This is a genomic window from Mesorhizobium sp. M0815 (assembly GCF_040319995.1).
GTDB lineage: Bacteria > Pseudomonadota > Alphaproteobacteria > Rhizobiales > Rhizobiaceae > Mesorhizobium.
On sequence record NZ_JAMYOU010000008.1, the window covers coordinates 1 to 54565 of the forward strand.

Genomic DNA, 54565 nt, shown 5'->3' on the forward strand with positions numbered 1-54565 from the left:
CGCCTGAAACCCCAAACAAGACGTCAAATCCCCCGCAAACAAGCGAACAACCGCCGCAACCCCGCCGCCGCAAGCTTTTGCTCATACTGCGCAACAGGTCCCTCTGTGGGAGAAGGGAAGGTTTCTACGCATCCGCCCTGAACGTCTGCTTCTGGATACCCAGCCCTTCGATACCGAGCTCGACCACATCGCCGGGCTTCAGGAACACCGGCGGCTTCATGCCGAGGCCGACGCCGGGCGGCGTGCCGGTCGAGATGATGTCGCCTGGATGCAGCGACATGAACTGGCTGAGATAAGACACGAGATAAGCGACGCCGAACACCATGGTCTTGGTCGAGCCGTTCTGCATGGTCTTGCCGTTGACCGTCAGCCACATCGGAATGTTCTGCGGGTCCTTGACCTCGTCCTTGGTCACCAGCCACGGGCCGATCGGCCCGAATGTGTCGCAGGACTTGCCCTTGGTCCACTGGCCCTGCCGCTCGGCCTGGAAGGCGCGTTCAGAGACGTCATGTGCGACGCAGTAGCCGGCGACATAGTCCAGCGCCTCGGCTTCGGTGACATATTTAGCGGTCTTGCCGATGACCACGCCGAGCTCGACTTCCCAATCGGTCTTCACCGAGCCGCGCGGGATCAGCACGTCGTCGTTCGGCCCGACAATGGCCGAGCTTGCCTTCATGAAGATGATCGGCTCCGGCGGCACGGTTGCGCCGGTTTCTGCGGCATGGTCGGAATAGTTGAGGCCTATGCAGATGAATTTGCCGGTGCCGGCGACGCAGGCGCCGATGCGCGGTTTGCCGGAAACTGCCGGCAGCGATTTCGGATCGAGCTTCGACAATGACTCGAGCGATGCCGGGTCGATCGCCCTGCCGGCAATGTCGGTGACATGGGCGGAGAGGTCGCGGATCGTTCCATCCGCATCAAGGAGGCCAGGGCGTTCGCTCCCCGCCTCGCCATAGCGTAGCAGTTTCATGCAGTTTTCTCCCAGTTGCGACCAGAGGCCGTTTGCAAACTCGCTCCGCTGCGGCGAATGGCGTGGGTTTCGAGAACCGGAGCGGAGCGTACTTAAAGTACGTGAGCCTAGGCAAGCGCGGACGCCGCGCCAGGCGCCCGGCAGAATTGGATTTTCAGACTCCTAGATCGACCAGCCACCGTCGATATTATAGGTCTGCCCCGACGTATAGGTGGCACCGGCGAGATAGACGGCGAGGTCGGCGATTTCCTCGGGCGTGCCGAGCCGGCCCATCGGCTGACGGGCGATGAAGGCGGCGCGGGCTGCTTCGTAGTCGCCCTGCGCGTGCATGCGGTCGTGCAGCGACGGGCTTTCGACCGTGCCCGGGCAGATCGCATTGCAGCGTATGCCCTTGCCGACATAGTCGGCGGCAACCGATTTGGTCAGGCCGATAACGGCCGCCTTGGTCAGGCCGTAGACGAAACGGTTGGGCACGCCCTTGGTCGAGCTGGCCAGCGACGCCATGTTGATGATCGAGCCGTCGCCGCGCTCCAGCATGCCGGGCAGCACGGCGCGGATGGTGCGGATCATCGAGCGGACATTGAGATCATAGGCAAAGTCGAGATCGCCGTCCTTCATCTCGAGGATCGAGCCGGAATGGACGAAGCCGGCGCAGTTGAACAGCACGTCGACGACGCCGATCTCGGCAAAAGCGGCGTTCACCGCCTCGTCGTTTAGCACATCCAGCTTGCGGGTCTTGATACCGGGGGTCTTGCCGAGGTCGGCGAGCACCACTTCGTTGATGTCGGTGGCATGGACGACGGCGCCGGCCTTGGCGAAAGCCAGCGCACTTGCCCGGCCGATGCCTTGCGCCGCCGCCGTGACGACAACGACCTTGCCTGTCAGATCCGCCATGCTTTTCTCCTCGCCTGTCTGTGGTCGTTCGGCTTTTTACCGGCACAAGGCCGGGGCGCAATGTGCCAGAAGGGCGCTACCATCCCGCCTGTTTCGATATTCGCCCTGCCGGCCAAATGTTTTTTCTCGGTAAAGAACATCTTTTGGCCCGTCAAGCCCGGACGTCCCTCCGGGACACTCAGTCGCCGTAGGGCACCCAGACGTTCTTGACTTCGATCGCACGGCGCAGCAAGGCATCGCCGGCTGCTTCGCTCGACGCCCAGTCGAGGCTGTGGCCGTTGCCGGTCCAGACACGCTTGAGATTGCCGATGGACTCGGCCTCCGCCTTGGCACAGGTCTCGGCATCGGCGAACATCCAGAGCCCGTCGACATCGTCGTGCTTGGCCAGCACGCCGGCCAGCTCGGCGCTACGGCCCGTAACGATATTGATGGCGCCCGCCGGGACATCGGAATATTCGATGACCTGGTAAAGGTCGGTGGCAAGCAGCGGGTATCGTTCGGACGGCACGGCGACCACGGTGTTGCCCATGGCGAGCGCCGGCGCAACCAGCGAGATCAGGCCGAGCAAAGGTGCGTTGTCCGACGCGACGATGCCGACGACGCCGACCGGTTCGTGCAGCGCCAATGTGACGGCGCGGGCCGGCGGCTGGTGGACGCGGCCCTCGAACTTGTCCGCAAGCCCGGCATAGAGGAACAGCCGCTCGATCGACAGCTCGACCTCTTCACCCGCCGCCTTGGCCGTCGCGCCGGTGAGCTGGGTCAGACGGGCGGCAAACTCGTCGGCGCGGCCGGACAGGTTTTCGGCCAGATAGTAAAGCACCTGGCTGCGATTGTAGGCGGTCGCTTCCGGCCAGGCCTTGCAGGCGCGCGCGGCCGCGACGGCGTCGCGGATATCCTTGCGGTTGCCGAGACCGACCTCGCCGGCGAGCTTGCCCTTGGCGCTGGCGACGGCAAGGGAATAATTGCCGTCCGGCCGGACCTGCTTACCGCCGATGAACAGCTTTGCCGTGCGGTCGATGGCATCGCCTTCCGGGCGTTCGATGGGCTGGGCAGTGGCCACAGCCGGTTTGATGATCGGGCCGAGCGGCAGTTTTGCCGAGAGATACTCGAACATGCCCTCGCGCCCGCCTTCGCGGCCGAAGCCGCTCTCGCGATAGCCGCCGAAGCCGCAGGCGGCGTCGAACATGTTGGTGCCGTTGACCCAGACGACGCCGGCCTTCAATTGCGGCGCGACGTGCAGCGCAAGATTGATGTTCTCGCTCCACACCGAGGCGGCCAGGCCATAGCGTGTGTTGTTGGCGAGCTCGACCGCTTCCTCGGTATTGCGGAAGGTCATGGTCGCCAGCACCGGCCCGAACACCTCTTCCTGGGCCAGAGTGTTAGCCGGCGAAACACCTGTCGCCAGCGTTGGCAGATGGTAATAGCCCGAGGCGGGCAGTGCCGAGTCCGGCTGCCAGCATATCGCGCCCTGCTTGGCGCCTTCGGCAATCAGGCCCTTGACGCGGTCGAGTTGGGTCAAATCGACCAGCGGGCCGATATCGGTGTTCTTGTCGAGCGGGCTGCCGACGCGCAGCCGGCTCATCCGCGTCTTGACCTTGGCGATGAAGGCGTCGGCGATGCCTTCCTGCACCAGAAGGCGCGAGCCGGCACAGCAGACCTGGCCCTGGTTGAACCAGATGCCGTCGACCAGACCCTCGACGGCGCTGTCGAGATCGGCATCCTCGAAAACGACGAAGGCCGACTTGCCGCCAAGCTCCAGCGAAAGTTTCTTGCCCGAACCGGCGGTGGCCTTGCGGATGATCTTGCCGACCTCGGACGAACCGGTGAAGGCGATCTTCTGGATGCCGGGATGATTGACGATTGCCCCACCCGCTTCCGGCCCGCCCTGGACGATGTTGACGACGCCCTTCGGCACGCCGGCGCGTTCACAGATCTCGGCAAACAGGATGGCGGTGAGCGGCGTGAATTCCGCGGGCTTCAGCACCACGGTGCAGCCCGCAGCGAGCGCCGGCGCGATCTTCCAGGCCAGCATCAAAAGCGGGAAGTTCCACGGGATGATCTGGCCGACGACGCCGACGCCCTTATGGGCTGGAAAGTCCCTGTCCAGCGCCTGCGCCCAGCCGGCATGATGGATGAAATGACGGATCGCCAGCGGCACGTCGATGTCGCGGCTTTCGCGGATCGGCTTGCCGTTGTCGATCGATTCCAGCACCGCGAACAGCCGTTGGTGGCGCTGCATGGCGCGGCCGATGGCATAGAGCACTTTGGCGCGTTGGTAACCGGTGCTGGCGCTCCATTTCGGCAGCGCTTTTGTGGCGGCCGAAACCGCCGCATCGATATCGGCAGCACCGGCATCCGAGACCTTGGCCAGCAATTTGCCGGAGGCGGGATCGCTGGTGTCGAAGGTCTTTCCATTTGCAGCTGCTTTCCAGTCGCCGCCGATGAACAGGGCTTTCGAGAAATCACGGGTCGTCAGCCAGGCATCGGCCTCGTTGCGGGCCTCCGGCGCCGGGCCGTAATCCATGGCGTGATAGCGTTCGAGAATGTTCATGAAGCGCTCCGAATCACGCCATTGCGTGGCGATGATTGGCCGAGTAGTGGCCGGTCAGGTGATGCTCGAGCTGGCGCTCGATGTCGGTCAAAAGGCTCGATGCTCCGAAGCGGAACAGCTCCGGCTCCAACCACGGCCGGCCCAGCTCTTCTTTCATCAGCACCAGCCAATCGAGCGAGGCTTTTGCCGTGGAAATGCCACCGGCCGGCTTGAAGCCGATGAGATAGCCGGTTTCCTCGAAATAGGCGCGGATGGCGCGCACCATGGCAAGGCCAACCGGCAGTGTCGCGTTGACGCTTTCCTTGCCGGTCGAGGTCTTGATGAAGTCCGCACCCGCCATCATCGCCACCATCGAGGCGAGCATGACATTGCGCAGCGTGGCGAGGTCGCCTGTGCCGAGGATCACCTTCAGATGCGCCTCGCCGCAGGCGGCCCGCATCGAGACGATCTCGTTATAGAGCTCCTGCCATTTCGCCCCGAATACCAGACCGCGCGCAATGACGACGTCGATCTCGTCGGCGCCGTCCCGGACCGATGCTTCGATCTCCTGCAGACGTGTCGAAAGCGGGGCAAGGCCATGCGGGAAAGCCGTGGAAACGGCGGCAACACGGATGCCGCTGCCGCGCAGTGCTTCGACGGCAGTGGCGACGAAGGGATGATAGACGCAGACCGCCGCCGGGCGGATATTTTCGCCGGTAATGCCGAGCCCCTCGGCAATGTCGCGGCGGAATGGGTTGACCGCCTTGGCACAGAGCCGGCGCACGCGCTCTTCTGTGTCGTTCGAGTTCAGCGTCGTCAGGTCCATGCAGGCGACAGCACGCAGCAGCCAGGCAGCCTGGTTATCGGCCTTGATCGAGCGTCTTTTGGTCAGGCTGGCGACGCGGCGTTCCAGCGCCGAGCGGTTGACGCTGCGCATTGATTCCATGAAGCCAAGATCGAGCCTCATGCCGGGATTGCGAGCAATAGCATGGGCCTGCGGCATCGGCGCATTGGCGGCGGCGCGCGCCGGCAGCGGCGTGATCTTGGACGTGCCGAGATCGGTTTCGCGGATTGTGCTGCTCATCTCCTGCCCCTTGTTCAGCGACTTATGCCGAAGATAGACCGTGAAGCAGCGCTTCACGAGTCCTTCAGGCGGTCATAGCGGAAAAAGACAGTCAAGGCAGCCGATTTTTGACCGTCCGGTCAAAATCAGGGTGTCAAAGCAGTGGACGCTGAACTGCCGCGTCTCAGCCGACGAAGGCGCGCTCGACGACGAAGCTTGCCGGATGATGCAGCGAGCCTTCCTGGAAGTCGAGGCTTTCGGCCAGTTCCTTCACGTCTTTCAGCATATGCATCGAGCCGCAGATCATGATGCGATCGGTCTCGGGATTGAGCTTGTCGATGCCGAGATCGGTGTAGAATTTGCCCGAGCCGATCAGCGCGGTGATGCGGCCCATGCGTTCGGACGTCTCACGCGTCGTCGAATTATAGAGCGTGACGCGGCCGCCGGTCAGTTCGCCGATCAGCGGGTCGTTCTCCAGCGCGGCCACCAGCTCCTGGCCGTAGATGAGCTCGGCATTGTCGCGGCAGGTGTGGGTCAGCACGACTTCACCGAACTTCTCATAGGTGTCGGGATCGCGCAGCAGGCTGGCGAAGGGCGCAATGCCGGTGCCGGTCGAGATCATGAACAGGCGCTTGGCCGGCGTCAGCGCGTCGACCACCAGCGTGCCGGTCGACTTCTGCCGCATGATGACGGTATCGCCGATCTGGATCTTCTGCAGCTCCGAGGTAAGCGGGCCGTCCGGCACCTTGATCGAGAAGAATTCCAGCTCGTCGTCCCAGGACGGGCTGGCGATCGAATAGGCGCGGAACACCGGCTTCTCGGCATTGGGCAGGCCGATCATGACGAACTCGCCGGAGCGGAAGCGCAGCGACTGCGGCCGGGTGATGCGGAACGAAAACAGCCGGTCGGTATAGTGCTTCACCGAGACGACGGTTTCGGCATAGACATTGGCCGGTATCGGAAACTGCAACGGCCGGGCGCCGGCGGTGTTGAACGCGGATGTGGTGTTCATCAAACCTAACCTTCTGGGCCAGCTCAGCGCCGGGCCAAATTATCACCTGCGCGCCCGAACCGGTCAGGTTCCTGCGTGCCCTTGCACACTCCGAAGCGGTAAGCTCTTGTGTCCGGAATTTATTAGTATACAAACGATATTTGCGTCAAGACGTCGCCGTAAAACAGCTTTCCAAACTGAGGCATGTAAGCAGTTCGGGCATTTCGGGTTTCGACAATGGAACAGAATTTTTCGGCGCAAGCTCTGGATTCGAGGGGCAGCGTCGTCGCCGGTATCGATGTCGGTGGCACCTTTACCGATCTGCTTCTGATCGACGGCCGTGATGGTGGCCGGGTGCATATCGCCAAGACCCCGACCACGGTCGACAACCAGGCTTTCGGCGTCGTTGCAGCTCTTGGTGCCACCGGCTTTCGCGTGGACGGCATCGACCTCATCGTGCACGGCACGACGACCACAACCAACGCGGTGCTGGAGCGCCGGCTGGCCAAAACCGGCATGATCACCACGCGCGGCTTTCGTGACGTCATCGAGCTTGGCCGGCGGACACGGCCGCAAGCCTATGGCATGACAGGCACCTTTGTGCCGATCATTCCGCGCAATCTGCGGCTCGAAGTGTCGGAGCGGGTCGAGGCCTCGGGCGCGGTGCGCATACCGCTCGACGAGGCCGAGATGCGGGCAGCGATTTCACAACTGATCGAAGCCGGCTGCGAATCGCTCGTCATCCATTTCCTGCATTCCTACGCCAACCCGGCGCATGAGCGGCGCGCGGCCGAGATCGGCGCCGAGCTTTGGCCGAACGGCTACATCACGACAGGCCATGCGCTGCTTTCGGAAGCGCGCGAATTCGAGCGCGGGGTGACCGCTTCGGTCAACGCCTCGGTGCAACCGATCCTCGAACGCTACGTCGAACGGCTGCGCAAGGAGCTGGCGTCAAAAGGCTACGCCCGCGACTTCCTGATCATGAACGGCAATGGCGGCATGATCTCGGCCCGCTTTGTCACACGTGAATCGGCCAAGACCGTTATGTCCGGCCCCGCCTCCGGCGTCATTGCCGCGGCCTATACCGGCAAGCGCGCCGGCTTCGAAAACCTGGTCACCTACGACATGGGCGGCACCTCGACCGACGTGGCGCTGATCCGCAATGCCGAACCGGCGGTGTCGAACGAGATCGAGATCGAATATGCGATGCCGATCCATGTGCCGATGGTGGCGGTGCATACAGTCGGCGCCGGCGGCGGCTCGATCGCCCGCGTCGATGCAGCCGGCCTGATCCAGATCGGCCCGGAAAGCGCCGGCGCCAATCCCGGCCCGATCTGCTACGGCCGCGGCGGCTTGGAGCCGACCATCACCGACGCCAATCTGGTGCTCGGCCGGCTGGCGCCGAAAAAGCTGCTGGCGGTGGAAAACCCGGTCACCGTCGAACATGTCACGGGCATATTCGAGGACAGGATCGGGCGACCTACCGGCCTGTCCGGCGTCGAGGCGGCGGGTGCGGTGCTGCGGCTGGGCAACATGAAGATGGAGGGCGCCATCCGCATGGTCTCGGTGTCGCGCGGTCACGACCCGCGCGATTTCGCGCTGTTCGCCTTCGGCGGCGCCGGGCCGCTGCATGCGACCGCCCTGGCGCGCGAGCTCGGCCTGCCGCGGGTGCTGGTGCCGGCGCGGCCGGGCATTACCAATGCGCTCGGCTGCGTCGTCGCCGATCTGCGCCATGACTTCGTCAACACGGTCAACCAGCCGGTGGCGGGGCTCGATGAAGCCCAGCTCCAAGCTATATTGGAACGGCACCGAAACGAAGGCGCAGAGTTGATCGGCAAGGAAGCGGTGAAGCCGGAGACGATCCGCGTCACGCATTCCGCCGACATGCAGTTCGTCGGCCAGACGCATATTATTAACGTGCCGCTGCCGTCGTTTACGGTGACGCGCGAGGTCCTGCAGCAACTGTTCGAGAAGGCCTATTTCGCCCGCTTCAAGGTCGAGCTGCCGGAAATCCGCGCCAATCTGGTCAATCTCAACACCTCGGTGACCGGCGTGCGGCCGGCGATCGATCTGTCGCGGCTGATCGATCCGGCTGGCCGCGCCAAAACGCTCGAAGAGGCGCGGCGCGAGATCCGGCCGGTCTGGTATGGCGGGTGCTGGTACGACACGCCGGTCTACAGTAGGGAAAAGTTGCCGCTCGACGCCATCATCGAAGGCCCGGCGATCCTCGAACAGATGGATGCCACAACCGTGCTCGAGCCCGGCGACCGGGCGCGCTCGGATGCCGACGGCAACATCATCATCGACATTGGTGAGGCCTGAGATGCAAAAGCTCGACGCCATCACCCTTTCGGTCCTCCAGGCGGCGCTGCAGCAGGTCTGTGACGAGATGGACCTGACGTTTTCGCGCGCCGCTTTCTCGCCCGTCATCGCCGAGGCCAATGACCGCTCCGACGGCATCTATTCGGCAGTCGATGGTTCGCTGATCGCGCAAGGCAGCCAGGGCCTGCCGGTGTTCGTCGGCGTCATGCAGTATTCGACCAAAACGGTGATCGAGATGATCGCCGACGGACGCTGCCTGCCGCCCGAGCCGGGCGATATCTACATCGTCAACGATCCTTATCTCGGCGGCACCCATCTGATGGATGTGCGCTTCGCCATGCCGGTCTATCGCGACGGCAAGATATTCTGCTGGCTGTCGAACACCGGCCATTGGCCCGACATTGGCGGTTCGGTGCCGGGCGGCTTCTCCGCCTCGGCGACTGCGGTGGAGCAGGAAGGCTTGCGGCTGCCGCCGGTGAAATTGTTCAAGAAGGGCGTGCTCGACCCTGAGATCTACGCCATCATCTGCTCGAACATCAGGGTTGCCGACCAGCGCATCGGCGACATCCGCGCGCAAGCGGCAGCACTGCTGATCGGCCAGGACCGGCTCAACGGCATTTTGGATCGTTACGGAGACGAAACAGTCGTCGAAGCAATCGCCGAATTGCGCCGCCGGGCCGCTGAACAGATGCGTGCCAACATCGCGGCAATTCCCGATGGCATCTACCGGTCGCAGGCCTTCGTCGATTCCGATGGGGTGGTGAACGAGCCGCTGACCATTGCGCTTGCCGTCGAGAAAAAAGGCGACACGCTCCGCTTCGACTTCTCAGGCTCGTCAAAACCCTGCGCCGGGCCGATGAACAGCGTGCTGGCGACGACCTTGTCCTCGGTCTACCTCGCCATGCGCCACATTTTCCCCGACGTGCCGATCAGCGCCGGCGCCTTCGAGCCGCTCATCGTCAAGCGGCCAGAAGGCACCTTCCTCGATGCCAAATATCCGCGGCCGGTATCGGGCTGCGCGGCCGAGGTTTCGCAGCGCATCGCCGAGGCGGTGTTCGCGGCCATGGTGCAGGCGCTGCCGGACAGGGTGACTGCGGCTCCCGCCGGCTCCAGCGGCAATTTCGCGCTCGGCGGCAACGATCCGCTCCGTGGCCGCGACTACGTCATGTACCAGATATCCGGCGGCGGCTATGGCGGCAATGCCGATCATGATGGCCTGACCAATGGCTGCTCGACCATCGGCATTTCCAAATCGCCGCCGGTCGAGATCATGGAACAGGCTTTCCCTGTGCTCTATCGCCACTATGCCTTGCGCGAAGGCTCGGGTGGCGCCGGCAAGCATCGCGGCGGTTTTGGCCTCGCCTATGAGGTCGAGATCCTGCGTGGCGACGCCCGCGCCTCCTTCGTCATGGACCATGGCCGTTTCGGCCCGCAAGGCGCGCTCGGCGGCAAGGACGGCGCGGTCAACACGGTGACCGTGTTCCGCGACGGTGAGGCCCATGTGCCGCCGCACCTCTCCAAGGAACAGGACATCGCGCTGAAGGCCGGCGACCGCGTGCGAGTTGGCACGCCGGGCGGCGGCGGCTACGGCAATCCCTGGCAGCGTGATCCGGAATTGGTCGCTCGGGATATCGCCCTAGGCTATTACACACCCGCAGAAGCCGGCGAAAAGTTCGGCGTCGCGCTGTCGGCGAACGGGTTGGCGATTGACCGGGCAGCGACCGAAAAGAAGCGCGCCGGCTGACGATGCTGGCCAGCATCTCCGCTGTGCCACGCTCAGTTCCGATGATCCAGCCTCGCGACCAGCCGGTCGCCGGCCCACTGGATGCCGCAGACCAGGACGATCAGGACGATGACCACGGCGATCATGACTGACGTTTCGAAGCGCTGGTAACCGTATCGGATGGCGAGGTCGCCCAGCCCGCCGGCGCCGATGGCGCCGGCCATGGCCGAGGCGCCGATAAGCGTCACCAGCGTCACCGTGAAGCCGGCGACGATGCCGGGCAGCGCTTCCGGCACCAGCACCTCGCGGATGATCGTCCAGCGGTTGCCGCCCATGGCGCGCGCCGCTTCGATCAGCCCGTGGTCGACCTCGCGCAGCGACACTTCGGCGATCCGGGCATAGTAGGGCGTGGCCGCGATCGACAGCGGCACGATGGCGGCCCATGTGCCGATCGAGGTGCCGACGATCAGCCGCGTCACCGGGATCAGCGCAACCAGCAGGATGATGAAAGGCACCGAGCGGAAACCGTTGATGACCGCGCCGAGCGCACGGTTCACCCACAGGTTTTCGGCGATGCCGCCGCGGTCGGTGGCGACCAGCGCCAGGCCGAGCGGCAGCCCGAAAACCAGCGAGATGAGGCCGGAGGCGGCCGTCATCAGGATCGTTTCCCAGATGGATCGAAGCAGGAGTTCAAACAGAATTGGCGACATGGCCAAGCACCTCCACCCGCGCATTGCGGGCTTTCAAGAACGCGATCACCTGTGCCAGGTGAGCTTCATTGCTACCGGCGACCGCGACGAACAGCGTCCCGACAGGCTGCTGCTGGACGTGATCGATGCCTCCATGAACGAGGCGGAACGAGCCGGGAACTGCCGAGGCAAGATCGGACAAAAGCGGGCTTCGCGCGGCCTCACCCGCCACGTCGATCCTGAGGATCGCCTCCACGCCGGCGTTCTGCGTTAGCCGGCTTGCGATCTCCGCCGGCAATTGCGGCCTGATGCCGCCGAGCAGGCTTTGTGTGATCGCCGACTTCGGATCGGCAAACACCGACCACACCGGCCCTTGCTCGACGATTCGTCCGGCGTCGATCACCGCGACCCGGTCGGCGATCGAACGGATCACCTCCATCTCATGGGTGATGAGCAGGATGGTCAGGCCGAGCTGCCGGTTGATGTCTCTGAGCAAGGCAAGGATGGAGCGCGTCGTCTCCGGGTCCAACGCCGAGGTCGCTTCGTCCGACAGCAGCAGCGCTGGGCGCGCCGCAAGCGCCCGGGCAATGCCGACGCGCTGTTTCTGTCCGCCCGACAGCGACGCCGGATAGGCTTTCGCCTTCTCCGACAGGCCGACGAGCTCGAGCAGCTCGGCAGCGCGCGCCAGGCGTTCGGCCCTGGGCCGGCCTTCGATCTTGAGCGGCAGCGCTACATTGTCTTCGACCGTCTTGGCGGACAGCAGGTTGAAATGCTGGAAAATCATGCCGATACGCCGGCGCAGCGGCTGCAATTCGCGCTCGCCGAGCCGGCTGATGTCGCGGCCTTCGATGAAGACCTGTCCTGTATCCGGCCGCTCCAGGCCGTTTAGGCAGCGTATCAGCGTCGACTTGCCGGCGCCGCTCCGGCCGATGATTCCGAGGATCTCGCCCTGGCGCACGCTGAGCGATACGCCGTCCAGCGCCGCTGTTGCGCCGAAGCGGCGCTTCAGCTCGATGAGGCGTACGACATCGTGCGGTCCCGCGGAACGGCTGCCGACGGGATGCATGACTTCGGTGACCGGGGCGAAATGCTGGTTCATGAAAGTTCCTGTATTGGTGTCCCGCAAAACGCGATCGCGGTCCGCGTTGGAGCGCGGACCGCTTTATCATGCCGGGCTTCAGCGCCAAGTCGAGCTCGGTATCAATAGGCGCTGATGCCGGTTCCCTTGTAGACCCGGTCGAATTCGGCCTTCACCTTTTCGTTCTGGTAGGAGGCGACCAATGTCTTTACCCAGGGCTGGTTTTCATTGCCGGCCTTGACCGCGATGAAGTTGCGGTAGGGATTGTCGGCCACCGCCTCCTGGGCGATGCGGTTCTCCGGTGTGAGGCCGCTTTTAAGCGCCCAATCCGTGTTGACCACGGCCCCGTCGAGATCTTCCACCGAGCGCCCGACAATGCCAGCGTCGAGCTCCTTGACGACCAATTTCTTCGGGTTTTCGGCAATGTCGGTCGTCGTAGCCAGAATGCCGGTTCCTTCCCTGAGCTTGATCAGACCTTCGCTCTGCAGGACACGCAGCGCGCGCCCTTCATTGGACGGATCGTTCGGCACGCCGACGACGGCGCCTTCGGGCAAGTCGCCAATCTTCGCGTACTTCTTGGAATAGAGGCCGATCGGCCAGACCCCGGTATAGCCGACCGGGACGATGTGATAGCCCTGCGTCTTGATCTGGTTGTCGAGATAGGGCTTGTGCTGGAAGGCGTTGGCGTCGATTTCGCCACGCTCGAGTGCTTCATTCGGCTGGGTGTAGTCGTTGAACACCACGGTCTCGATCGTCAGCCCCCTCTCCGCCGCCTGGGCGGTCACGACCCGCCACACATCCTCGTCCTCGCCGCTCATGATGCCGACCTTGACCGCCGTCTTGTCTTCGGCGAACGACGGCGCAGCAAGGCCGACAATCGCAACCGCCGAGGCGAAAAGTACAGCCAGACCGGCGCGCCGGTTTATAGTTGCTGAGAAGAATGGAAGCAAAGTGTTGATAGTCCCAGGCATGGTCAATCCCATCGGTTTTGAAATCATTGCGGCCAAGCGGAATGCGAAGCCTTGCGGGCATCATCGGAAATGCTGATCGCCAGATCAAAGAACGGTATTTCCCGCCAAATGAGGAGCCTGGAATATTCTGTCAAAGTTTCTGGCCTAGCGAGCACAGGACGCTGCCGCCTAGCGCGCTGACTCCGCTATGAGGCCCGCCGTGCGTCGGAACGGCGGGCCTTTCTGCGTCCGAATGCCCAGGCACGGGCACCAGTTTGGGATGTCGACAATGCAGGACGCGCCGCATGTCCCTTCAAAAAACGACGCGCATTGCTCACTGGATGACCTTCACGATCCTGCGTGTGCCCGGATCGACCAGGACGGTCTGGTTGTCGACGACGACATAGCGGTATTTGACGTCGGGAACCTCATGAAGCTCGACGGTATCGGGCACGGTCGAGCCGACATTGAGCTCCACGCCGGGAAGCTGGACGGACGCCAGAGGCTGCTTTTTCACATACTCGCGTACGATCGTCTCCTGCTGCGGTTCGATGACCACGTCCTGAGCGGCAGCGGCGCCAATACCCGCAAGCAGCAAGAACCCAGCCGCGGCTGCCGAAAGATGCATGCTCATGATTGTCTCCTTTCGTGGTGGGCCACCTCTGCGCTGCGCCGCGTCATGCTGTTCGCAGCGGGGTCGCTATAGGCGGGTAACGTCATCAGGTGGAGCTTGTTCCGCCGCTCGGATCGCTTGCCGTTTCGCTCCATTGGTTTGGAACAAAATTTTTTAGCCGCAGTTTTACGCGGTGAAGGGACGCATTTTCCAAGGAGATCTCTCATGAAAGGCGTTCTGATCACCAGCTTGCTAGCAATCAGCGTCAGCTGCGGAGCTGCACTTGCCCAGACGCAGCAGTCGACCGACGACCAGTCCGGCGCCAATTGCGCAGCCGGCGCTGCCAATTGCCAGAATGGCGCCAAGATGGACGAGCAGGCTCAGGGCAAGGCCGGCGCTGCGACTGATCAACAGGCGCAGGGCAAACCGAAGCTGAAGACCGACGAGCAAGCCCAAGGCAAGGCCGGCGCCACGACCGACCAGCAGGCCACGGGCAACACCAAGATGAAGACCGAGGAACAGGCCCAAGGCAAAACCGGAACCACCACTACCGAGCAGGCCCAAGGCAACACGAAAATGAAGACCGAGGAGCAGGCTCAGGGCAAGACTGGGACCACGACCACCGAGCAGACTCAGGGCAATGCTTCTACGCAGACGCAGGACCAGAGTTCGACCGCTTCCATCAGCAATGTGACCGTTGAACAGAAAACCCAGATCACTCAGGTCATCAAGGAGACCAACGTCCAACCCGTTTCCAGCGTCGATTTCGACATCTCTGTCGGCATCGAGGTTCCGCGGAAGAAGGTCCGGCTGCATCGTCTGCCGGCGCGCATCGTCAAGATCGTTCCGGCTTACGAAGGCTATGAGTATTTCGTGCTCGCCGATGGTCGGATCGTCATCGTCGACCCGAATACCTACAAGATCGTGATTATCCTGACCTAGTCGCGGCCAGACGGTTTGATTGAACCAAAGCGTCCGTCGCGCAGGTCGCGTGGCGGCCCTTTCCGCATCTCCTCGCTCCGCGTCTGCTGCAAATCGCAGATCACGGTCCGTCCTCGGGGCGAGGAGTGAGCACGGTGTGATCGATGGTGTCGGGCAGGCATGGACTGGGCACGCAGCTTGTTCGGACTGACGCGGTGGTCATGCCCTCGATATCCGTAACCAGCACCATTCTCGCGTAGTGCCGCGGCCACAGCGGCTCTCCAAACAGGACGAAGACGCCGCCAATCATCAAGGCCAGCAACATGAGTGCCGTAACATTTGCAAATATCTCGCCGTAGCGCATGAAGGCAGCCTGTCCCGTTCGGAAAGCGATTTCAGCCTGTGACAGCGGCGACCAGGATGGCGCCGAAACCCAGCGCTAATGCCCTTGGCGCCTCGCGAATGCCGCCTTCCATTGGATACTCCCCGGAATAAGCCAGGTGAATAACGGCACTCTCGGTGCTTTGTTCCGGGCCGGACGACAGCCGCTTCATTCATGCCGGGGCGTTTCCGTTGGCAAGACCGCAGGCGGTCTTCGCCCTCATTGATGCGCAGCAGCGAGATCCTTCACGTGACGTTCGTGCATTTGCAGCACCGGCAGCGTCTTCTTGGCAAACTCCTTCATCGCCGGATCGTCGCCGGAATTTGAGTAAGCGGAAAACAGCGCCACCGCTTCCTTATGCGCCTGGGTCTGCATGTCGATATATTTCGATTGGAAGCTGTCCCCGCTGGCCTCCTTGAGTTGGTCGAGCAACGCCTGGTGCTTGGTGTCCAGCGGCGGGCCGGCCGGCGTGGTGGCCGAAGTTGTCTGACCTTTGCTGAGCGCCGCCTTGAAGTCCTCGCCGGCCTTGGTGTGGTCCGTGACCATTTGCGCCGCGAAGGCCTTCACATCGTCGGCCGTCGCCTGCTTCTGTGCAAGTCGGCTCGACTCGATTTCAAATGTATTGGCGATGGGCACCGTCTTCACGAACGTCGCCGTGTCAACCTTGCTCATGGTGTCGGTCGTCAGAGGTGTCAGCGTCGCCGATTGGGCAAAAGCAGCCAAAGGCGCGCCGGCCATCAGCGCTGCCGCAGTGATGGATAGAAGTGTTTTCATGGAAGTTCTCCGAGGCTGATGTCATCCCTCCGATGGCTCAACGCGGAAGCTGCGGCGAGGTTGCCTGGTCGCGGCGGCCAGAGCCGCTGCGACGCCAAACAATGGTTTGGAAAGGCAAAACAAAGGACGCCGGCCGCGTCGCGCAAAGTGCAACGCAAGCCGCGAGATCGTACGGAATCGTACAAGCTCTTTCGCTTTGCCGCAGTCTTGCTATCGTTGGCTGGGAGAGATGGGTGGAGGCTTCCGTGGGGCAGATCAGGTCGCCGCTAGGAATCGGTATTGATACCGACGCTGCCGTTCACACCATCATGGCCGACTACCATTCCGGCGACATTCTCTCGACCACCGTCGTCATAGCCGATTTGCGCAGACGCTTTCCTTGGTGCCGGCAAACCGACGAGGAGCTGGTTGGCTTCATCGTTCGGGCGCTGGACGGTCGGGAGATCGCCGTCAGCTTCGACCACCGCGGCCGTTAGGCGGCTGATTCATGGCAAACTGACGAGGCTGCGGAGCGCACGCTCCGCAGCCTCGTCAGGCTATGATCACAGGGCGTTTACTTGCCGCAGTGGTTATCGTTCACCGTCGGCGCCATCGTTCCCGGAGCCTTGCCGGTCGCATCGGGCAGAGCCCCCTGCGGGCCCGGCGGGCAATTCCGGTCGGCATTCGAATTCGTCGTTGAGAAATCGCGAATGCTGTTGGTGATGGTCGAATCCGTGCCGGTGTCAGGGCCGCCATTATCCGGGACTACGACCGTCCGCCCGCTGCCGTCGGCAGCGGCTCCGGAGGGGTCGCCGACGTTCTGGGCCATCGCTGACGTGGCCAGACCGATCGTAAGCGCCGAAGCTGCGAGAATTTTCGTGAGCATGATGCTTCTCCTTTTCACGAGGGTCGTCGCGTTGCGACTACGAAAACAACCGTTCGGGCGGGCGAAGGTTCCGACAAATTTCCTATGAATTCAGCATGTTCTCAGGTGTTCAAGGTGGCCGGCGCGCCATTGCACAGCCCGGCGTTTTCCTCGCTGCATGAGCGTGCGCCTTGCTGTCCCGCCGGAACAGGAATGCTCCTTGCGAGTTCATACCTTTGTACAATGCGAACGCGCTGATGCGAATGGCGGCAGCGCAAACAAGGAGAGCAGACATCATGGGCCTTGGAACCATTCTCATCATCATCTTGGTCCTTGCCTTGCTTGGCGGCTTCAGCGGCTTGGGCGGCGGACCGTTCTACGGCACCGGCTATTACGGTGGCGGTGGCCTCGGCCTGGTGCTGCTCATCGTCATCATCTTGGTCGTGCTTGGGCGCATTTAGCGTCACGCTCACGACAAAACGCCTGCCGCCGGGCAATAAGCGGCGGGCGTTTTGTCGTGAATAGACGAAAAGTCTCTAGGACTCTGGCTAAAAAGGCCGACCTGGCGTCGGACCCTTCGACACCGAGGACCCCGCCATAGCAGCAGCTTTAGTGTTGGCGATCGGCGGCCAGTGCTTCCTTTAGATCGGCGCTTAGCACGCCCTCGTTGAACAGCGACATGATACGGGCGGCCAACCGCTCGCGGACCGGACTGTCGTCCGCAACACCCAACTCGCGGCAGCAGTCGTCGAGCGCTTTTCTCAGCACGCTCAGTTCGGCTGGAGTTGCTGCACCATGCATCGACATGCCATCCTCCCTGAAAAGGGCGAAAGCGCGAAGCGTCTTTCAAGCATCCACTCGCCATGCCTGTGTGGATGACTCAAATTCAATTAGCGCCGCTTGCCTCCAAACTCAATGTACGGAAATTACCGAGCGGACAGATCGGGAACGACTGCCTTTCACCTGCATTATTGTAGTGATCCAAGCCACCCTCATTTGGATCACTGGGCGTAGCCCACGACGCCCGAATGGAGCCCGTTGCATCCCTCGCGACGGGCTCTTTCGCGCCCGACATTTTTGATTTATCGATTTCGTACCAAGCACCTTTGGTACGTTTTCAACTCTAACTTTCAGTCAGATGTTTTCGTAGGCAAGCGGCAGGAGAAACTGCCGTGCATCGAATTCGTTTATTTAGTAGGCTCCATACCTTTCAGCGCTTATATAAGCCGTATCGTCAGCAGGTTATACCGGGCGCGGACGGCTGGGAGATCAAAAAGCTCTTGCCCTGTTTTGGGCCCAGCTATGTCTGATCCAGCTATTTCCAATCAAAATCTATTCAAAAACAAGCTGTTGCGCCGGATGAGCGCCGGCGATTTTGCATTTCTCGAGCCGCACATCGAGCGCTGTTCGCTGGAGTTGCGGCAATCGCTCGAAGTATCCGGATCACTGATCGAGGCCATCTATTTCGTCGAGGACGGCATTGGTTCAGTGGTTGCGAAAATGCCGAATGGCAGCGATGCGGAAGTTGGCCTCATTGGCTTGGAAGGTATGACCGGCTCGGCCTTGGTGATGGGCGACGACCGCATGGTCCATGATTGCTATGTGCAACTGGCGGGAGAAGCCGCCAGGATAGATGCCGAGCCATTCAAGGCAGCGCTGACGCAAAGCCCGACATTGCGGCTGTTTTTGTTGCGCTACGTGCAGTGTCTGCATATCCAGACCGGCTACACCGCGCTGGTCAACGCGCGATCGAAGCTTGAAGACCGGCTGGCGCGCTGGCTGCTCATGTGTGACGATCGGGTGGCCGGCGACCGGCTGACGATCACCCACGAATTCCTGTCGATCATGCTCGGCGTAAGACGTCCGGGCGTCACGGTCGCGCTCCAGCTGCTTGAGGGCCGAGGGCTCATCCGGTCCCGCCGCGGCGAAATCATTATCCGCGACCGCGATGGTCTCGTTTCGCTAGCGGATGGCGGCTACGGCCTGGCCGAGGCCGAATATATCCGCCTGGTCGGACATACCGGCGAGCGCTGAGTGCTTTTCTCGCCTGTTGCTACCGCAGGTCGAGGCCCCTTGCGATACGACACAAGTGCCGTCGGAAAAATTTTCAAAGCTCCTGAACCGTCAGGGAACTTGTTTCCCATCGGAGGGTTATCGGACGCCTCTACTTTGCGAGGCTGCCACCAACTCCCGGGAGACGACCATGCCGACTACGAAAAAGGCCGCGAAGGCGGCAAGCAAGGGCCTCGAGGACCTGTTCCTCGACGGGCTCAAAGACCTCTACTACGCCGAGAAGAAGATACTGAAAGCGTTGCCCAAAATGGCCAAGGGCGCGGAGTCGGAAGAAGTGACTGCCGCCTTCGAGAAACACCACATGGAAACCGAAGGACATGTCGATCGCCTGGAGGAGGTGTTCGAGAAATTCGGCAAGCCGGCCCGCGGCAAGACCTGTCCAGCGATTGACGGCATCATCGAAGAGGGCTCGGAAGTGCTCGAGGAGTATAACGGTGCTCCTGCGCTCGACGCCGGGCTTGTCGGCGCGGCGCAGGCCGTCGAGCATTACGAGATCGCTCGTTACGGCACTTTGATCGCATGGGCGGAAGAACTCGGCAAGAGCGACGTTGTCGAACTGCTCAGGGCAACACTCAAGGAAGAGGTCGCGACCGACGAAGCGCTTTCCAAGCTCGGCGAAAGCGGTGTCAACGAACGCGCAATGCAAGAAGCCGCTTGATTTTCAGACTGCATCCCGAGCCTCGGCAATGGATTGCCGAGGCTCGGCTAGTGCGGCGAACCAGTGAATTCTGCATCGGTTCCGTCGTAGGCGGCAGAACGGAACACCAAGAGCGCCTTGAAGCGTTGCCTCCGGCGGGACTTACTCCATCTGCTCGAACGTACATTGCCGGGGCTCCTTGTCCGGCCGCCAGCGCAACAGCTTGGTTCCGTGCCGGAACCGGTCGCCTGTCACATGGTCGAAACGAACCTCGACCACCAGTTCAGGCTTTATCGGTTCCCATTGTGCGCTGCGCTCCGTGCTCCAGCGGCTTGGCCCGCCCGGCGCCTCGCCGGTGAAACCCGGTTTGGCCCGCAGTTTTTCCAGCCGTCTGGTCAGCGCCGCCCTGTCGTCCTTGCCGATGGTCGAGGTGAATCCGACATGGTCCAACCTGCCTTCGTTATTGTAGAGGCCAAGCAGCAGGGATCCGACTTCGTTGCTGCCGGCGAGATAGCGAAAGCCGCCGACCACGCAATCCGCAGTGCGCAGCCGCTTGACCTTGACCATGGCGCGCTCGCCGGGCTGGTATGGCTCGGCGATCAGTTTTGCAACAACACCGTCGGTCGAGCCATGGCCGGCGCCTTGCAGCCAGCGCTCGGCGGTAGCGGCATCGTGCGTGCATTTGGACAGGCGCAGTTCGCGCCGTCCCGCCGACGCGACAAAGGCCTCGATCGCCCGTCTCCTGTCGGTGAGGGGTTGTTCGATGATAATCTTGCCGCCGGGTTCGGCCAGCATATCGAACAGGACCAGCATGGCAGGCGTCTCCAGGCTCAACTTGCGGATCCTGCTTTCGGCTGGATGAAGGCGCATTTGCAGGGCCTCGAACGAGGACGATCCGTCGACCTCGATGACGATCTCGCCGTCGGCAACAAACCGTCGCGACCTCACATCGCGCAGCACCGCGATCAGTTCGGGAAAATAGCGGCCAAGCGGCTTGCCCGATTTTGCACGCAGATCGACGGCATCGTCACCCTTGAACACGAGGCACCGAAACCCGTCCCATTTCGGTTCGTACTGCCAAAGCCCGTCGCCGCCAGGAATTGCGTCGGCGGCTTTGGCTTCCATCGGACGAAGGTCGAGCGGCAACGGAAATGCGGTCATGGCTGGTCCGCGCCGCCGCTGAGGCATTCGCTACCGCGGTCGGCCATTCCCCTGGGCCCTGCTTTGCCGCCTCGCCACCTTGCGGCCGGTCTGGTCGGGCGCAGGCGACAGCGGGTCGACTTCGTCGGACCCGCCGATCTCCTTGGTAATGCGATAGGCCAGATAAGCGACGGCTCCGGCAACCAGCAAGCGGACCATGTTTGAAAATCCTTCGTTGGCGTGAACCCACCAACCCCGGGCCGAAGGTTTTGTTCCGTCGCTGCCCATAGCCGAGGTGAATCGTCGGCTGCGCAACCAAAACCTAAGCGCATCGTTTGTTGCTTATCGACGAAAAGAATTTGCGATGAAGACGCTGTTACCCTTGTTCGCTTTGACCCTGGCGCCAATCCAGGCCAGCAGCGCTTGGCCTGACGGGTGACCGCGATGCTCCTCGTTGTTCCGGTTTGGCAAGACATCGCGGCACGGCTGCTTCTGACCGCGCTCGCAGGCCTTTTGATAGGCCTCAACAGGGAGGCGCGCGGGCACGCGGCGGGGCTACGCACCACCGTGCTGGTGGGATTGGCCGCCGCCATCACAATGATCCAGGCCAGTATTCTGCTGGAGACCGTTGGCAAGCACCCGGATTCGTTTGCATCGATGGACGTCCTGCGCTTTCCGCTGGGCGTGTTGACCGGCGTCGGCTTTATCGGCGGTGGCGCCATTCTTCGCCGCGGCAATCTTGTCAGCGGGGTCACCACAGCGGCCACGTTGTGGGTGATGACGGCGATCGGATTGGCTTTCGGTGGTGGCCAATACGGCTTGGGCGCGGCCGGCACGGCGCTGACGCTGGCCACTTTGCTGGTCCTGAAATGGGTGGACCTTCGAATGTCGCGCGAACACCATGCCCAGTTGGCACTGACGTGGAAGGCCGCGGCTCGACAGGAGCTCGATGCGCTCATCGGGCCGCTTGGCTACCAGGCACGCCTCGTCGCAATAGAGAGGCGCCCAGATCTCAAGGACCCTGTGTTCTCGTTCGAGATCAGTTGGAGGCGGCCCGACACTGGCGCACCGCCAATGGATCTGCTGGCATCGGTGGGCGAGCATTGCGAGATCCAGAAGTTTGATCTCCTCAGCGAGCCTGCCCGGTAGAGCGGTTCATCGTTTCACGGAAACGCCGAACCGCTCTATCGCTTTGTTTCTGCGCAATTCCGGACGGAAAACCGTTTCACACTTTTCCTGGAACAGCTCTAGCGGCTCGCAACGATCGCGGCCTGAATCAGGCCATCGCTTCTTCGCGGCACTTTCGATACCTATCTGTCGAGGCAGGACTCAAGGAGCAAGCAAAAGAGCGTGGCACAGCGATCGGGAAGTGCTGACCTTCCACTTCACGGCGGGCGCGTGCCGAAATGGCTCGGCGACCGCATGACGCGGCTTGGCGCGGTCATGTGCGAGGCGATCATCCACCATTACGGCCGCGATGAATTGCTGCGCCGGCTGGCGCACCCGTTCTGGTTCCAGTCCTTTGGTGCCGTGATGGGGATGGACTGGCACTCTTCCGGCATCACCACCAGCGTCGTCGGTGCCTTGAAGCGCGGTCTGTCGCCGCTTTCCGGCGAGCTTGGCATTCATGTTTGCGGCGGCCGCGGCGCGCATTCGCGCAAGACCCCGCACGAACTCGCGCTGATCGGCGAGCGAGTCGGCCTCGACGGAGAAGGCCTGGCGACTGCCAGCCGGCTCGTCGCCAAGGTGGACAGCGCCGCGGTCCAGGACGGTTTCGATCTCTATCTGCACGGCTTCATCGTCACCGATGACGGCAAGTGGGTGGTGGTGCAGCAAGGCATGAACGGCGACAACAAGGTGGCGCGCCGCTATCACTGGCTGTCGGAAGGCCTGAAGAGCTTTGTCGATCAGCCGCATGCCGCCATAGAGGGCGCCAACCAGGGCGAGATCGTCAACCTGACCGACCGCCGCGCCGAAGCGTCGCGCCAGGGACAACTGGACCTTCTGCACGACCTTGGACCGGATCGCATCGTGAGGGAGCTTGCCGCTTTGGAGCGGGGTTCGGCGCCAGCGCCGGAGCCGGCACAAAAGCTGCTGCCGCATCTGGTGATGCCGGCGCACCACGATGTACGCGAAAGCGATATCGTCATGCGCCGCCTGCACGGCAACATCGCGGCGGCGGCCGAGCGCGGCCCAACAGATTTCGCCGGGCTTCTCCTGGTGCCCAATGTCGGCGCGCGCACGGTGCGGGCGCTGGCGCTGGTCGCCGAAGTCGTGCATGGCGCGCCGTGCCGTTTTTCCGATCCAGGGCGTTTCTCGCTGGCGCATGGCGGCAAGGACAGGCATCCGTTCCCTGTGCCGCTGAAGGTCTATGACGAGACGATAGGCGTGCTGAAGTCGGCCGTCCAGAAGGCCAGGCTCGGCCGTGACGAAGAGATCGGCGCATTGCGGCGGCTGGACGACCAGTCGCGGCAGGTCGAGCGCTATGTCACCGGACCAAGCCTGAAGGAAATCGTCGCCGGGGAGTTCGAGCAATCGCATCTGCTCGGCGGCCGCAGCGTTTTTGGTTGGGAAGGCGCCCCTGAGAAAGCCGCAGTCAAATCAACGAAGTGATCGGCTCGGATCAAGCCTCCAGGTCGATCAACGCGACACCGAGCTCGGGACGGTGCCTGCGGCGCAGATGTCCAGGCGTCTCCACCAATGTGACCTCGAGCGTCGGCCGCACGATGCCGTCCAGCAGATGGCCGCCCCTTGTGCTGCCGTCGCTCAATCCGAGCACGGCATGGACGTGCAGGCTGGGCTTGCCGTCGTCGCCGATGGCAACATCGCCAATCGCGCTCAGCACCTCGCACTGTTCCCGGATGGGAATTTTCCGGTAGGTCCTTTCCCTAGGGTCGAACCAGCCGACAGTTGCCCTTTCGAAAGCGCCGAGCGCGCTCAGCGACGCGCTGCCAACGCCGTGGTCGGCCGCAAACGAGGTCAGCTGCGCAAACGCCTCTTCGCCGGGATCAAGCACAACGACGAACGTTCTTTGGCCGGCGCTTTCGGCAACAATCTGTGACTTCATGATCTCGCTCCAGACGCCATTTCGGTTCTGTCCGATCGGGGTTGAACGGCAAGCCGGCTCGAGAGTTCCCCGGCACGGTTCGGATGAACATAGGATCACAGCCACGTGAGGCGGAGGAACCTTGCCTTGCGTGACTGGTTCGGCCGGCTTGAGACCCAGCCAGCCGGGAGCCAGCCATGTCCGAAACCCCTCTTGCCAGCCTGAGCCGACGCAGTTTCATGACCGGATCCGTTTCGGCGGCTGCGGCAGGGCCGCTCATGGCCACGTCGGCAAAAGCCGCCGCCCCGCAACCTGCCGCTTCGGCCGAGCCGCGCGATCTGTCGGCGATTTCACTGCGCATCAACAAGCAGCCCTACAATCTCGCCCTCGACAATCGCACCAGCCTGCTCGACGCGCTGCGCGACCATGTCGGCCTGACGGGTACCAAGAAAGGCTGCGATCACGGCCAGTGCGGGGCCTGCACCGTTCTTGTCGACGGCAAGCGGGTGCTGTCGTGCCTGAGCTTCGCCGTGATGAACAAGGGCCATGAGATCACCACGGTGGAAGGGCTCGCTTCCGCCGACGGCAATCTGCATCCGATGCAGCAGGCCTTCATCGACAATGACGCCTTCCAATGCGGGTACTGCACGCCCGGCCAGATCATGTCCGCCATCGGTTGCATCAACGAAGGCCATGCCGGCTCCGAGGACGATATCCGCGAGTATATGAGCGGTAATCTCTGCCGCTGCGCTGCCTACCCCAACATAGTCGCGGCCATCGTGCAGGCCCGGGACGAAACAAGGAAAGCCTGAGATGCGCCCCTTCGTTTACGAGAGACCGGCCAGCGTGTCCGCGGCGGCCGCCATTGCTTCCCGTTTTGCCGCAGAGGGTGTTCCGCCGACCGAGGCCGCCGCGCAATTCATCGCCGGCGGCACCAATCTGGCCGACTACATGAAGCTTGGCGTGGCCCGGCCGGAACGGCTGGTCGATCTCAATGGTCTCGGTGATAGGGTCCTGCGGCAGATCGAGGTCGGCGACGACAGCATCCGCTTCGGCGCGCTGGTCCGCATGGGCGAGGCTGCTGACACAGGCGAGATCAAGCGCCTTTGCCCGATGCTTGCCGAAAGCCTGAAGTTCGCCGCCAGCGGCCAGATCCGCAACATGGCGAGCCTGGCCGGCAATGTGCTGCAGCGGACGCGGTGCGAGTATTTTCGCGAGACCTCCTGGCCATGCAACAAGCGCGAGCCGGGCTCCGGCTGCGCGGCCATGGAAGGGTTCAACCGGCAACATGCGGTCCTTGGCACCAGCAACGCCTGCATCGCCACCTATCACGGCGATTTCGCCCAGGCGCTGATCGCGCTCGGCGCGACGGTCGAGGTCGAGGCAAGGCGCGGTATGCGCAAGATAGCGTTTTCGAGGCTACATCGCCTGCCGGGAGATACGCCCAACGTTGAAACCGAACTGGCCCCTGACGAGGTGATCACGGCCATCGAGGTGCCGCTTGGCGCCTGGAGCCGCCGCTCACGCTACGTGAAGATCCGCGACCGCGAGTCCTATGCGTTCGCGCTGGCCTCGGCGGCCGTGGCTCTGGACATGGACGGCGACACCGTCAGCCAGGCGCGCATCGCGCTTGGCGGCGTGGCAACCGTGCCATGGCGGGCCAGGGCGGCCGAGGAAGCACTCAGCGGCAAGGCACTCGACGATGAGGCGGCCGAAGCTGCCGCCGAAGCCGCGTTCGCCGAGGCGAAACCGCGCGAACACAATGCGTTCAAGATACTGCTCGGCAAGCGCACGCTTGTGCGGGCCCTGCTCGAAACGCGCGACATGAAGGTCTGACCCATGAACCAAGCTGCTCCCGCGCCGAAAGAGAATATGGGAAATCCCGTTCCGCGCATCGATGCCCGCCTGAAGGTCACCGGACAGGCCGGCTATTCGGCCGATCTTCCAACCGCCAATATGGCCTATGGCGCACTTGCTACCAGCAGCATCGCCAAGGGCAGCATCACCGCCGTCCGGCTCGAAAAGGCGCGTAAGGTGCCCGGCGTTCTCGATATCGTCAGCGTCGGCGACATGGACGGCATCGACAAGCCGAAATTCGGCAACACCGGTGCAAGTTCGATCGCGCCGCTGCATGACAAGGCCATTTTCCACGACGGCCAGATCATCGCGCTGGTGGTGGCCGAAACATTCGAGGCGGCCGAGGAAGCCGCGGCGCTGATCCGCGCCGACTACGCCGAAGAGACGCCCAGCGCCGGCTTCGATTCCAGGGGAACGGAGATGGAGCCGGCCGCCGGCAAGAGTCCGTTGTTCAAGGAGGACGTCAAAGCCGGCGACTTCGATGCTGCCTATGCCGCAGCCGCAGTGAAGATCGATGAGAAATATTCGACGCCGACCCAGCACCACAACCCGATCGAGCTGTTCTCGACGACGGCGGTCTGGCAGGGCGATCAGCTTACGGTCTACGAGCCAAGCCAGAACGTCACCGGCTGGAAGGCCGAACTCGCCCGGCAGTTGAAGATCGATCCGGCCAATGTGCGGATCGTCAGTCCCTATGTCGGCGGCGCCTTCGGCTCCAAGGGGCCGATGACGGCCCGCACGGCGATCGTTGCCGTTGCGGCCCGCCGCGTCGGCCGGCCGGTGCGCTGCGTCGTCAGCCGCATTCAGGCGTACGGCACGCAGACCTACAGGGCGGAGACCCGGCACCGCATCCGCATCGGCGCAAACCAGGACGGCCGCATCACCGCCTTTGCACACGAAGGCTGGGAAGTCACGTCGCGGCCCGATCCCTATGTCGTCGGTGGCACTTCGGCCACCGGACGCATGTACGATTACGGCTCGGTGCTGACCCACGTCTCGCTGGTGCATGCCGACCGCAATACGCCTGGCTACATGCGTTCGCCGCCGGAGACGCCCTATGTCTATGCGCTGGAAAATGCCATGGACGAGATGGCGGTGGCGCTCGGCATGGACCCGGTCGAGTTCCGCCGCGTCAACGAGCCGCAGAAGGAGCCGATCGGCGGCAAGCCCTTCTCCAGCCGCTCGCTCGTGAAATGCTACGACCAGGCCGCCGAGGCCTTCGGCTGGTCCAAGCGCGAGGCCGCGGTTGGCTCGATGCGTGACGGCGACTGGCTGGTCGGCATGGGCTGCGCCACCGCAATCTATCCGACGGCGGCTGCGCCATGCGCCGCCCGCGTCCGCCTGACCACTGACGGCGAGGTTCGCGTCCAATGCGGCTCGCATGAGATCGGCACCGGCGTGCGCACGGTGGCAGCGCAGATGGCAGCCGAACGGCTCGGGATAGAAATGGACAAGGTCAGCGTCGAAATGGGCGACAGCGCCTTGCCGCCGGCACCGGTGTCCGGCGGGTCGATTTCGACGGCAAGCGTGTGCTCGGCGGTGCTGAAGGCCTGCGATGCCGTCCGCGCAAAGCTTTTCGCCGCGGCCGTCGCCGAAGCCGGGCCGCTGGCCGGGTCCGGCAACGCCAAGCTTGAAATGAGCCAAGAGAAAATCGTCGCGGACAACGGCAAATCGGCCAAGCTGTCGGATGTTTTCAAGACGATGCAGATCGGTGCGATCGAGGAATATGCCGAATTCGCGCCAAAGGGATCGTCACCGGAGGCGCTGAAGAAGCTCTATGCCGGGCAATCGGAGTTCCACGGCGGCGACCAGGACAAGGATTCGGTGAAATACGCCTTTGGCGCGGAATTCGTCGAGGTGCGCATCAACAGCCATACGCGCGAGATCCGCGTCCCGCGCATCGTCGGCGCCTTTGCCGCCGGGCGCATCATGAACACCCGCACCGCTCGCAGCCAGCTGATGGGCGGCATGATCTGGGGCATCGGCCAAGCCTTGCACGAGGCGACGGAAATCGACAAGCGTCATGCGCGCTACGTCAATCGCGACCTGCAGGACTATCTCGTGCCGGTCAACGCCGACGTGAAGCAGCTGGAAGTGATACTGGTTCCGGAGATTGACCACGAGGTGAACCCGGCCGGCGTCAAGGGTTTGGGCGAACTCGGCAATGTCGGGACCGCCGCGGCGGTCGCGAGCGCGGTCTACCATGCCACCGGCAAGCGCATTCGCGACCTGCCGATCAGGATCGATCACCTGATCGTCTGACCTCTCCAACTCAGCCCGGCTTCGGACCGGCTAGGCGCAGTTTGCATCTATTCCTTCGGCGCGGTGGCGGGCGCGGTATAGCGGCGGCGCACTGCGTCCAGGACGTGGTTGCGGCTCTCCTGCACCGAAAGTGTGTCGTCTTTCTCCGCTTCGGCGGTTTCGCGCGCCAGCTCCTTATCCCTGATCTGGTGGCGAAACCATTTGGAATAGTCGCCGGCGCGCAAATGATGTTCCCAGGTCTTATCGTCAATGCCCTCGGCGATCTGGGCGAAAATCATCAGATTATGGGCGCGCAGGTTCATCGCATGGTCGGGGCCGCGGAAATAGAAGCTGCCCTTCTCGTCGAGCTGGCCCTCGGCATATTTGCGGCTATGGCGCTTGAGCGACTGCCGCGGCTCGATCGGCTCGACCATGGCAGGTTTCTTGTGCGCCTGCGGCCGCCAGAACAGCACGTGCTCGTCTTTTGGAGAGCTCAGATCCTTGTCCTTTGGCGGTTCGGTGCCGGTCTCGCGACAGAACGTCTTGACGACCTTTTTCGCCTTGGGGCCGAGTGCGATGACGGCGGTGACCAGCCGCAATGCTTCGGTTGAGATCGCATCCGGATGAACGGTGATCAGGATCGTGCCCGGCAATTCCATCGCCAGAACCATTGGCGTGTCGTCGCGCCGCTTCGGCAAGAGGTGATGCGCCTCATCGATGATCAGCCAGTGTGGTCGCGCGGTGCGGAAGCGAACACCGCCAAGGCCCGGCAGCAGGTCGGCAAAGAAGTCCGGCCGCTCGTTGACGCGCAGCGCCAGGCCGTTGACGACCAGATTGTTGTCCGGCTTCTCCAGGAGATCGAGCAACTGCGTCTTCGTCGGCGCGTTCGAGCCGTCGCCCAGCCGGACGGCGCCCTCGAGGCCATCGTAGTCGCCTTCCGGATCGAAGATGCAGAACTGGAACTTTCTCTCGACAAAACGCTCCGTCAATGCGGTCGCCAAGGTCGATTTGCCGATGCCCGAGCTGCCGGCGATCAGCACCGTATCGGTTGGCGACAGATACACCTCCTTGCCATCGTCCGAGCCAAGCAGAATGCCATCGCGGCTTGGCACAAGCTCGCGATCGCGCTCGACCACCTTGGCGATCAGTTCCTCGACGCCTTTTCCGCGCGCGCCTCGTGTCACGAGATCCGCCGTATCCTTGACTGCCGGCAGTGCGTTGTCGACGGCGACGCTGAAGCCGCAGGCGCGCAGGAAGGCGTGGTCGTTTTCGGCGTCGCCGACACCGACGACGTTGTGCGGCGACAATCTGAGGTCCTGAAGCGCGGCTGTCAGCCCGGTCGCCTTGTTGATGCCGCTGGGCAGGATCATCACCGCGCCCTTGTTGAAGATGATTTCCAGCTCCAGCCCCAATTTCTTGATGACCTCGAGCGCGGTAACCTGATGCGGTTCCCAGGTGGCGACGATCGAGCGTCCGACCGAAAGCGGTTTGACACCGTGTTTCCTGAGTTTGGCGATGAACTCGGGGGCGGGCGGCGGAGATATCGTCCGCTCCTCCTCGCTGGCCGGCGTGTAGATCAGCGCCCCGTTTTCCGCGACCACCTTGTCGAAGATCGCGACTTCGGGAAAGACGCGTTTCAGGTCGGGCAGCTCGCGCCCGGTGACGAGAATGAGCTTGCGGCCGCTCTTCTTGAAGCGTTGAAGCGCCGCAAGTGTCTTTTCGGCGACAATCCCTTCATGCGCCAGCGTGCCGTCGTAGTCGGTGGCCAAGGCTATGAAATACATGTCGTCAGTAGCCGCCGACGATTGGCAATATCTCGCCGGTGATGTAGCTCGAGCAGTGCGGCGAGGCGAGGAACACATACGCTGGCGCGATCTCTTCCGGTTGTGCCGGTCGTTTCATCGGTGTGTCGGCGCCAAATTTCGAAACATCGCCGGCTTCCTTGTCCGAGGGGTTGAGCGGCGTCCAAACCGGGCCTGGTGCCACGGCGTTGACCCTTATGCCCTTGTCGACAAGGTTGCCCGAGAGCGCGCGGGTGAAGGCATGAATGCCGCCCTTGGTCATGGAGTAATCGACCAGTTGCTTCGATCCCTCGATGCCGGTCACTGAACCGGTGTTGATGATCGCCGAACCGGGTTTCATGTGCGGAACGGCCTCCTGCGCCATGTGGAAATAGCCGTAGAGGTTGGTCTTCAGCGTGGTGTCGAAATGCTCCTCGGTCAGCTCGCTGAAATCGCTGGAATGGACCTGGAAAGCGGCGTTGTTGACCAGCACGTCGATCCGCCCAAACTGCTGCACGATCTCAGCCACCGCGTTGTGGCAGTGGCCGCGTTCGCTGACATCGGCCTTGATCAGGATGCATCGCCGGCCTTCGGTTTCGACGGCCCTTTTGGTCTCTTCGGCGTCCTTGTCCTCCGACAGATAGACGATCGCCACATCGGCGCCTTCACGTGCATAGAGCACGGCCACCGCGCGGCCGATGCCTGAATCGCCGCCGGTAATGACGGCCACTTTGCCGTCGAGCTTTTTCGATCCGATATAAAATGGCGCATCGTAAAGCGGCGCCGGCTCGATCGCCCATTCATGCCCCGGCTTCGGCTGGTGCTGCTCGGGGAAGGGCGGCTCGGGATATTTGCGGGCACCGGCCTGCATGGCGCCTTTTGGCTTGCCCTTGGACTTGGACTTGTCCTTCTCGTCGATACGGCGCTGGATGTGCCGTTGCTTGGCGGCCTCGCCGGCGATTTCCGATTTCATCTGCATGGTCATCTCCCTGGCTTGAAACCCAACAACGCACGTCCGGCGAAAAGGTTTATGCGACCACTTCATTCCTTCAGCCCGGCGACCCGCTCCAGCAGTGGCCGTTGCAGCCGCGGTAGATGGCCGACGACGCTGAAGGCCGCGTTCCTGAAGCTTTGCATGATGCCATTGTCCGACCGGGCCATTGACAGGATGCGCTCGCTGAGGGTGATCCACCGTCGCCCTATCGGGTGGCGTTCGCTTGTGTAGCCGGCCAGCGTGCCTTCGACGAAACGCCTGGCGAATGATGCGGCGAGATTCATGCCGCGCGCGCCCAGCGGCGAATGGGATGGAGGTCGGGGATGGTCATGATGGTTGTCCGGGTGAAACGAAACGTGACCTCATCCGAACGCATGGAGTGTTCGATGGTTTCCGGTCAGCCGACCCGATGGGCCAGGGCGGGGTAACCATTCTGTGATCTCCGCTGCCCCGGCCGGAACTTACCCACGCAGCCGCAGTTAGGGGCTTTGGGGGGTGGATACGGTTGCTGGATGTGAAATCGGCGAGGGGATGCCGCAGGTCTTTTCAAGGAGCGCCAACGGCATTTCACGCTTCGCTCTGTGGGGCGCGTGTTTCATGGCCATCTTTGCGGCTCTCGGCGGTACCGCCATCCTGCGTTCGGACTTCGTCACCGGCGTTGGCCGGCCGTTGGCGCAACCAGTGCCGTTCAGCCACAGGCACCATGTCGGCGAGCTCGGCCTCGATTGCCGTTATTGCCATAGCGGCGTCGAGACTTCGTCATCGGCTGGTCTGCCGGCGACGGAGGTGTGCATGACCTGCCATTCGCAGCTCTTCACCAACGCGGACATGCTGGCGCCGGTACGGGCGAGCCTTGCCTCCGGGCAGCCATTGCAGTGGCAGCGGGTGAACAGTGTGCCCGACTTCGTCTATTTCAATCATTCGATCCATATCGCGAAAGGCGTCGCCTGCGAGACGTGCCATGGCGAGGTCGACGACATGCCGCTGATACGGCGGGCGCACGCGCTGTCGATGGAATGGTGCCTGGGATGCCATCGCGATCCCGAGCCCAATTTGCGTCCGCCGCAGGACGTGTTCCTGATGCACTGGAAGCCGCCGGCCGGCATCGCCGAAATCCGCCGGTCGCTCATCAGCCTTCTCGATATCCACCCCGAGACCATGACCGACTGTTATGTCTGCCACCGCTGACAAGCCGATTGCGGCTCCAGACATGGCCGGCCTGCGCGAACGGCTTTCGCCTGGTCCGGAGCTGTGGCGGAGCCTCGACGAACTCGCCGATACACCGGAATTCCGCCGCTTCGTCGATGCCGAATTTCCTTCGATCGCCGAGCGCATCCCGGCGCGGCTCGACCGGCGCACGCTGCTGAAGCTGATGGGTGCATCGCTGTCGCTGGCCGGGCTTGCCGCCTGCAGCCGGGCCGAAGACATCCTGCCTTATATCCGCCAGCCGGAAAACATCGTTCCCGGCCGGCCGCTTTATTACGCGACCACGCTGTCGAGCGACGGCTACGGCATCGGTGCGGTGGTCGAAAGCCATGAGGGCCGGCCGACCAAGGTGGAAGGCAATCCCGACCATCCGGCCTCGCGCGGCGCGACGGACGCTGTCATGCAGGCGGCGGTGCTGTCGCTGTTCGACCCCGATCGCTCGCGCATGCCGCTGAAGCATGGCGAACCCGCAGCCTATGACGACTTCCTTGCCGACATGGCCGAGCTCACCTCGCGGCTCGCTGGAGCTGGCACGGCGCTGCTGATCGAAGCAACGACCTCGCCCACCATGAAGGCGCAGCTCGAGGCGCTGCGCGCGCGCTATCCCAGGCTGAGGCTGTTCCGGCACGATCCCCTGGCGACGCCGTCCGGCACCGAAGCCACACAGATCCTGTTCGGCAGGGCGCTTGCACCGGTCTGCCGGTTTGATCGCGCCGACGTGATTTTCAGTCTCGACGCGGATTTCCTGGGCGAAGGCCCCGGTCGTCTCGCCTACGCCCGTGATTTCGCTGCAAGACGCCGCGTGCGCCGGGCGGACGATACGATGAGCCGGCTCTATGCGGTGGAGTCGACGCCGACGATCACCGGCGCTGCCGCCGATCATCGCCGGCCGGTGCGGCCGAGCGAGGTCGAAACCGTCGCAGCGGCGCTGAGCGCCGTGCTTGGCGGCGAAGCGGCGCCAAGCGCCTTGGCATTGGACCCGACCTGGCTGGCTGCCGCCGCGAACGACCTGAAGGCGGCCGGCCGCTCGGCGCTGATCGTGCCGGGCGCCCATCAAACGCCGTTCGTCCATGCCGCCGCTCTTGCCATGAATGCGCGGCTTGGTGCGCTTGGCAACACCGTGGAACTGATCGAGCCGCCCGACGCGATGCCCATCGAGGGCGACCTCGCGGCACTTTGCCAGGCGATCGCCGCGCGGGACATCGACACCGTTGTCATACTTGGCGCCAATCCTCTCCACACTGCGCCTGCGGGACTTGATGTCCACGACGTGTTTTCGCAGCTGAAGCTTCTTGTCCACTGGGGTCTCCACCGCGACGAAACCGCCTTCGTCGCACACTGGCATATCCCTGCTGCGCATGATCTCGAGAGCTGGAGTGACCTGCGCGCCCATGACGGAACCGCGTCGATCGTGCAGCCGCTGATCAGGCCGCTTTACCGGGGGCGGACCGTGCATGAACTCCTCGCCGTGCTTGGCGGTGAATTAGCTGTTTCTGCGCTGCAGCTCGTCCGCCGGACCTGGGCGCAGACACTGGACGATCCTGCGTGGCGAAAGGCGCTTCGCGACGGCTTTGTGTCCGGCAGTGCCAGCATTCCAGCCGATGTCGCGATGCCCCCGGATTTGCGCGGCCTGAAGCCGCGCATCGAAGCGGCAAAAGGCGTCGAAATCCGTTTCGTTGCCGATCCCTGGCTGCGCGATGGACGCAATGCCAATTCGTCCTGGCTGCAGGAGCTGCCGCGGCCGCTGAGCAAGATCGTCTGGGGCAACGCAGCCCTGATGTCGCCGGCGACATCAGGACGGCTTCAGGTGGAAAACGGCCGGGTCGTCAACATCGCCTCGAACGGCATGGACATCGATGCGCCGGTCTGGATCATGCCTGGCCATCCCGACGACACCGTGACGCTTGCTCTGGGTTTCGGCCGGAAGCTCGGTTCGGTGGCAGCACTCGCTGACGGCCACGACGCGTACAGGCTGCGAAGCCCTGAGGCTCCCTGGATCGTCTATGGCGCCATGATCACGCCGCGCGACAGCAGCGCACGGGTCATCACCACACAACACCACCAGGCGATGGAGGGCAGGGCGATCGTTCGCCATGCCTCGCTCGATGCCTTTCGCAAAGATCCGCACTTCGTGCGCGACGGCGTGCCGCCGACGCCAAGCGAGTCGCTCTATCCTGACTGGCAATACAGCCAGGAAGCCTGGGCCATGTCGATCGATCAGTCGGCATGCATCGGCTGCATGGCCTGTGTTTCTGCCTGCCAGGCGGAAAACAACATCGCCACCGTCGGGCCGGACGAGTCGGCACTCGGCCATGAAATGCATTGGCTGCGGATCGACCGCTACTATTCAGGCCCGCTCGACGATCTCGACGTCTTTTTCCAGCCGGTGCCTTGCATGCATTGCGAGAAGGCGCCGTGCGAGGTCGTCTGTCCGGTCAACGCCACCACCCACACCCATGACGGGCTCAACGCGCAGGTCTATAACCGTTGCATTGGCACGCGCTACTGCTCGCAGAACTGCCCCTACAAGGTGCGGCGCTTCAACTTCCTGGACTTCCAGGAATTCGACAAGGATGCCGCGGGACCTGAACAGGCCGTGCACAATCCAGACGTCAGCGTCCGTTCGCGCGGCGTGATGGAGAAATGCACCTACTGCGTCCAGCGCATTTCCGAAAAGCGCATCAAGGCTCAGATCGAAAACCGCGCCATCGCCGACGGCGAGGTGGTGACCGCCTGCCAGCAGGCCTGCCCGACGCAGGCGATCGTCTTCGGCGATCTCAACAGCAAGGGCGCCAGGGTGGCGCAGGAAAAAGCGGCACCGCATCACTACGCCTTGCTCGAGCAGCTGAATACGCGACCGCGCACCACCTATCTCGGCAAGATCATAAATATCAATGGCCGTCTCTCGTCAGGCGGGAAAGCCGATGGCTGAGGCTTTTGCTGCAAAACCGGGCGCATTGCCCGTTCTGCATGGCAGGCACGACCTTCCGGAGATCAGCGGCCGTATCAGTGCGATCGTCCTCGACGGCAGGCTGCCGCGCTATTTCTGGGCAGCTTTTTTTTCCTGCTTCGTCTTCGTCCTCATCTTCCTCTATTCGATCACCTATCTGATCTCGGTCGGCGTTGGCGCCTACGGCATCAACGTCCCCGTCGTCTGGGGCACGATGATCGGCAATTTCGTCTGGTGGATCGGCATCGGCCATGCCGGCACGCTGATCTCGGCCGTGCTCCTGCTTCTGCGCCAGCCATGGCGCGCCTCGATCAATCGCTTTGCCGAGGCGATGACGCTGTTTGCCGTTGCAATGGCCGGGCTTTTCCCGATCCTGCATCTCGGCCGCCCGTGGTTCTTCTACTGGTTGCTGCCGCTGCCCAACACCCATATGCACTGGCCGCAATGGCGCAGCCCGCTGGTCTGGGATTTCGCGGCGATCGCCACTTATGCCAGCGTTTCGCTGATGTTCTGGTATATGGGCCTGCTGCCCGATCTCGCCGTCCTGCGCGACCGAGCGAAATCGCGCCCGGCGCAGCTGTTCTACGGCATACTGGCAATCGGCTGGCGCGGTTCGGCCTTTCATTGGGCGCGCTATCAGACGGTCTATTTCCTGATGGCGGCACTGGCCACGCCGCTGGTCGTCTCGGTGCATTCGATCGTCTCGCTCGACTTCACCTTCGCCATCACGCCGGGCTTCCACTCGACGATCTTTCCTCCCTATTTCGTTGCCGGAGCGCTGCTGTCCGGCTTCGCCATGGTGCTCACCATCGCCATCCCGCTGCGCTGGGCGTTTTCGGTCCAGGATCTGATCACGCTGCGGCACATGGACAATGCCGCCAAGCTGATGATCGCCGCCGGCATGATCGTCATCTATGGCTACGCGTCCGAGGCCTTCTTCGCCTGGTATTCGGGCGAGATCTACGAGCGCACGATGATGTGGCAGCGCGCCTTCGGACCTTATGCGCCGCTGTTCTGGGCCATGCTCGCCTGCAACGGCGCAGTTTTGCAATTGCTCTGGTTCCGACGGGTGCGCCTCAACATGCCGGTGCTGTTCGCCATAGCACTGATCATCAATGTCGGCATGTGGATCGAGCGCTACGTCATCGTCGTCACCGGGCCAAGCCGCGACTACCTGCCGTCGTCCTGGGGCGAGCAGTCATTGAGGTGGCTCGACTTCGGCATCCTGTTCGGCTCGATCGGCACCTTCTTCGCATTGGTCTTCCTGTTCATCCGCATCCTGCCGGCCATCACCATCTTCGAGGTCGAGAAGCTGGCCGGGGAGAGGGGCAGCACAGGATGAGCCTTTACGGCGTCATCGCGGCTTTCGCCGATCCGGAAGCGCTGACCGCGGCGGTCCGCACCATGCGGGCGCGTGGCTACCGGCGCATGGACGCGTTCTCGCCATTCCATGTGCGTGGGTTGGCCGAGATGCTCGGCATGCGCAAAACGCGCTTGCCGTGGGCCATCCTTGGCGGCGCCGTCGCTGGCGCGGTGTTTGTCTACGGGCTGATCCTCTATTCGGTCGAGATCGACTATCCGCTCAATGTCGGCGGCCGGCCGCTGCATTCCTGGCCGGCCTTTCTCGTCATTGCCTTCGAGGCGGCGATACTTGGCGCCGCGCTGGCCGCATTCTTCGGCGGGCTGGCCGCCAATCGCCTGCCCGAATATTACCACCCGGTCTTCAATGCCACGAGCTTCACCTACGCGCGCAGCGGCAAGTTCTACCTGCTCGTCGAAGCCGCCGATCCGAAGTTCCGCAAGGGCGTGACCAAGGGCCAGCTGACCCGGCTTGGCGCCGAAACCGTCGAGGAGGTGGAGGCGTGAACATGCGCACGAGTCTGCTGGCGGCAGCCTTGCTGCTCGCCGGCTGCCGGCAGGACATGGAGGACCAGCCGCGCTACGATCCGCTCGAAAAGAGCAACCAGTTCGCCAACGGCATGTCGGCGCGGGCGCCGGCCGAGGACACGGTCGCACGCGATGCCGATCTTTCGCCGGTGCCGGACACGTTTCCCTATCCGGTCACCATGACGCTGCTGCGGCGAGGCCGGCAGCGCTTCGACATCTTCTGTTCGCCTTGCCACGGCCGCACCGGCGACGGCCACGGCATGGTCGTCGAGCGTGGCTTTCCAGCGCCGCCCACCTATCATCAGGACGCGCTGCGCAAGGCGAGTGACAGGCATTTCTATGAGGTCATCAGCTACGGCTATGGCGCCATGTTTTCCTACGCGGCGCGCGTCCCGCCTGCCGACCGCTGGGCGATCGTCGCCTATATCCGCGCCCTGCAATATTCGCGCGAGGCGCCAATTGCCGAACTGCCGGAAAGCCTCCGCGCCGAGCTCAATGCGGAGCCAGATCGATGATGCGGCTTGCCACCGAACGTTTGATTTTGCCGGCGCTTGCCGTGGCCGCCGCCGGACTTGTGCTTTGCGCCGCGGGATTGGCCTTCGACCTCAGAGCCATGTTGGCCGGCTGGCTGCCTGCGGCGCTGTTCCTGCTCGGCCTGCCGCTCGGTGCGCTGACCATCCTGATGGTGCATGGGCTGACCGGTGGCCGCTGGGGCGAGGCAATCCGCCAGCCGCTACGCGGCTTGGTCACGACGCTGCCGCTGGCGCTGCTTCTGCTGCTGCCGGTTCTGCCCAGGCTCGACCTGGTCTTTCCCTGGGCGAGTGCCGACGCGGCTGCATTGCCCGAGACGGTGCGCCTGAAACTCTCTTATCTGAACGTTCCGTTCTTTTTGTTGCGCTTTGCCGCCTGCGCTGCGATCTGGCTGGTGCTGGCGTGGCGCGTGCTCGACTGGACAACGACCGATAGCGGCCGCGGCAGCGCCGGCCGCGGCAAGGCCTATGCCGCTGGATTGATTGCGCATGGGCTGACGGTGACGATCTTTGCCATCGACTGGATGCTCTCGCTCGAGCCGGAGTTCTCCTCGACGATCTATGCGCTGCTGGAAGCATCCGCCGAAGTCGTCGGCGCTTACGCTCTGGCAATGACGGTGCTGTGTGCGAACCGCTCGATCGAGATCATGCCGGGCGGCGAGGAGGATGTCGCGCTGAGCGAGGATTTGGCCAACATGCTGTTCGGCTTCGTGCTGCTATGGGCCTACCTGTCGTTCATGCAATGGCTGGTGACCTGGGGCGGCGACCTGCCGAACGAGATCCGCTGGTACCTCATTCGCAGCAGCAATGGCTGGCAATATCTGCTCTGGCTGCTGATTGCGCTGCAATTCGCGATCCCCTTTGCCGGGTTGCTCAGCCGGGATCTAAAGCGCAGCCATGCCGGCCTTCTGTCGATCTGCGGCATCGTGCTGGCCGGCCATTATGTCGATGTCCTGTGGCGGATCAGACCGCCGCTTGCCGGTGGCGGTGTGACAGCGTTCTGGTGCGACCTTGCCGCGCTGGCGGGAGCCGGCGGCCTCTGGCTTGCGCTGCTGCTTTTCGTGCTTGGCCGGCCGGACGGTATCGGCTTCTGGCGCCGGGGGCCGGCGCATGGCTAGGGCGGCCCGCCATCCCGAAACGCGCGATATCTGGCCGGGCGCGCTGCTTGCCTTCGCGACCGGCTTGCTGCTGTTCCTGGCGGCATCAGCCATTGTCCTCGGGCTCGTCTTCGACACCAGACCGTTGTGGCCGCTGCCGGGGCCATCGTCGGCCGGCAACCGAGCCAGTCCCGCCTTGCAGCGCTTTCCGGAAGACGACCTAGCCGCCTTCCGCAAGGCGGAGGAGCAGGCACTGAACAAAGTCGGCTGGGTCGACCGCACCGCCGGCATTGCCCGCATTCCGATCGAGGACGCCATGTGGGCGATCGTCAGCCACGGTTTGCCGAACTGGGGGCAGCCGCCGGCGGCCGCCGGCGCCGACTGCGGATTGGTCGAGGCCGAGATACCACGCGCGCCACAGGCCGCTCGCTGCCGGACCGCGCCAGGCCAGGGAGGCAGGCCGTGAAGGCTTGGCTAACCGCTTTTTCCCTCCTCGTGGCGCTGCCCGCCACGGCCGTCGCACGCCCGGCATTCGATCCCGAGATCGGCGCACAGCTCAGCCTCGACCGGGTGTTTCGTGATGCATCCGGCGTGCAGCGCACGATCGGCCAAACGCTTGCGGGCCGGCCGGCGCTGCTGATTTTCGGCTATGACAAATGTCCGAACCTTTGTGGTGTGACCCAACAGGCGGTCGCTTCGGATTTGAAAAAGACGTCGCTCGATCCCGAAACCTATCGCGCTTTGTTCGTCTCGATCGATGCCGCCGACACGGCCGGTGATGCGAGCGATGCGCAAACCACCGTCGCCGCTGTGGCCGACGCGAGGAACCTGTCGGCATGGCGGTTCCTGACCAGTGCCGACGGCGCCGGTGCCGCCCTTGCGGCGGAGGCTGGCATCAGCTTCGACACACGCGCCAGGATCGACCAGTTCGCCCATCCGATCGCCGTCATCGCGCTGACGCCGAAAGGCCGGATAGCGCAGGTGCTGCCGGCGCTGAGCTTCACGCCGCGCGATCTTAAGCTTGCCCTTGTCGAGGCATCTTCCGGCAAGCTCGGCTCGATCGCCGATCATGCCTTCCTGCTCTGCGCCGGCTTCGATACCTCTAAGGGGCAATATACGCCGGCGATTTGGGCTGCCTTGAAGCTCGCCAGCATCGTGATGGTGGTGGGGTTGGCGACGGCCATACTGCAGCTGGCGCGCAGGAGGCGGGCGTGAGCTTCGGTATCCGGTTTTTCCCGCCGGAAGCCTCGTCGATCGCAAGCAGCCTCGATGCGTTGTTCTATACATTGCTGGCCTTCGCGGCCGCGCTCGGCCTGTTCCTGACCGTTCTCGTGGTCGGCTACGCCGTCAAATATCGCGTCGGCTCCGCCGCCGACCGTACCGGGGCGCGTGCCCGCAGCCTGCCGCTGGAGATGACATGGAGCATTGCCAGCCTGGTGATGGCCTTCATCTTCTTCGGCTGGGGCGCAGTCCTGTTTGTGCGGCGCGACCATCCGCCGCCGGACGCTATCGAGATCGCCGGCCTCGGCAAGCAATGGATGTGGGAGTTCCGCCATTCCGGCGGCCAGCGTGAGATCAACGAGCTGCACGTGCCGGTCGGCAAGGCGGTGGTGGTGTCGCTGGCATCGCAGGACGTCATCCACTCCTTCTATGTGCCGGCCTTTCGGGTGAAGCAGGATGCGGTGCCGGGACGCACCACCAACGTCTGGTTCATTGCCACCGAACCGGGCCGCTACCATCTGTTCTGCGCCGAATATTGCGGCACCCAGCATTCCGAAATGGGCGGCTGGGTAACGGTGCTGGCTCCGGAGCAATATGCGTCGTGGCTGGGCAGCCAAGATGAAGGCGAAAGCCTCGCCGCGAGCGGCGGGAAACTGTTCCGCGCGCTCGGCTGCTCCGGCTGTCATGGCAATTCCAGTAAGGTGCGGGCGCCCGGCCTCGATGGGATTTTCGGCCGGCCGGTGGCGCTGGCGAACCGGCAGACGGTCATCGCCGACGAACGCTATCTGCGCGATTCGATCCTTGTCCCGAACAAGGAAATCGCCGCCGGCTACCAGCCGGTGATGCCGAGCTTCGACGGTCTGGTCGATGAAGCCGAGTTGCAGATGCTGATGGCCTATCTCAAGTCGCTTTCGTTCCAATTTCCCTCGTTCCCGGCGGCAAACAGCGAGGCGCCGCAATGAATCGCGATTTGGCGCCGGCAAACTATCTCAGTGAGGGTGCCTGGCCGCGCGCCTGGCTGCTGACAACCGACCACAAACGGGTAGCGTGGCTCTATCTCGTCTCGCTGACGGCCTTCTTCTTCCTCGGCGGTGCGTTTGCCGTGCTGATGCGCATCGAGCTTGCGACGCCGGCCGGCGACCTGGTCTCCGACGATGTCTACAACCGGCTGTTTTCGCTGCACGGCATCATCATGGTATGGTTCTTTCTGGTGCCGTCGATCCCGGCGACGCTCGGCAATTTCCTGTTGCCGCTGATGATCGGCGCGCGCGATCTTGCCTTTCCCCGCCTCAACCTGGCCAGCTGGTATGTCTTCATGTTCGGCAGCCTGTTCGCGCTCGCCTCGGTGCTTTTGGGCGGCGTCGACACCGGCTGGACCTTCTACACGCCGCTGTCGACGCTCTATGCCAACGGCTTTGTCTCGACCGCGGCATTTGGCGTTTTCATCGTCGGCTTTTCGACAATCATGACCGGCATCAATTTCATCGTTACCGTCCACACCTTGCGGGCGCCCGGCCTCACCTGGTTCCGGCTGCCGATCTTCGTCTGGACGCTGTACGCCACCAGCCTGGTGATGGTGCTGGCAACGCCGGTGCTTGCAGCATCGCTGATCCTCATCGTGCTGGAGCGCGTCTTCGGCATCGGCATCTTCAATCCCGACCTCGGCGGCGATCCGCTGTTGTTCCAGCATCTGTTCTGGTTCTACTCGCACCCCGCCGTCTACATCATGATCCTGCCGGGCATGGGGGTGGTCTCGGAAGTGCTGCCGTGCTTCAGCCGCCGGCCACTGTTTGGCTACAAGGCCGTCGCCCTGGCTTCAATGGCGATCGCCGTCTTCGGCTTTCTCGTCTGGGGCCACCACATGTTCGTCAGCGGGCAGTCGGCCTATGCCGGCGTGGTGTTTTCGTTCCTGTCCTTCTGCGTCGCGATCCCATCGGCGATAAAGGTGTTCAACTGGAGCCTGACGCTGCGCAAGGGCGAAATCAGCTTCGAGACGCCGATGCTTTATGCCCTGTTCTTCCTGGCGCTATTCACTTTTGGCGGGCTGGCCGGCCTTTTCCTTGCCGCCCTCGCCGTCGACGTCCACGTTCACGACACCTATTTCGTCGTCGCCCATTTCCACTACATCATGGTCGGCGGCATGGTGACCGCCTACATGGCCGGGCTGCATTTCTGGTGGCCGAAGCTCACCGGCCGCATGTATTCGGAGATTTGGGGCCGTATAGCCGCGGCTGTGACCTTCATCGGCTTCAACCTGACCTTTTTTCCGCAATATGTGCTCGGCTTTTTGGGCATGCCGCGGCGCTACCATACCTATCCGCCGGAATTCGCTTTCTGGCACATCCTGTCGTCGGCAGGCGCCGTGGTGCTGGCGATCGGCTATCTGATGCCGCTCCTCTATTTGGCGTGGTCGCTGTTTCGAGGCGCGCGGGCGCCGGATAATCCATGGCGAGCCACCGGGCTCGAATGGCAAACAAGCTCGCCGCCTCCGGCGCATAATTTCGATCGCATGCCGACCGTCACCAGGCCAGCCTACGATTATCCGATGAAAGGCCTGACCGAGAAACGGTCGGACCCGGTGGAGGATCTGGTTTGAAGTCACCGATGACAAGCATCGCCTTCGACCGGCCGGCTCGCGAAACGGCAGCCGCCAGCTTTGCCATGTGGGTGTTCATCGGCTCCGAGGCGATGCTGTTCGGCGCCATCCTGCTCGTCTTCATGTTTGCCCGGTTGAGTTATGGCGACGCCTTCGCCGGCGCGGCGAAGCATCTGTCGCTGCCACTGGGCACGGCCAATACCGTCGTCCTGATCACCAGCAGTTTCGCCATGGCGCTCGCCCATATGTACACGGCCGCGCGGCGATGGCGCGCCGCCGGCCGGGCATTGGCTGCGACGGCGCTGCTCGGCGTCGTCTTCCTGGCGATCAAGGCGACGGAGTACGCCAGGGAATTCGGCGAAGGGCTGGCGCCGGTGCTCGGCGCGCCTTTCATCTATAAGGGCCCGGATCCTGTCCATGCCGAATTCTTCTTCGGCCTCTATTTCGCGATGACCTCACTGCATGCCTTGCATCTGATTTGCGGCGTAATCGTCATCGGCGGCATCCTCGCTCTGTGGCCGCGCACGATCGAGGCCAGCCGGTTCCGCCGCGTGCAGGCAATCGGCCTCTATTGGCATTTCGTCGATATCGTCTGGGTCTTCCTGTTCCCCGTCCTCTATCTGATCAACAGATGAGCGAGTTCCGCAAACTCACGCTTGCCTATGTCGGGCTTCTGGCCTTGCTGGCCCTGACTGTCGGCTCGTCCTTCCTGGCGCTTGGCGCCTTCAATTCGGCACTCAACCTGACGATCGCCGCGGCCAAGGCTGCCGTCATCGCCATCCTGTTCATGCATCTGCCCAGCGCCGGCGTCCTGCCGCGTCTTGCGGTCGCTGCTGCCGGGCTTTGGCTGATGATCCTGTTCGGGCTGACGCTGATCGGACAATAGGCCGAAGCGGCGCACCTCGTTCATACCCTTACAGCGGCTCCGGAACGGCTTTGCACGGACGGCTTTTGCTCGGCCGCGGGCATGGAAGCCCTTTGGCCATCGCCATTCAGATGCCGGGCCTCGTCCTCGGCTGCGTCTTCAAGCTTGGCGACGAGCAGATCCTTGAGGTCGCCAACCTCTTCCTCGATGTCTTCGATGGGTACGCCGGCGTCGGCCGCCTCTTCCTCGCATTCCCTGGCGAGGATTTCCGCCTCTCTTTCAAGCCTGATCGGAGGCGGCGGCACATGAACGTTTTCGTGAATCCAGTCCTGCAAGAATTCTATCGCACTATCACTCATGGGGCTCACCTGTAGCGGCAAACTGTAGTGCCATTAACGTACGTGCTGCAAAATGGATGCTTGGCAACGCCGGATTTCGAATAGCGATACTTGACAATAGCGTGATCGCCAAGGAGCTAGAGCTTTGCAGCCAGGGAAATCATTTGGCGTCGCAGAAATGCGGCTAACCAGACAGTTGGAGCGGGATGTAATTTGAAGGCATCCCGCCCTAAGACGCGTTGCGCCGTCGCGCCGGTGTTGCGCGATTCGGGTCGCCGGACGGCCGAACATCGTCATCTGCGGCAGATCGTGTCGGCCGCTCAGCGACACGGTCGGCGCGCATTTTGCGTTTATGCGCCATCCAGAATGGCAAGAGCTCGGCAAGAAAACTGTATATCGTGGTCTTCATCGGCATGCTCCGGACAACGGTTACAACTCGTCATCCCGGAGTTCCGTTCCAGCAAAGAGTTGCGTTCCGGCAAATCCGTCGCCTCTACAATTGCGATTCGATAGGCAGGCATCCAACCAACGCTGCAACGATGCGCCGATAGAGACTGGCCTCGGGTTCATGCGAGTATTGCCGCATCTCGCCATCCGCCATGCCGAGCCACCGCAAGGCGCCTTTGTCCAAGACCAGCTGGTAGCTCGTCTGCGCCGACTTTTCGCGCTCGAACCGCCGGCGCAACTCCATCACCAGATTGGTATCATGGAAAAGCACGCCCATTTCCGCATTCAACGACACCGAACGCGGATCGAAATTGAAGGAACCGACAAACCCCAACGTGTCGTCGACCGTGAAGGCCTTGGTGTGGAGGCTGGCTCCCTTTGAGCCGAAAACGGAGATGTTGGCCTGGCGGTCGAATGGCTGCAATTCGAAAAGCTGGATACCCTTTTTAAGCAGCTTGCGGCGGTATTTGGCATAGGCGCCGTGCACGGCGGCGACGTCCGTCGCGGCGAGCGAGTTGGTCAGGATTGCAACCTCGGCGCCACGGTCCACCAGCTTCGACAGGATGGCCAACCCGGTGCGGCTGGGGATGAAATAGGGCGAGACAATTTCGAGGCGCTGCCTGGTCGCCGCGATAGCGGGAAGCAGCTCCTTTGTCAGCCAGTTCCTGCGCCTCTTGCCGCGCACCTTTTCCGGCGGATCGGAAATGACGCGAACGCCTTTCGTCCAGCAGACGTCGCTGTGCGCTACAATGAACTCCGTGATCGTGCGCCAGGCACGCAGGCTGTTCAAAAGCTGGCCGTCCGCGGTCGCATCGAGATTGTCGAGGAAATCGGCGCGCGAGCCCGCCGTAGCCGGATTGAGCAGTTGGATCGGCTTTGCCGCCTCGCAATTCCAGAACGCCTCGAAGATCTGCATCGTCTGCCCTACGGCAGGACCGAGAAGCAACAGGTCGAGATCACGAAAATTCGTCTCCGCAGCGTCGAAATAGGCATCGCCGATGTTTCTTCCTCCGACGATGGCCAGGCTCTCGTCGGCGATCCAGGCCTTGTTGTGCATGCGGCGGGTCATCGCAAACAGCCGGGCGACCATCTCCAGCGAGCGAAAGATGCTGCCGTTCCTCATGCCGCTGGGGTTGAATAGCCTCAGCTCGATGTTCTTGTAGCTGTTGAGCGCCAGGTAAGCGGCGTCGCTGTTGCGCGGATTGATATCGTCCAGCAGCAGGCGGACGCGGACACCGCGCTCCGCCGCCTTGACGACCTCCTGCATAAGCAGCCGGCCGCTATGGTCGTCGTGCCAGAGATAGTACATCAGGTCGAGGCTGCTGGTAGCACTGCGCGCGGCAAGGATTCGCGCGGCAAACGCGTCATAATTGTCGGCGATCAGCAGCAGTCCGCTATTACCGGCCGCGATCTTGTCCTGGGCAAACCGCGAAATGGCTGTATCCATGAAATGCACCGGCGAACGTCAGCGAAGCAAACGATCTGAAAATCTGACTAACAACCCTTCAGGTTCATTCTGGTTGCAGTCGCGGCTGCCTTATCGCGTCCAGGTTCAGGCGGGCCTTGATGGGCAGATGGTCGGAGGCGCGCTGCGCCAGCGGCGTCTTGTGCACCTCGATGCTGGAAATGAGGTGCGGCGGCCTGGCCAGGATGCGGTCGAGCGCAAACAGCGGAAAGCGCGACGGAAAGCTCGGCAGAACCGCATCGATCGGACCGAAATGCGGCAGCAGGGCCAGCAGCGAAGACCTGTTGCGGACGCGCCACTCGTTGAGATCGCCGAGCAAGATTGTCGGCCGCAGAACCGGGTGCGTGGCTTCGACAAGCGCGTTGGCTTGCTGCGAGCGCGAGCGCCGCAGCAAGCCGAAATGCGCGGCTATGATCCTGAGCGAGACGCCCTTCAGCTCCAGGTCCGCGATAACCGCGCCGCGCGGCTCGAGGCCGGGCAGCCGGATCTGGTTCACGCTTTCGACCACGCCGCGTCGCGCCAGGATCAGATTTCCGTGCCAGCCATGGCTGCGGCGGTTTTCCGGGACATGGGTGGGGACGAGGTCGCTGTCCCGCTCGAGCGCTGCGAGATCCAGCAGTCCCTGCCTGCTTCCGGTTCTTTCGTCGGCCTCCTGCAAAGCAATGATATCGGCGTCGAGTTCCTTGACCACGGCTGCGACCCGCTCCGGATCGAACCTGCCGTCGGTGCCGACGCATTTATGCACATTGTAGGATGCGACCGTGGTGCACGAAATTTCATTGCCGGGTACCGTAAACCGCGGCACTTCCCTTCGCAGCGCAGCGCCAAGCGACCTTGGAAGGGTAGGCGATCGATCCAGCATGTGATCCATTTGCGGTTGAGTCGGTGAGTGGCGGCCATTGCGATTATGGCGCGTGCGGAGGTCTGGAACAACGACGACCTTGCAAAACCGTTCCACCACCGGCCTCGGCGCGCCCGCGGTCTGGAACTCAGACGGGCAACAACACGTTTCGGGAAGGCAGCGCAGTCAACGGAGAAGTCGAATGCAGTCCTTAGCCGCAGATTCCGCCCCCCGCCCAGGCCCGCTCAGGATTGTCCCGTTTGATGGAACCGTGACCGTCCGGTTCTCCGATGCCATTATTGCGTCGAGCGAGCGGGCAAAGGTGCTCTATGAAGACGGCCATGATCCTGTTTTCTACATACCCTTCGAGGACATCTATTTCGACCTCTTGGAGAAGACGAACACGACGAGCCACGGCCCGCTGAAGGGCACGGCAAGCTATTGGCGTGTTCATGCGGTCGGTTCGTCGGCAGAAGACTTCATGTGGGCCTACGAGACGCCCGACACCCCGGCATTGGCGATCGCCCGCCATGGTGCGTTCGATCCCGGCAGGGCGCGGATCGACGCCGATCCCGCGGAAGACAAGCGGCACACGCCGCACGTCACCGAGTAGACCCACATCGGCGACAGCCGCCAGCTGTCCGTCAGCTCGGGAACTCTTCCTTGAGGATGCGCAGGCCGTCTTCGTATTTCGCCGTCGAGGCACCGATCTGCCGTGCCTGCCATAGATTGTCGGCGAGATCGGCGCGCTTGACCGGCAATGCCAGCGGGTTAGCCGCGGCCCTGCGAACGAAGGCGGCATCGTCCTCGTTCGGCCGCCGCGTCATGGCATCGACGGCAGATACGATGGACGGTCCAAACCCGGCCGCCTCAAGCCGGTCGCGGTTCCAGCCGTCGCCTTTTTCGATGACGTCGTGAAGATAGGCGATGGCTTTCTGGTCGAGCGTTTCGACGGCATCGACGACCCGGCGGCAATGTTCGATATAAGGCCTTCCAGTCTTGTCCGCCTGTGCGGCATGGGCCTGTTCGGCGATTTTTGCCGCGCGATACAGCACGCTCATCGGATCGACCCCGTAACGAACAGCGCATTCCTGGCGCACCAACGCGCCATAGTCAGCGCGAGTTCCGATGCACAACGGGACGCCCTGCTCCCTCACTTGCGTGCTGAATGCCGCCGCAGCAGGCGCGACACGTCAGGAGACGCGTTCAAAACTGTCGAGGCTGGTTCCAAAGGCGCGCCAGGCGGGGAGTTTCCTGGCTCGGGCCGGCGCCCCTTCCTTTTCCGCCGACAAAGCGGCATCGGCAACAGTGTGCCACAGCATCTCCAGCTTCCCGTTCCTGAGGATGCCGGTATAGCTCACCGCTGCGGCTCCGACCCGCCCTTCGGCCGCGCAGGTGAAGCCCATGACGTCTCCATGGCAGGCACCGAACAGCGGCACCGTCATGCCGAAGAAGGCGCTGTCCTCCAGCGCCGTCCTGAAGGTTCCGCTGATCCGTCCGCCTTCTTCGCCGGTTATTTCGACCACCGACCCGTACTGGTTCCGCCAGGTGCCCAGCCAACTCATCGTTGCTCCTCCTGATTGCCTCCACAGGGATTGCGTTGCCACACGGCCGCCAAGCCGCGGCCGGTCTAGCGGCCTTCAATCAGCCGCGATGCCAGTCATCGACATCTGCACGAAGTGCAGCGGCGCCTCCAGCGTCCAGGTGATGCCGCTCCTGTCGAATTCCAGGCGTCCGGTGCCGCTGAGCGCCTGCGGCGTGACGCGTTTGAGCACAACCGTTCCGAAACCGCGTCGCGTGTTTTCATCCACCAATGGCCCGTCCAGTTCCCGCCAGACAAGGCGGAAGCCGTCGCTGCCATCGGCGGCTGGCATCACGGTCCATTCGACCTCGACCCGTCCGTCATGGCGCGACAGCGCTCCGTGCTTTACCGAATTGGTGGCCAGCTCGTGAAAGGCAATGCCGAGATATTGCACGGCGTTCGGCTGCAGCATGATCATCGGCCCGCTCATCGACAGCCGGGCCTGTGTCGCGAAGGCCTTGGTCTGGGCATGGATCAATTCGCCGATGGTCGCGCCGCGCCATTCCGCATCGACCAGGAGGTCGTGCGATTCCGAAAGCGCCATGATGCGTTCCCGGACCCGTGAAAGGAAGGCCTCTGGCGTACCCGCCAGCTTGCTGGTCTCGCGGATCATCGAGACGATCACCGAATACTGGTTTTTAACGCGATGGTTGACTTCGCGCATGAGTGTGCGGATGCGCCGTTCGCTTTCCTTGTGGGGGCTGATGTCGCGCGCGATCTTGGAGGCGCCGATGATACGCCCGATGCCGTCGCGTATCGGCGAGATGGTGAGCGAAACCGGTACCAGGGTGCCATCCTTGCGCTGCCGGATAGTCTCGTATGAGGGAATCCGTTCGCCGGCGCGAATGCGGCTGATAATCATGGCTTCCTCATCCAGGTGGTCGGGCGGGATGAGGATCGTCACCGGGCGGCCGATCGCCTCGGCGGGCGTGTAGCCGAACAGGCGTTGTGCGGCGTCGTTCCAGCTGGTGATAATGCCGTTCAGGTCTTTCGACACGATCGCGTCCATCGAGGATTCGACGATGGCAGCGAGCCTTATGCCGACGTCGTCAGCCAGCGCCTGGGTGCGGAGGTCGAGCAAGGTGTTGATGGCGCCGACGACCTCGCCGGTCGCATCGCGAAGCAGGGCCGGGTGCGCGCTGAACGGGATGAACTGGCCGTCCGGCCGCTCGACGATCGCCCGGCCCCCACGAACGTCCCGCTCTTCCAGCAAGGCAACGGCCATCGGACATTCGTCGTGCGCCATCGGTCGCCCGTCGAGGTGGCGAAGCTTCCATGACCCGCACCAGCGGTCCTGGCCGATAACCGGACGATATCCCCAAAGATCGGCAGCGGCTTCGTTGAAGAAGGTGATGTAGCCTTGTCTGTCGGTGGTGTAGACGGCCACAGGCAACGCCTGCATCAGATCGGCGGAGGAAACTTGCGGGATTCCGCCAGTCTTTAGTTCAACGACGTCCACCAGTCCCCCGCTCCGCTTGGCTTGCCGACGGATTGCTTCGTCATCTAAATGCGCGCGAGCGTTTTCGGTTCCGTTCGGTCTGCTTTCGGACATTCAGGCTGATTTGCGTTTCGCGGCCGTTCCCGGACCTTTGCTCGGAGCCTTGCCGCCTTCTTGCGCCAGGCTCTTGCGCAGAACATCGGCGAGATTGACGACGTTCGTCCTCGGCTCGGGTGCCGGCTTGGGCGGTTTCTTGCCCTTGCGCTTGGCTTCGATCATCGCAACCAGCGCCTGTTCATAAGTATCTTCGAACTTCGACGGGTCGAATTTGGCCGGCTTCTTGTCGATCAGCAATTGCGCGATTTCCTGCATCTCCGGATCGACCTTGCGATCCTTCAGCCCTTCGAACACCGCGTCCGCCGCGACCACTTCATTGTGGTTGCGTAATTCCGTCATTACCATGCCCTTGCCCAGCGGTTGGATCAGCACCTCTCGGCCTCGCTGGTAGAGCACGACGCAGGAGCGGGCTGCTACCTTTTTCCTGGCCATGGCGTCCCGGATCACCGCGAAAGCCTCCGTGGAGGGCGCGTCGGCCGGAACGAGATAGTAGGGTTTTTCGAGGTAGCGTGCGTCGATTTCGGCGGCAGGCACGAACTCGCCGATCTCGAGCGTATGCTGCGATACCATCTTCAGTTTCTTGATTTCGTCCGGCTCAATGCGGATGAACTCGCCCTTTTCGACCTCGTAGCCCTTTACCTGCTCGGCCGCCTCGACCGTGTCGCCGGTCTCCTCGTCTATATAGGCGCTCTTGACCGGAAGACCGTCCTTGCGGTTCAGGATCCTGAAATGCACTTTCTCGGCCTCGCTGACGGCGCCGATGATCTTGACGCCACAGGAAACAGATCCGACTTTCATAAAGCCCTTCCAGGCAGCTCGTGGCGTCGCCATGTCGATCACTCATTTGCCGAACGGACGGAACGGCTGCGAGCGGAAATCGTTCCGCCGTGGCAGGCTATTCCATAGGCCCGCCCGGACGAGAACGTTCGTTTCATTTTCGTCAGGGGAATAGCGCAATGGCCAAACGCAGCGCAGGGTTGCTGATCTTTCGCCGAAGCGAAGGACATTTCCAGGTCTTGCTGGTGCATCCGGGCGGCCCATTCTGGGCGAAGAAGGACGACGGCGCATGGTCGATCCCGAAGGGCTTGATCGACGAGAACGAGGACGAGCTAGCGGCGGCAAAACGCGAGGCCGAAGAGGAACTCGGCGTCGCCATCGATGGAGGTTTCGAACACCTTGGCAGCTACCGGCAGCCGGGCGGCAAGCTCGTCATCGCATGGTGCGTCGAGGCGGATTTCGACAGCGACGCCATCAGCAGCAACACCTTCGTCATGGAATGGCCGCCAAGGTCCGGCTCGATGAAGGAATTCGCCGAAGTCGACAGAGCGGGCTGGTTCTCCCTGCCTGAAGCCAACCATAAGATCCTGAAAGGCCAGCGCGCCATGTTGGCGGACTTTGCCAGTCGGCATGGCGACGGATGAATTTGTTTCAGCCCAGTTCTTAAGGGCAGTGCTTGGGCTTCCTCACCGCTCTGCTTTAAGCGCGTTGCGGCCGCAGCGTGCGCAACGTGATCGAATAGCGGTGCTCGGCAACCGGCGGGATGCTGTGCTCCCATTCACTGCGCGCGGCGTCCGTCATCAGATAGGCCGATCTTGGCTCGACGGTGACCGTCTTGCGGTCCCATCGCGTGCCGTTTTTCCGGCGCAGGCGAAAGCTGCACGCGGCCAGCAGGGAAACGCCGGCGACCGCCTCGAAGTGAGGCTTGTCGCGGTGCCAACCGATACCGGCGCCCGGCCGGTACTCATTGATCAGAACCTGCACGAAGGTCTCGGCGGGCAGGCGGGCAAAGGCTGCAACCTTTTCCCTGAGCGGCAGCAGAAAGCCGGGTATCGGCGGTGCCTCGACGACTGCGCGCCGGTCGTAGTCGTAGCGCAGCCCGAAGCCGACTATCCGCCGGTTTGCCAGATGGCCATGAAAGTCGAAAGCCTGAAATGGCTGGCTTGCGAGCTGGCTCGCCAACGCTGCTTCTTCGTCCGGCGTGATCAGTTCGGGCCGGTAGCGGAATCCTTCCGGCCGGTCGTCGGTGGCGGCAAAGAGATCGCCCTGGCGGGCTGCAGCCGATGTCTTGGGCGATGGCATCAACCGTATTTGGTGAAGCCGCCCCGTAGCGGCAAGGCTGCTTCGGCAGCAAGGAACCTCGCTCTCCGTGCAGGGTTATTCACACGACGGCATGGAATGGAGCACTGCCGAGCATTGGACCTGTCGAGGATGCCTTCAACTGCAATCAGGAACATCGATTACCAGCCGGCGACGAGGGTACTCTCCGTATGGTTCGTCCCGAGCGGAAACCGCTATGATTACGAGGACGTGCCGCCGCAGGTCCACGCGGCATTCCGCAAAGCCTCGTCAAAGGGCCGGTTCTTCAACGAGCATATTCGTGACCGGTACAGATACCATCTGGTCGAGCAGAGCCATTCGAACTGAGCCTTCAGGCGCTTCTCAACCACGGTCTCGGTTCTCCGCCATGCCTAGCCGCGCGGTGGCAATGAGCGGACTTCGCAGTTGGCGAGCGACCTGATATTGACCATGGTCCTACCCGAAACATCGAAAGCCTGGAATGTCCGCCGAAGCCGAAAAAACCGAGCAGCTCCAGCAATTGCTCGACAACCTCGACCTGGCGGGCGCCCTGGACAGTGACAGTTATAAAAGGTTCCTCGACCAGCTGCCGATTGCGATCGCAATTTCCGATTTGGGCGGCGATGAACGTGTTGTTTACGTCAATTCCGAGTTCCAGAAACTGTCAGGCGTTTCCGTCGCAGAGCTGGAGCGCCGCAACTGGGCTGCGCTGAGCGGACAAGGCTTGGGCGAATACAAGGACCGGCCGCTGGCCCGGGCCATCGTCGAGGATATCGATCGCGCGGGGACTTTCAGGATGCAACGTGCCGGCACAGAGCCGGTCATGGTCGACGTTTATTCGAACCTGATCGAGGACGAGCGCGGGCGACGGTCCTTTCGACTGGTCGCCCTTGTCGATGTCACCGCGCACAAGGCAAGCGACAGCGAGGCCTTCGAACAACGCATCCGTGAAAAGGACATGCTGCTGCGCGAATTGCAGCATCGGATGAAAAACAATCTCCAGATGATCACGGCTCTCATCAGGTTGGAGGCCCGCAGCGCGGCGTCACCCGATCAGAAACGCTTCGAGCGTCTCGCCGGCCGCGTCGATGCACTCGCAATTCTTTATCAGGCGCTGTCGGCCGACGAACAGAAGGCCGAAGTTGACCTCGGCGTCTATCTCAGCCAGATCGCTTCCGCAGTGATGACGTCGCACGCCGTGCAAGGCATCCGGCTGGATATGAAGGTCGACACCTATCCCGTGTCCATCAACGTGGCGATGCCAACCGGCCTGGTGGTCAACGAGCTTTTGACGAACGCGCTGAAACACGCCTTTCTGGGTCGCGAAGGCGGGACAATCACGCTGCGCAGTGTTGTCGACGGCGACGGCTTTCGCATCGTTGTCGCCGATGACGGCATCGGCCTGCCCGAAGGCGAGACCTGGCCGAAACCCGGCAAGCTCGGAGCGTTGATCGCGCAATCGCTGACCGAGAACGCCAAAGCCCGGTTCGAGGTGGACTCGACCCCCGGCAAAGGAACGCGAGTGACCATCGTCTTCAACAGATCGGCCGCGCTCGCTTCGTAGCCGCACGAGCAGGGCTGCCGCAAGCGGGGTCATTCGAGGCCATCCGCATCAGCCGGGCCCCTCCATTACCTTGCGCGTGTGGCGGGCGATGACACCTTCTTCGTCGGTCGCCACGACGCGGACTTCGACCTTGCTCTCCGCCTGGCTCATCAGCGCGGCATGGGAGCTGTTGGCTGCCTCGTCGATCGCCACGCCGAGCCAGCCAAGCCTGTCGCAAATCGCTTTGCGGGCCGGAGCCGAGTGCTCGCCGATGCCGCCGGTGAACACCAGGCATTCGAACCCGCCCAGCGTGTTGGCGAGGGCGGCAATCTCCCTGGCGGCGCGGAAGGCGAAAAGCTCCACCGCTTCGCGCGCCCGGCGGTCGTCGCTGGCTTCCAGCGTGCGCATGTCGCCGGAAATGCCGGACACGCCGAGCAGGCCGGATTCCTCGTAGAGCATGTCTTGCAGCGCCTCTCCCGAAATCCCTCTTTCCAATAGCAGGTACAAAAGCACGCCCGGATCGATGGCGCCGCAGCGTGTGCCCATGACCAGGCCGTCAAGCGCCGAAAAGCCCATCGTCGTATCGACGCTTCGCCCGTCGCGCATGGCGCACAGGCTCGCCCCGTTGCCGAGATGGGCGACGATGGTTCTTTTCGCCGCCAGATCGGGCGATATCTGCTTGAGCCGGCCGGCGACATATTCGTAGGAAAGCCCGTGAAAGCCGTAGCGGTGGATGCCGTCTGCCTCATAGTGGCGCGGCAGCGCGAAACGGCTGACCAGAGGCTCGATGGTCCGATGGAAGGCCGTGTCGAAGCATCCGACCTGCGGCAGGTCGGGTCGCAACGCGGCAAGCGCCCGGATCGGCGCGAGGCTGCGCGGCTGGTGCAGTGGCGCAAGCGGCGTCAGCCTGTCGAGAGCCTCGATAATTGTCGGCATCAGGCGGACAGGTTCGACGAACTCGCGTCCGCCATGGACGATGCGATGTCCGGCGGCGATCAGTTTCCTTCCGCCAAGTTCGTTCTCGATCCATTGCAGCATCTGGCCGATGCCCATGTCGCGTGATGCGTCTGCGGCAAGTGGCCGATCGCACTGCAGCTCCCCATCGGCGGCTTTCGCGGTCAGCCTTGGCGCATCGCCCAGATCCAGTGAACCGCGCGAGGCAAGATCCAGCTCGGCGGACGCTGCAAGATCGTAAAGTCGGAACTTGATGCTCGACGAGCCGGCATTCAACGCAAGGATCGATCGTCGCATCAATCGCCGGCCCTCGTCGCGCTGTCCTGTGGCCAGGACCATTTCTGGATCTCGGGCATGTCCTCGCCATGTTCGCGGACATAGGCCGTGTGCTCAGCCAATTTCCCATGCAGCGCCGCGGCAAGATCCTTCGCCCGCTCGGCCAGCCCCGGCACGCGCGCGATCGCGGCGAGCGCCAGATGATAGCGGTCGAGCTGGTTGAGCACCACCATATCGAACGGCGTCGTCGTCGTGCCTTCCTCGCGAAAGCCATGCACATGCATGTTGTCGTGGTTGGCGCGCCGGTAGGTCAGGCGGTGAATGAGATAGGGGTAGCCGTGATAGGCGAAGATGACCGGCTTGGCCTTGGTGAACAGCGCGTCGAATCTGTCGTCGGCAAAGCCATGCGGATGCTCGGAATTCGACTGCAAAATCATCAGGTCGACGACATTGACGACGCGGATCTGCAGGTCCGGAATGCCTGAGCGCAGGATGTCGGCTGCGGCAAGCGTCTCCAGCGTCGGCACGTCGCCGGCGCAAGCGAGAACCACATCCGGATCTTCGCCCTTGGCAACCGTCCCGGCCCATTCCCAGATGCCGGCACCGGCCTTGCAGTGCGCTTC

58 protein-coding genes (1 of these 58 cut by a window edge) are annotated in these 54565 nt (G+C 63.0%); 28 read left to right on the forward strand and 30 right to left on the reverse strand.

Translation table 11 applies throughout. The features are described 5' to 3' along the window. Positions 1 to 124 precede the first annotated feature (124 nt). From NKI01_RS11385 to NKI01_RS11405, 5 genes are all read right to left on the reverse strand, one after another. Positions 125 to 970, reverse strand: coding sequence for a fumarylacetoacetate hydrolase family protein (locus tag NKI01_RS11385; protein WP_023720565.1), 846 nt, complete (start codon positions 968 to 970; stop codon positions 125 to 127). 162 nt (positions 971 to 1132) lie between these two features. After that, positions 1133 to 1864: an SDR family oxidoreductase gene (locus NKI01_RS11390; protein WP_352963200.1), complete on the reverse strand. Its 732-nt coding sequence runs from the start codon at positions 1862 to 1864 to the stop codon at positions 1133 to 1135. Between the two features lie 178 nt (positions 1865 to 2042). Then, on the reverse strand, positions 2043 to 4415 hold the full coding sequence (locus tag NKI01_RS11395; RefSeq protein WP_352963202.1) for an aldehyde dehydrogenase family protein: 2373 nt from the start codon (positions 4413 to 4415) through the stop codon (positions 2043 to 2045). 13 nt (positions 4416 to 4428) lie between these two features. Continuing rightward, the gene (gene deoC / locus NKI01_RS11400; RefSeq protein WP_352963205.1) at positions 4429 to 5478 is read right to left on the reverse strand and encodes a deoxyribose-phosphate aldolase; all 1050 of its coding nucleotides are present in this window, start codon (positions 5476 to 5478) and stop codon (positions 4429 to 4431) included. Positions 5479 to 5641: 163 nt separating this feature from the next. Next, positions 5642 to 6469, reverse strand: coding sequence for a ferredoxin--NADP reductase (locus tag NKI01_RS11405; RefSeq protein ID WP_352481417.1), 828 nt, complete (start codon positions 6467 to 6469; stop codon positions 5642 to 5644). Positions 6470 to 6685: 216 nt separating this feature from the next. Here NKI01_RS11405 and NKI01_RS11410 point away from each other — a divergent pair, with 216 nt between their 5' ends. Together NKI01_RS11410 and NKI01_RS11415 are read left to right on the forward strand one after the other, a co-directional pair. Continuing rightward, a complete protein-coding gene (locus NKI01_RS11410; protein WP_352963207.1) occupies positions 6686 to 8770 on the forward strand; it encodes a hydantoinase/oxoprolinase family protein in 2085 nt (694 codons plus the stop codon). 1 nt (position 8771) lies between these two features. Continuing rightward, positions 8772 to 10514, forward strand: a complete 1743-nt coding sequence (locus NKI01_RS11415) for a hydantoinase B/oxoprolinase family protein (protein ID WP_352495105.1) — start codon at positions 8772 to 8774, stop codon at positions 10512 to 10514. Positions 10515 to 10546: 32 nt separating this feature from the next. Here the strand turns inward: NKI01_RS11415 and NKI01_RS11420 are convergent, their stop codons facing one another. From NKI01_RS11420 to NKI01_RS11435, 4 genes are all read right to left on the reverse strand, one after another. After that, positions 10547 to 11203 (reverse strand): methionine ABC transporter permease, encoded by a 657-nt coding sequence (locus NKI01_RS11420; protein ID WP_023720558.1) that lies wholly within the window; start codon positions 11201 to 11203, stop codon positions 10547 to 10549. Continuing rightward, positions 11184 to 12248, reverse strand: coding sequence for a methionine ABC transporter ATP-binding protein (locus NKI01_RS11425; protein ID WP_156948146.1), 1065 nt, complete (start codon positions 12246 to 12248; stop codon positions 11184 to 11186). Before NKI01_RS11425 ends, NKI01_RS11420 begins: the two co-directional genes overlap by 20 nt. A 134-nt stretch (positions 12249 to 12382) precedes the next feature. After that, positions 12383 to 13231 (reverse strand): MetQ/NlpA family lipoprotein, encoded by an 849-nt coding sequence (locus NKI01_RS11430; RefSeq protein WP_352481419.1) that lies wholly within the window; start codon positions 13229 to 13231, stop codon positions 12383 to 12385. 313 nt (positions 13232 to 13544) lie between these two features. Further along, positions 13545 to 13844 (reverse strand): DUF1236 domain-containing protein, encoded by a 300-nt coding sequence (locus tag NKI01_RS11435; protein WP_023720555.1) that lies wholly within the window; start codon positions 13842 to 13844, stop codon positions 13545 to 13547. Positions 13845 to 13940: 96 nt separating this feature from the next. Here NKI01_RS11435 and NKI01_RS11440 point away from each other — a divergent pair, with 96 nt between their 5' ends. Further along, entirely contained in the window at positions 13941 to 14765 is an 825-nt protein-coding gene (locus tag NKI01_RS11440; protein WP_502896335.1) for a DUF1236 domain-containing protein, read from the forward strand. 100 nt (positions 14766 to 14865) lie between these two features. On the opposite strand, the gene NKI01_RS11445 is transcribed toward NKI01_RS11440, so the two are convergent. From NKI01_RS11445 to NKI01_RS11455, 3 genes are read right to left on the reverse strand one after another with little or no spacing between them, the layout of a single operon-like run. Continuing rightward, positions 14866 to 15108, reverse strand: coding sequence for a hypothetical protein (locus tag NKI01_RS11445; RefSeq protein ID WP_023720552.1), 243 nt, complete (start codon positions 15106 to 15108; stop codon positions 14866 to 14868). Between the two features lie 31 nt (positions 15109 to 15139). After that, the gene (locus NKI01_RS11450; protein WP_352816788.1) at positions 15140 to 15298 is read right to left on the reverse strand and encodes a hypothetical protein; all 159 of its coding nucleotides are present in this window, start codon (positions 15296 to 15298) and stop codon (positions 15140 to 15142) included. Between the two features lie 47 nt (positions 15299 to 15345). Continuing rightward, complete coding sequence (locus NKI01_RS11455; RefSeq protein WP_245278645.1) at positions 15346 to 15864, reverse strand: DUF4142 domain-containing protein; 519 nt, start codon at positions 15862 to 15864, stop codon at positions 15346 to 15348. A 281-nt stretch (positions 15865 to 16145) separates the two neighbouring features. On the opposite strand from NKI01_RS11455, the gene NKI01_RS11460 reads away from it, so the two are divergent. Further along, positions 16146 to 16376 carry a hypothetical protein gene (locus NKI01_RS11460; protein WP_156948137.1) on the forward strand — a complete coding sequence of 77 codons (231 nt, stop codon included), beginning with the start codon at positions 16146 to 16148 and terminating at the stop codon, positions 16374 to 16376. Positions 16377 to 16453: 77 nt separating this feature from the next. Here NKI01_RS11460 and NKI01_RS11465 read toward each other — a convergent pair whose 3' ends face one another. Then, positions 16454 to 16765, reverse strand: a complete 312-nt coding sequence (locus tag NKI01_RS11465; RefSeq protein ID WP_023720549.1) for a hypothetical protein — start codon at positions 16763 to 16765, stop codon at positions 16454 to 16456. Positions 16766 to 17040: 275 nt separating this feature from the next. Between NKI01_RS11465 and NKI01_RS11470 the strand changes: the two genes are divergently transcribed. After that, a complete protein-coding gene (locus NKI01_RS11470) occupies positions 17041 to 17205 on the forward strand; it encodes a DUF3309 family protein (RefSeq protein ID WP_023720548.1) in 165 nt (54 codons plus the stop codon). A gap of 148 nt (positions 17206 to 17353) precedes the next feature. On the opposite strand, the gene NKI01_RS11475 is transcribed toward NKI01_RS11470, so the two are convergent. Continuing rightward, positions 17354 to 17551: a hypothetical protein gene (locus NKI01_RS11475; RefSeq protein WP_023720547.1), complete on the reverse strand. Its 198-nt coding sequence runs from the start codon at positions 17549 to 17551 to the stop codon at positions 17354 to 17356. A gap of 495 nt (positions 17552 to 18046) precedes the next feature. Between NKI01_RS11475 and NKI01_RS11480 the strand changes: the two genes are divergently transcribed. Together NKI01_RS11480 and NKI01_RS11485 are read left to right on the forward strand one after the other, a co-directional pair. Continuing rightward, positions 18047 to 18778 carry a Crp/Fnr family transcriptional regulator gene (locus NKI01_RS11480; RefSeq protein WP_352963300.1) on the forward strand — a complete coding sequence of 244 codons (732 nt, stop codon included), beginning with the start codon at positions 18047 to 18049 and terminating at the stop codon, positions 18776 to 18778. Positions 18779 to 18947: 169 nt separating this feature from the next. Beyond that, complete coding sequence (locus tag NKI01_RS11485) at positions 18948 to 19475, forward strand: YciE/YciF ferroxidase family protein (RefSeq protein ID WP_023720545.1); 528 nt, start codon at positions 18948 to 18950, stop codon at positions 19473 to 19475. A gap of 141 nt (positions 19476 to 19616) precedes the next feature. On the opposite strand, the gene NKI01_RS11490 is transcribed toward NKI01_RS11485, so the two are convergent. Beyond that, on the reverse strand, positions 19617 to 20615 hold the full coding sequence (locus tag NKI01_RS11490; RefSeq protein WP_023720544.1) for an ATP-dependent DNA ligase: 999 nt from the start codon (positions 20613 to 20615) through the stop codon (positions 19617 to 19619). 30 nt (positions 20616 to 20645) lie between these two features. After that, complete coding sequence (locus tag NKI01_RS11495; RefSeq protein ID WP_352895272.1) at positions 20646 to 20813, reverse strand: hypothetical protein; 168 nt, start codon at positions 20811 to 20813, stop codon at positions 20646 to 20648. Between the two features lie 225 nt (positions 20814 to 21038). On the opposite strand from NKI01_RS11495, the gene NKI01_RS11500 reads away from it, so the two are divergent. Together NKI01_RS11500 and NKI01_RS11505 are read left to right on the forward strand one after the other, a co-directional pair. Continuing rightward, positions 21039 to 21743, forward strand: a complete 705-nt coding sequence (locus NKI01_RS11500) for an MgtC/SapB family protein (RefSeq protein ID WP_031194456.1) — start codon at positions 21039 to 21041, stop codon at positions 21741 to 21743. A 201-nt stretch (positions 21744 to 21944) separates the two neighbouring features. Then, entirely contained in the window at positions 21945 to 23207 is a 1263-nt protein-coding gene (locus tag NKI01_RS11505; protein WP_352963211.1) for a DUF763 domain-containing protein, read from the forward strand. Positions 23208 to 23217: 10 nt separating this feature from the next. On the opposite strand, the gene NKI01_RS11510 is transcribed toward NKI01_RS11505, so the two are convergent. Then, a complete protein-coding gene (locus NKI01_RS11510; RefSeq protein ID WP_352963214.1) occupies positions 23218 to 23661 on the reverse strand; it encodes a PPC domain-containing DNA-binding protein in 444 nt (147 codons plus the stop codon). Positions 23662 to 23837: 176 nt separating this feature from the next. Between NKI01_RS11510 and NKI01_RS11515 the strand changes: the two genes are divergently transcribed. From NKI01_RS11515 to NKI01_RS11525, 3 genes are read left to right on the forward strand one after another with little or no spacing between them, the layout of a single operon-like run. Continuing rightward, on the forward strand, positions 23838 to 24452 hold the full coding sequence (locus tag NKI01_RS11515) for a (2Fe-2S)-binding protein (protein ID WP_352548009.1): 615 nt from the start codon (positions 23838 to 23840) through the stop codon (positions 24450 to 24452). A 1-nt stretch (position 24453) separates the two neighbouring features. Beyond that, on the forward strand, positions 24454 to 25476 hold the full coding sequence (locus NKI01_RS11520; RefSeq protein WP_352963216.1) for an FAD binding domain-containing protein: 1023 nt from the start codon (positions 24454 to 24456) through the stop codon (positions 25474 to 25476). A 3-nt stretch (positions 25477 to 25479) separates the two neighbouring features. Beyond that, positions 25480 to 27759 carry a xanthine dehydrogenase family protein molybdopterin-binding subunit gene (locus NKI01_RS11525; RefSeq protein WP_352495097.1) on the forward strand — a complete coding sequence of 760 codons (2280 nt, stop codon included), beginning with the start codon at positions 25480 to 25482 and terminating at the stop codon, positions 27757 to 27759. Positions 27760 to 27806: 47 nt separating this feature from the next. Here NKI01_RS11525 and NKI01_RS11530 read toward each other — a convergent pair whose 3' ends face one another. The 3 genes from NKI01_RS11530 to NKI01_RS11540 form a co-directional block, all read right to left on the reverse strand. Then, entirely contained in the window at positions 27807 to 29522 is a 1716-nt protein-coding gene (locus NKI01_RS11530) for an HAD family hydrolase (RefSeq protein ID WP_352963218.1), read from the reverse strand. 4 nt (positions 29523 to 29526) lie between these two features. Beyond that, positions 29527 to 30498, reverse strand: coding sequence for an SDR family oxidoreductase (locus NKI01_RS11535; RefSeq protein WP_352481428.1), 972 nt, complete (start codon positions 30496 to 30498; stop codon positions 29527 to 29529). 62 nt (positions 30499 to 30560) lie between these two features. Further along, positions 30561 to 30797: an FAD-dependent monooxygenase family protein gene (locus tag NKI01_RS11540; RefSeq protein ID WP_352548013.1), complete on the reverse strand. Its 237-nt coding sequence runs from the start codon at positions 30795 to 30797 to the stop codon at positions 30561 to 30563. Positions 30798 to 31044: 247 nt separating this feature from the next. On the opposite strand from NKI01_RS11540, the gene NKI01_RS11545 reads away from it, so the two are divergent. Genes NKI01_RS11545 through NKI01_RS11600 form a run of 12 tightly spaced genes read left to right on the forward strand, consistent with a single transcriptional unit; the run spans position 31045 to position 42886 of the window. Continuing rightward, entirely contained in the window at positions 31045 to 31701 is a 657-nt protein-coding gene (locus tag NKI01_RS11545) for a cytochrome c3 family protein (RefSeq protein ID WP_023720534.1), read from the forward strand. Next, the gene (locus tag NKI01_RS11550; protein ID WP_352963220.1) at positions 31685 to 34651 is read left to right on the forward strand and encodes a TAT-variant-translocated molybdopterin oxidoreductase; all 2967 of its coding nucleotides are present in this window, start codon (positions 31685 to 31687) and stop codon (positions 34649 to 34651) included. The genes NKI01_RS11545 and NKI01_RS11550 overlap by 17 nt, the downstream gene beginning before the upstream one ends. After that, positions 34644 to 36011, forward strand: coding sequence for an NrfD/PsrC family molybdoenzyme membrane anchor subunit (gene nrfD / locus NKI01_RS11555; RefSeq protein ID WP_352963222.1), 1368 nt, complete (start codon positions 34644 to 34646; stop codon positions 36009 to 36011). Before NKI01_RS11550 ends, nrfD begins: the two co-directional genes overlap by 8 nt. Further along, positions 36008 to 36535 carry a DUF3341 domain-containing protein gene (locus tag NKI01_RS11560; RefSeq protein WP_352963224.1) on the forward strand — a complete coding sequence of 176 codons (528 nt, stop codon included), beginning with the start codon at positions 36008 to 36010 and terminating at the stop codon, positions 36533 to 36535. Before nrfD ends, NKI01_RS11560 begins: the two co-directional genes overlap by 4 nt. Before the next feature lie 2 nt (positions 36536 to 36537). Next, the gene (locus NKI01_RS11565) at positions 36538 to 37071 is read left to right on the forward strand and encodes a c-type cytochrome (RefSeq protein ID WP_352481518.1); all 534 of its coding nucleotides are present in this window, start codon (positions 36538 to 36540) and stop codon (positions 37069 to 37071) included. Then, positions 37068 to 38204, forward strand: a complete 1137-nt coding sequence (locus tag NKI01_RS11570; protein ID WP_352548018.1) for a hypothetical protein — start codon at positions 37068 to 37070, stop codon at positions 38202 to 38204. The genes NKI01_RS11565 and NKI01_RS11570 overlap by 4 nt, the downstream gene beginning before the upstream one ends. Continuing rightward, positions 38197 to 38649, forward strand: a complete 453-nt coding sequence (locus NKI01_RS11575) for a hypothetical protein (RefSeq protein ID WP_352963226.1) — start codon at positions 38197 to 38199, stop codon at positions 38647 to 38649. The genes NKI01_RS11570 and NKI01_RS11575 overlap by 8 nt, the downstream gene beginning before the upstream one ends. Then, a complete protein-coding gene (locus NKI01_RS11580) occupies positions 38646 to 39398 on the forward strand; it encodes an SCO family protein (protein ID WP_031194452.1) in 753 nt (250 codons plus the stop codon). The genes NKI01_RS11575 and NKI01_RS11580 overlap by 4 nt, the downstream gene beginning before the upstream one ends. Beyond that, positions 39395 to 40366 carry a cytochrome c oxidase subunit II gene (gene coxB, locus NKI01_RS11585; RefSeq protein ID WP_352963229.1) on the forward strand — a complete coding sequence of 324 codons (972 nt, stop codon included), beginning with the start codon at positions 39395 to 39397 and terminating at the stop codon, positions 40364 to 40366. Before NKI01_RS11580 ends, coxB begins: the two co-directional genes overlap by 4 nt. Further along, a complete protein-coding gene (gene ctaD, locus NKI01_RS11590) occupies positions 40363 to 42000 on the forward strand; it encodes a cytochrome c oxidase subunit I (protein WP_352481434.1) in 1638 nt (545 codons plus the stop codon). The genes coxB and ctaD overlap by 4 nt, the downstream gene beginning before the upstream one ends. Before the next feature lie 8 nt (positions 42001 to 42008). After that, positions 42009 to 42635 (forward strand): cytochrome c oxidase subunit 3, encoded by a 627-nt coding sequence (locus tag NKI01_RS11595; protein ID WP_352495088.1) that lies wholly within the window; start codon positions 42009 to 42011, stop codon positions 42633 to 42635. Next, positions 42632 to 42886: a cytochrome C oxidase subunit IV family protein gene (locus NKI01_RS11600; protein WP_352791025.1), complete on the forward strand. Its 255-nt coding sequence runs from the start codon at positions 42632 to 42634 to the stop codon at positions 42884 to 42886. Before NKI01_RS11595 ends, NKI01_RS11600 begins: the two co-directional genes overlap by 4 nt. A 20-nt stretch (positions 42887 to 42906) precedes the next feature. On the opposite strand, the gene NKI01_RS11605 is transcribed toward NKI01_RS11600, so the two are convergent. The 3 genes from NKI01_RS11605 to NKI01_RS11615 form a co-directional block, all read right to left on the reverse strand. After that, a complete protein-coding gene (locus NKI01_RS11605; RefSeq protein WP_023720522.1) occupies positions 42907 to 43224 on the reverse strand; it encodes a DUF768 domain-containing protein in 318 nt (105 codons plus the stop codon). Between the two features lie 472 nt (positions 43225 to 43696). Then, positions 43697 to 45097 (reverse strand): phospholipase D family protein, encoded by a 1401-nt coding sequence (locus NKI01_RS11610; RefSeq protein ID WP_352495087.1) that lies wholly within the window; start codon positions 45095 to 45097, stop codon positions 43697 to 43699. A 64-nt stretch (positions 45098 to 45161) separates the two neighbouring features. Then, entirely contained in the window at positions 45162 to 45977 is an 816-nt protein-coding gene (locus NKI01_RS11615; RefSeq protein ID WP_502899431.1) for an endonuclease/exonuclease/phosphatase family protein, read from the reverse strand. A 181-nt stretch (positions 45978 to 46158) separates the two neighbouring features. Here NKI01_RS11615 and NKI01_RS11620 point away from each other — a divergent pair, with 181 nt between their 5' ends. After that, the gene (locus NKI01_RS11620) at positions 46159 to 46569 is read left to right on the forward strand and encodes a DUF427 domain-containing protein (protein ID WP_352473066.1); all 411 of its coding nucleotides are present in this window, start codon (positions 46159 to 46161) and stop codon (positions 46567 to 46569) included. 31 nt (positions 46570 to 46600) lie between these two features. Here the strand turns inward: NKI01_RS11620 and NKI01_RS11625 are convergent, their stop codons facing one another. The 4 genes from NKI01_RS11625 to ku form a co-directional block, all read right to left on the reverse strand. Next, complete coding sequence (locus NKI01_RS11625; RefSeq protein ID WP_023720518.1) at positions 46601 to 47017, reverse strand: HD domain-containing protein; 417 nt, start codon at positions 47015 to 47017, stop codon at positions 46601 to 46603. A 132-nt stretch (positions 47018 to 47149) separates the two neighbouring features. Further along, a complete protein-coding gene (locus NKI01_RS11630) occupies positions 47150 to 47521 on the reverse strand; it encodes an avidin/streptavidin family protein (protein ID WP_352909710.1) in 372 nt (123 codons plus the stop codon). A 75-nt stretch (positions 47522 to 47596) separates the two neighbouring features. Beyond that, positions 47597 to 48997 (reverse strand): PAS domain-containing HWE histidine kinase family protein, encoded by a 1401-nt coding sequence (locus NKI01_RS11635; protein WP_352909713.1) that lies wholly within the window; start codon positions 48995 to 48997, stop codon positions 47597 to 47599. A gap of 93 nt (positions 48998 to 49090) precedes the next feature. Next, on the reverse strand, positions 49091 to 49924 hold the full coding sequence (ku, locus tag NKI01_RS11640; RefSeq protein ID WP_352909716.1) for a non-homologous end joining protein Ku: 834 nt from the start codon (positions 49922 to 49924) through the stop codon (positions 49091 to 49093). Between the two features lie 125 nt (positions 49925 to 50049). Between ku and NKI01_RS11645 the strand changes: the two genes are divergently transcribed. Then, the gene (locus NKI01_RS11645; RefSeq protein WP_023720514.1) at positions 50050 to 50514 is read left to right on the forward strand and encodes an NUDIX hydrolase; all 465 of its coding nucleotides are present in this window, start codon (positions 50050 to 50052) and stop codon (positions 50512 to 50514) included. A gap of 55 nt (positions 50515 to 50569) precedes the next feature. Here NKI01_RS11645 and NKI01_RS11650 read toward each other — a convergent pair whose 3' ends face one another. Next, on the reverse strand, positions 50570 to 51172 hold the full coding sequence (locus NKI01_RS11650; RefSeq protein ID WP_352909719.1) for an alpha-ketoglutarate-dependent dioxygenase AlkB: 603 nt from the start codon (positions 51170 to 51172) through the stop codon (positions 50570 to 50572). A gap of 129 nt (positions 51173 to 51301) precedes the next feature. On the opposite strand from NKI01_RS11650, the gene NKI01_RS11655 reads away from it, so the two are divergent. Further along, the gene (locus NKI01_RS11655; protein WP_352481443.1) at positions 51302 to 51517 is read left to right on the forward strand and encodes a KTSC domain-containing protein; all 216 of its coding nucleotides are present in this window, start codon (positions 51302 to 51304) and stop codon (positions 51515 to 51517) included. Between the two features lie 133 nt (positions 51518 to 51650). Further along, a complete protein-coding gene (locus NKI01_RS11660; RefSeq protein ID WP_023720511.1) occupies positions 51651 to 52733 on the forward strand; it encodes a sensor histidine kinase in 1083 nt (360 codons plus the stop codon). Between the two features lie 48 nt (positions 52734 to 52781). Here NKI01_RS11660 and NKI01_RS11665 read toward each other — a convergent pair whose 3' ends face one another. Together NKI01_RS11665 and NKI01_RS11670 are read right to left on the reverse strand one after the other, a co-directional pair. Then, on the reverse strand, positions 52782 to 53963 hold the full coding sequence (locus NKI01_RS11665) for an acetate/propionate family kinase (RefSeq protein WP_023720510.1): 1182 nt from the start codon (positions 53961 to 53963) through the stop codon (positions 52782 to 52784). Beyond that, positions 53963 to 54565, reverse strand: partial view of a phosphoketolase family protein gene (locus tag NKI01_RS11670; RefSeq protein WP_352481445.1) — the 3' portion only. Its footprint extends 1809 nt past the window's final position; the window shows 603 of its 2412 coding nt (coding positions 1810-2412); its start codon lies beyond the right edge, outside the window; the stop codon is at positions 53963 to 53965. Before NKI01_RS11670 ends, NKI01_RS11665 begins: the two co-directional genes overlap by 1 nt.

Bases quoted from the DNA above. Each gene is read 5' to 3' on its own strand.
- NKI01_RS11385 (WP_023720565.1), bottom strand. From the start codon at position 970: ATGAAACTGCTACGCTATGGCGAGGCGGGGAGCGAACGCCCTGGCCTC.
- NKI01_RS11390 (WP_352963200.1), bottom strand. From the start codon at position 1,864: ATGGCGGATCTGACAGGCAAGGTCGTTGTCGTCACGGCGGCGGCGCAA.
- NKI01_RS11395 (WP_352963202.1), bottom strand. From the start codon at position 4,415: ATGAACATTCTCGAACGCTATCACGCCATGGATTACGGCCCGGCGCCG.
- deoC (WP_352963205.1), bottom strand. From the start codon at position 5,478: ATGAGCAGCACAATCCGCGAAACCGATCTCGGCACGTCCAAGATCACG.
- NKI01_RS11405 (WP_352481417.1), bottom strand. From the start codon at position 6,469: ATGAACACCACATCCGCGTTCAACACCGCCGGCGCCCGGCCGTTGCAG.
- NKI01_RS11410 (WP_352963207.1), top strand. From the start codon at position 6,686: ATGGAACAGAATTTTTCGGCGCAAGCTCTGGATTCGAGGGGCAGCGTC.
- NKI01_RS11415 (WP_352495105.1), top strand. From the start codon at position 8,772: ATGCAAAAGCTCGACGCCATCACCCTTTCGGTCCTCCAGGCGGCGCTG.
- NKI01_RS11420 (WP_023720558.1), bottom strand. From the start codon at position 11,203: ATGTCGCCAATTCTGTTTGAACTCCTGCTTCGATCCATCTGGGAAACG.
- NKI01_RS11425 (WP_156948146.1), bottom strand. From the start codon at position 12,248: ATGCATCCCGTCGGCAGCCGTTCCGCGGGACCGCACGATGTCGTACGC.
- NKI01_RS11430 (WP_352481419.1), bottom strand. From the start codon at position 13,231: ATGCCTGGGACTATCAACACTTTGCTTCCATTCTTCTCAGCAACTATA.
- NKI01_RS11435 (WP_023720555.1), bottom strand. From the start codon at position 13,844: ATGAGCATGCATCTTTCGGCAGCCGCGGCTGGGTTCTTGCTGCTTGCG.
- NKI01_RS11445 (WP_023720552.1), bottom strand. From the start codon at position 15,108: ATGCGCTACGGCGAGATATTTGCAAATGTTACGGCACTCATGTTGCTG.
- NKI01_RS11450 (WP_352816788.1), bottom strand. From the start codon at position 15,298: ATGAAGCGGCTGTCGTCCGGCCCGGAACAAAGCACCGAGAGTGCCGTT.
- NKI01_RS11455 (WP_245278645.1), bottom strand. From the start codon at position 15,864: ATGGCCGGCGCGCCTTTGGCTGCTTTTGCCCAATCGGCGACGCTGACA.
- NKI01_RS11465 (WP_023720549.1), bottom strand. From the start codon at position 16,765: ATGCTCACGAAAATTCTCGCAGCTTCGGCGCTTACGATCGGTCTGGCC.
- NKI01_RS11470 (WP_023720548.1), top strand. From the start codon at position 17,041: ATGGGCCTTGGAACCATTCTCATCATCATCTTGGTCCTTGCCTTGCTT.
- NKI01_RS11475 (WP_023720547.1), bottom strand. From the start codon at position 17,551: ATGTCGATGCATGGTGCAGCAACTCCAGCCGAACTGAGCGTGCTGAGA.
- NKI01_RS11480 (WP_352963300.1), top strand. From the start codon at position 18,047: ATGTCTGATCCAGCTATTTCCAATCAAAATCTATTCAAAAACAAGCTG.
- NKI01_RS11485 (WP_023720545.1), top strand. From the start codon at position 18,948: ATGCCGACTACGAAAAAGGCCGCGAAGGCGGCAAGCAAGGGCCTCGAG.
- NKI01_RS11490 (WP_023720544.1), bottom strand. From the start codon at position 20,615: ATGACCGCATTTCCGTTGCCGCTCGACCTTCGTCCGATGGAAGCCAAA.
- NKI01_RS11495 (WP_352895272.1), bottom strand. From the start codon at position 20,813: ATGGTCCGCTTGCTGGTTGCCGGAGCCGTCGCTTATCTGGCCTATCGC.
- NKI01_RS11500 (WP_031194456.1), top strand. From the start codon at position 21,039: ATGCTCCTCGTTGTTCCGGTTTGGCAAGACATCGCGGCACGGCTGCTT.
- NKI01_RS11510 (WP_352963214.1), bottom strand. From the start codon at position 23,661: ATGAAGTCACAGATTGTTGCCGAAAGCGCCGGCCAAAGAACGTTCGTC.
- NKI01_RS11515 (WP_352548009.1), top strand. From the start codon at position 23,838: ATGTCCGAAACCCCTCTTGCCAGCCTGAGCCGACGCAGTTTCATGACC.
- NKI01_RS11520 (WP_352963216.1), top strand. From the start codon at position 24,454: ATGCGCCCCTTCGTTTACGAGAGACCGGCCAGCGTGTCCGCGGCGGCC.
- NKI01_RS11525 (WP_352495097.1), top strand. From the start codon at position 25,480: ATGAACCAAGCTGCTCCCGCGCCGAAAGAGAATATGGGAAATCCCGTT.
- NKI01_RS11530 (WP_352963218.1), bottom strand. From the start codon at position 29,522: ATGTATTTCATAGCCTTGGCCACCGACTACGACGGCACGCTGGCGCAT.
- NKI01_RS11535 (WP_352481428.1), bottom strand. From the start codon at position 30,498: ATGCAGATGAAATCGGAAATCGCCGGCGAGGCCGCCAAGCAACGGCAC.
- NKI01_RS11540 (WP_352548013.1), bottom strand. From the start codon at position 30,797: ATGAATCTCGCCGCATCATTCGCCAGGCGTTTCGTCGAAGGCACGCTG.
- NKI01_RS11545 (WP_023720534.1), top strand. From the start codon at position 31,045: ATGCCGCAGGTCTTTTCAAGGAGCGCCAACGGCATTTCACGCTTCGCT.
- NKI01_RS11550 (WP_352963220.1), top strand. From the start codon at position 31,685: ATGTCTGCCACCGCTGACAAGCCGATTGCGGCTCCAGACATGGCCGGC.
- nrfD (WP_352963222.1), top strand. From the start codon at position 34,644: ATGGCTGAGGCTTTTGCTGCAAAACCGGGCGCATTGCCCGTTCTGCAT.
- NKI01_RS11560 (WP_352963224.1), top strand. From the start codon at position 36,008: ATGAGCCTTTACGGCGTCATCGCGGCTTTCGCCGATCCGGAAGCGCTG.
- NKI01_RS11565 (WP_352481518.1), top strand. From the start codon at position 36,538: ATGCGCACGAGTCTGCTGGCGGCAGCCTTGCTGCTCGCCGGCTGCCGG.
- NKI01_RS11570 (WP_352548018.1), top strand. From the start codon at position 37,068: ATGATGCGGCTTGCCACCGAACGTTTGATTTTGCCGGCGCTTGCCGTG.
- NKI01_RS11575 (WP_352963226.1), top strand. From the start codon at position 38,197: ATGGCTAGGGCGGCCCGCCATCCCGAAACGCGCGATATCTGGCCGGGC.
- ctaD (WP_352481434.1), top strand. From the start codon at position 40,363: ATGAATCGCGATTTGGCGCCGGCAAACTATCTCAGTGAGGGTGCCTGG.
- NKI01_RS11595 (WP_352495088.1), top strand. From the start codon at position 42,009: ATGACAAGCATCGCCTTCGACCGGCCGGCTCGCGAAACGGCAGCCGCC.
- NKI01_RS11600 (WP_352791025.1), top strand. From the start codon at position 42,632: ATGAGCGAGTTCCGCAAACTCACGCTTGCCTATGTCGGGCTTCTGGCC.
- NKI01_RS11605 (WP_023720522.1), bottom strand. From the start codon at position 43,224: ATGAGTGATAGTGCGATAGAATTCTTGCAGGACTGGATTCACGAAAAC.
- NKI01_RS11610 (WP_352495087.1), bottom strand. From the start codon at position 45,097: ATGGATACAGCCATTTCGCGGTTTGCCCAGGACAAGATCGCGGCCGGT.
- NKI01_RS11615 (WP_502899431.1), bottom strand. From the start codon at position 45,977: ATGCTGGATCGATCGCCTACCCTTCCAAGGTCGCTTGGCGCTGCGCTG.
- NKI01_RS11620 (WP_352473066.1), top strand. From the start codon at position 46,159: ATGCAGTCCTTAGCCGCAGATTCCGCCCCCCGCCCAGGCCCGCTCAGG.
- NKI01_RS11625 (WP_023720518.1), bottom strand. From the start codon at position 47,017: ATGAGCGTGCTGTATCGCGCGGCAAAAATCGCCGAACAGGCCCATGCC.
- NKI01_RS11630 (WP_352909710.1), bottom strand. From the start codon at position 47,521: ATGAGTTGGCTGGGCACCTGGCGGAACCAGTACGGGTCGGTGGTCGAA.
- ku (WP_352909716.1), bottom strand. From the start codon at position 49,924: ATGGCGACGCCACGAGCTGCCTGGAAGGGCTTTATGAAAGTCGGATCT.
- NKI01_RS11645 (WP_023720514.1), top strand. From the start codon at position 50,050: ATGGCCAAACGCAGCGCAGGGTTGCTGATCTTTCGCCGAAGCGAAGGA.
- NKI01_RS11650 (WP_352909719.1), bottom strand. From the start codon at position 51,172: ATGCCATCGCCCAAGACATCGGCTGCAGCCCGCCAGGGCGATCTCTTT.
- NKI01_RS11655 (WP_352481443.1), top strand. From the start codon at position 51,302: ATGCCTTCAACTGCAATCAGGAACATCGATTACCAGCCGGCGACGAGG.
- NKI01_RS11660 (WP_023720511.1), top strand. From the start codon at position 51,651: ATGTCCGCCGAAGCCGAAAAAACCGAGCAGCTCCAGCAATTGCTCGAC.
- NKI01_RS11665 (WP_023720510.1), bottom strand. From the start codon at position 53,963: ATGCGACGATCGATCCTTGCGTTGAATGCCGGCTCGTCGAGCATCAAG.